Source organism: Pelistega suis (assembly GCF_013133795.1).
Lineage (GTDB): Bacteria > Pseudomonadota > Gammaproteobacteria > Burkholderiales > Burkholderiaceae_B > Taylorella > Taylorella suis.
On record NZ_JABGBN010000005.1, the window covers coordinates 57,672 to 115,342 of the forward strand.

At 42.4% G+C, this 57,671-nt stretch carries 54 protein-coding genes, 7 tRNA genes and 1 pseudogene (2 of these 62 cut by a window edge); 27 read left to right on the forward strand and 35 right to left on the reverse strand.

Annotation, left to right across the window (positions count from 1 at the left end):
• Positions 1-444 carry the 3' end of a phosphomannomutase/phosphoglucomutase gene (locus HKX39_RS07185; protein ID WP_171680653.1) on the forward strand. The gene continues 930 nt to the left of window position 1, outside the view, so only the last 444 of its 1,374 coding nucleotides appear in the window; its start codon lies beyond the left edge, outside the window; its stop codon occupies positions 442-444.
• A gap of 520 nt (positions 445-964) precedes the next feature.
• On the opposite strand, the gene HKX39_RS07190 is transcribed toward HKX39_RS07185, so the two are convergent.
• The 16 genes from HKX39_RS07190 to upp form a co-directional block, all read right to left on the reverse strand.
• Entirely contained in the window at positions 965-2,071 is a 1,107-nt protein-coding gene (locus HKX39_RS07190; protein WP_171680654.1) for a glycosyltransferase family 4 protein, read from the reverse strand.
• A gap of 3 nt (positions 2,072-2,074) precedes the next feature.
• Positions 2,075-3,229: a glycosyltransferase family 4 protein gene (locus HKX39_RS10675; RefSeq protein WP_246226100.1), complete on the reverse strand. Its 1,155-nt coding sequence runs from the start codon at positions 3,227-3,229 to the stop codon at positions 2,075-2,077.
• Complete coding sequence (locus tag HKX39_RS10680) at positions 3,226-4,320, reverse strand: glycosyltransferase family 4 protein (protein ID WP_246226101.1); 1,095 nt, start codon at positions 4,318-4,320, stop codon at positions 3,226-3,228. Before HKX39_RS10680 ends, HKX39_RS10675 begins: the two co-directional genes overlap by 4 nt.
• A 5-nt stretch (positions 4,321-4,325) precedes the next feature.
• The gene (asnB, locus tag HKX39_RS07200; RefSeq protein WP_171680655.1) at positions 4,326-6,227 is read right to left on the reverse strand and encodes an asparagine synthase (glutamine-hydrolyzing); all 1,902 of its coding nucleotides are present in this window, start codon (positions 6,225-6,227) and stop codon (positions 4,326-4,328) included.
• A 4-nt stretch (positions 6,228-6,231) separates the two neighbouring features.
• The gene (locus HKX39_RS07205; RefSeq protein ID WP_171680656.1) at positions 6,232-7,350 is read right to left on the reverse strand and encodes a glycosyltransferase family 4 protein; all 1,119 of its coding nucleotides are present in this window, start codon (positions 7,348-7,350) and stop codon (positions 6,232-6,234) included.
• Entirely contained in the window at positions 7,343-8,644 is a 1,302-nt protein-coding gene (gene murJ / locus HKX39_RS07210; protein ID WP_171680657.1) for a murein biosynthesis integral membrane protein MurJ, read from the reverse strand. The genes HKX39_RS07205 and murJ overlap by 8 nt, the downstream gene beginning before the upstream one ends.
• A 36-nt stretch (positions 8,645-8,680) precedes the next feature.
• On the reverse strand, positions 8,681-9,706 hold the full coding sequence (locus HKX39_RS07215) for an SDR family oxidoreductase (protein WP_171680658.1): 1,026 nt from the start codon (positions 9,704-9,706) through the stop codon (positions 8,681-8,683).
• A 9-nt stretch (positions 9,707-9,715) separates the two neighbouring features.
• The gene (gene tviB, locus HKX39_RS07220; protein WP_171680659.1) at positions 9,716-10,990 is read right to left on the reverse strand and encodes a Vi polysaccharide biosynthesis UDP-N-acetylglucosamine C-6 dehydrogenase TviB; all 1,275 of its coding nucleotides are present in this window, start codon (positions 10,988-10,990) and stop codon (positions 9,716-9,718) included.
• Between the two features lie 75 nt (positions 10,991-11,065).
• Positions 11,066-12,184, reverse strand: a complete 1,119-nt coding sequence (locus HKX39_RS07225) for a glycosyltransferase (protein WP_171680660.1) — start codon at positions 12,182-12,184, stop codon at positions 11,066-11,068.
• A 270-nt stretch (positions 12,185-12,454) separates the two neighbouring features.
• Positions 12,455-12,943, reverse strand: coding sequence for a dihydrofolate reductase (locus HKX39_RS07230; RefSeq protein ID WP_171680661.1), 489 nt, complete (start codon positions 12,941-12,943; stop codon positions 12,455-12,457).
• Positions 12,944-12,955: 12 nt separating this feature from the next.
• Entirely contained in the window at positions 12,956-13,750 is a 795-nt protein-coding gene (locus tag HKX39_RS07235) for a thymidylate synthase (protein ID WP_171680662.1), read from the reverse strand.
• Positions 13,751-13,753: 3 nt separating this feature from the next.
• Complete coding sequence (locus HKX39_RS07240; protein WP_171680663.1) at positions 13,754-14,176, reverse strand: OsmC family protein; 423 nt, start codon at positions 14,174-14,176, stop codon at positions 13,754-13,756.
• 11 nt (positions 14,177-14,187) lie between these two features.
• Complete coding sequence (locus tag HKX39_RS07245) at positions 14,188-14,538, reverse strand: hypothetical protein (RefSeq protein ID WP_171680664.1); 351 nt, start codon at positions 14,536-14,538, stop codon at positions 14,188-14,190.
• Positions 14,528-14,920, reverse strand: coding sequence for a phage holin family protein (locus tag HKX39_RS07250; protein ID WP_257051696.1), 393 nt, complete (start codon positions 14,918-14,920; stop codon positions 14,528-14,530). Before HKX39_RS07250 ends, HKX39_RS07245 begins: the two co-directional genes overlap by 11 nt.
• A 2-nt stretch (positions 14,921-14,922) precedes the next feature.
• Entirely contained in the window at positions 14,923-15,234 is a 312-nt protein-coding gene (locus HKX39_RS07255) for an ElaB/YgaM/YqjD family protein (RefSeq protein ID WP_171680666.1), read from the reverse strand.
• Positions 15,235-15,393: 159 nt separating this feature from the next.
• A complete protein-coding gene (gene upp / locus HKX39_RS07260) occupies positions 15,394-16,032 on the reverse strand; it encodes a uracil phosphoribosyltransferase (protein ID WP_171680667.1) in 639 nt (212 codons plus the stop codon).
• Positions 16,033-16,204: 172 nt separating this feature from the next.
• On the opposite strand from upp, the gene queA reads away from it, so the two are divergent.
• The 12 genes and pseudogenes from queA to HKX39_RS07320 form a co-directional block, all read left to right on the forward strand.
• The gene (gene queA, locus HKX39_RS07265; protein WP_171680668.1) at positions 16,205-17,257 is read left to right on the forward strand and encodes a tRNA preQ1(34) S-adenosylmethionine ribosyltransferase-isomerase QueA; all 1,053 of its coding nucleotides are present in this window, start codon (positions 16,205-16,207) and stop codon (positions 17,255-17,257) included.
• A 5-nt stretch (positions 17,258-17,262) separates the two neighbouring features.
• Positions 17,263-18,402, forward strand: coding sequence for a tRNA guanosine(34) transglycosylase Tgt (gene tgt, locus HKX39_RS07270; RefSeq protein ID WP_171680669.1), 1,140 nt, complete (start codon positions 17,263-17,265; stop codon positions 18,400-18,402).
• Between the two features lie 52 nt (positions 18,403-18,454).
• A complete protein-coding gene (gene yajC / locus HKX39_RS07275; RefSeq protein ID WP_171680670.1) occupies positions 18,455-18,799 on the forward strand; it encodes a preprotein translocase subunit YajC in 345 nt (114 codons plus the stop codon).
• Positions 18,800-18,888: 89 nt separating this feature from the next.
• Positions 18,889-20,766, forward strand: coding sequence for a protein translocase subunit SecD (gene secD / locus HKX39_RS07280; protein ID WP_171680671.1), 1,878 nt, complete (start codon positions 18,889-18,891; stop codon positions 20,764-20,766).
• Positions 20,767-20,781: 15 nt separating this feature from the next.
• Complete coding sequence (gene secF, locus HKX39_RS07285) at positions 20,782-21,723, forward strand: protein translocase subunit SecF (protein ID WP_171680672.1); 942 nt, start codon at positions 20,782-20,784, stop codon at positions 21,721-21,723.
• A 244-nt stretch (positions 21,724-21,967) separates the two neighbouring features.
• On the forward strand, positions 21,968-23,398 hold the full coding sequence (gene miaB / locus HKX39_RS07290) for a tRNA (N6-isopentenyl adenosine(37)-C2)-methylthiotransferase MiaB (protein ID WP_171680673.1): 1,431 nt from the start codon (positions 21,968-21,970) through the stop codon (positions 23,396-23,398).
• On the forward strand, positions 23,398-24,396 hold the full coding sequence (locus HKX39_RS07295; protein ID WP_171680674.1) for a PhoH family protein: 999 nt from the start codon (positions 23,398-23,400) through the stop codon (positions 24,394-24,396). The genes miaB and HKX39_RS07295 overlap by 1 nt, the downstream gene beginning before the upstream one ends.
• Before the next feature lie 6 nt (positions 24,397-24,402).
• Positions 24,403-24,864 carry an rRNA maturation RNase YbeY gene (ybeY, locus tag HKX39_RS07300; protein ID WP_171680675.1) on the forward strand — a complete coding sequence of 154 codons (462 nt, stop codon included), beginning with the start codon at positions 24,403-24,405 and terminating at the stop codon, positions 24,862-24,864.
• Between the two features lie 108 nt (positions 24,865-24,972).
• Complete coding sequence (locus HKX39_RS07305) at positions 24,973-25,869, forward strand: CorC family transporter (protein ID WP_171680676.1); 897 nt, start codon at positions 24,973-24,975, stop codon at positions 25,867-25,869.
• Between the two features lie 3 nt (positions 25,870-25,872).
• The gene (lnt, locus tag HKX39_RS07310) at positions 25,873-27,459 is read left to right on the forward strand and encodes an apolipoprotein N-acyltransferase (protein WP_171680677.1); all 1,587 of its coding nucleotides are present in this window, start codon (positions 25,873-25,875) and stop codon (positions 27,457-27,459) included.
• An 89-nt stretch (positions 27,460-27,548) separates the two neighbouring features.
• Positions 27,549-27,624: transfer RNA gene (locus tag HKX39_RS07315), tRNA-Ala, on the forward strand.
• 134 nt (positions 27,625-27,758) lie between these two features.
• Positions 27,759-27,860: pseudogene (locus HKX39_RS07320) on the forward strand (IS3 family transposase); the annotation flags it as partial.
• A gap of 15 nt (positions 27,861-27,875) precedes the next feature.
• On the opposite strand, the gene HKX39_RS07325 reads toward HKX39_RS07320, so the two are convergent.
• The 5 genes from HKX39_RS07325 to HKX39_RS07345 form a co-directional block, all read right to left on the reverse strand.
• Positions 27,876-29,720: a dynamin family protein gene (locus HKX39_RS07325; protein ID WP_171680678.1), complete on the reverse strand. Its 1,845-nt coding sequence runs from the start codon at positions 29,718-29,720 to the stop codon at positions 27,876-27,878.
• A 61-nt stretch (positions 29,721-29,781) separates the two neighbouring features.
• A complete protein-coding gene (locus HKX39_RS07330) occupies positions 29,782-32,064 on the reverse strand; it encodes a dynamin family protein (protein ID WP_171680679.1) in 2,283 nt (760 codons plus the stop codon).
• 18 nt (positions 32,065-32,082) lie between these two features.
• Positions 32,083-32,940, reverse strand: coding sequence for an EcsC family protein (locus HKX39_RS07335; protein ID WP_171680680.1), 858 nt, complete (start codon positions 32,938-32,940; stop codon positions 32,083-32,085).
• 66 nt (positions 32,941-33,006) lie between these two features.
• Positions 33,007-34,686 (reverse strand): dynamin family protein, encoded by a 1,680-nt coding sequence (locus HKX39_RS07340; protein WP_171680681.1) that lies wholly within the window; start codon positions 34,684-34,686, stop codon positions 33,007-33,009.
• A gap of 228 nt (positions 34,687-34,914) precedes the next feature.
• A complete protein-coding gene (locus tag HKX39_RS07345; RefSeq protein WP_484555881.1) occupies positions 34,915-35,133 on the reverse strand; it encodes a WCX domain-containing protein in 219 nt (72 codons plus the stop codon).
• Between the two features lie 355 nt (positions 35,134-35,488).
• Between HKX39_RS07345 and HKX39_RS07350 the strand changes: the two genes are divergently transcribed.
• The 7 genes from HKX39_RS07350 to HKX39_RS07380 all read left to right on the forward strand — a co-directional run bounded on the left by HKX39_RS07350 (position 35,489) and on the right by HKX39_RS07380 (position 36,463).
• Complete coding sequence (locus HKX39_RS07350) at positions 35,489-35,890, forward strand: helix-turn-helix domain-containing protein (protein ID WP_171680682.1); 402 nt, start codon at positions 35,489-35,491, stop codon at positions 35,888-35,890.
• Positions 35,868-35,943, forward strand: a tRNA-Glu gene (locus tag HKX39_RS07355). The genes HKX39_RS07350 and HKX39_RS07355 overlap by 23 nt, the downstream gene beginning before the upstream one ends.
• 34 nt (positions 35,944-35,977) lie before the next feature.
• A tRNA-Asp gene (locus tag HKX39_RS07360) sits at positions 35,978-36,054 on the forward strand.
• 15 nt (positions 36,055-36,069) lie between these two features.
• Positions 36,070-36,145, forward strand: a tRNA-Glu gene (locus HKX39_RS07365).
• A gap of 38 nt (positions 36,146-36,183) precedes the next feature.
• Positions 36,184-36,260: transfer RNA gene (locus tag HKX39_RS07370), tRNA-Asp, on the forward strand.
• A 16-nt stretch (positions 36,261-36,276) separates the two neighbouring features.
• Positions 36,277-36,352, forward strand: a tRNA-Glu gene (locus tag HKX39_RS07375).
• 34 nt (positions 36,353-36,386) lie between these two features.
• Positions 36,387-36,463: transfer RNA gene (locus HKX39_RS07380), tRNA-Asp, on the forward strand.
• A gap of 58 nt (positions 36,464-36,521) precedes the next feature.
• Here HKX39_RS07380 and HKX39_RS07385 read toward each other — a convergent pair.
• Complete coding sequence (locus HKX39_RS07385; RefSeq protein ID WP_216605070.1) at positions 36,522-37,295, reverse strand: IclR family transcriptional regulator; 774 nt, start codon at positions 37,293-37,295, stop codon at positions 36,522-36,524.
• A gap of 121 nt (positions 37,296-37,416) precedes the next feature.
• On the opposite strand from HKX39_RS07385, the gene HKX39_RS07390 reads away from it, so the two are divergent.
• A complete protein-coding gene (locus HKX39_RS07390) occupies positions 37,417-38,580 on the forward strand; it encodes an iron-containing alcohol dehydrogenase (RefSeq protein ID WP_171680683.1) in 1,164 nt (387 codons plus the stop codon).
• Between the two features lie 44 nt (positions 38,581-38,624).
• Positions 38,625-40,118: a CoA-acylating methylmalonate-semialdehyde dehydrogenase gene (locus HKX39_RS07395; protein WP_171680684.1), complete on the forward strand. Its 1,494-nt coding sequence runs from the start codon at positions 38,625-38,627 to the stop codon at positions 40,116-40,118.
• 72 nt (positions 40,119-40,190) lie between these two features.
• On the opposite strand, the gene HKX39_RS07400 is transcribed toward HKX39_RS07395, so the two are convergent.
• From HKX39_RS07400 to HKX39_RS07415, 4 genes are read right to left on the reverse strand one after another with little or no spacing between them, the layout of a single operon-like run.
• A complete protein-coding gene (locus tag HKX39_RS07400) occupies positions 40,191-40,739 on the reverse strand; it encodes an NUDIX hydrolase (protein ID WP_171680685.1) in 549 nt (182 codons plus the stop codon).
• Between the two features lie 25 nt (positions 40,740-40,764).
• Positions 40,765-41,892 carry a succinylglutamate desuccinylase/aspartoacylase family protein gene (locus tag HKX39_RS07405; protein ID WP_171680686.1) on the reverse strand — a complete coding sequence of 376 codons (1,128 nt, stop codon included), beginning with the start codon at positions 41,890-41,892 and terminating at the stop codon, positions 40,765-40,767.
• Positions 41,893-41,902: 10 nt separating this feature from the next.
• The gene (locus HKX39_RS07410) at positions 41,903-42,616 is read right to left on the reverse strand and encodes an ABC transporter permease (RefSeq protein WP_171680687.1); all 714 of its coding nucleotides are present in this window, start codon (positions 42,614-42,616) and stop codon (positions 41,903-41,905) included.
• Positions 42,609-43,316 (reverse strand): ABC transporter permease, encoded by a 708-nt coding sequence (locus HKX39_RS07415; protein ID WP_171680688.1) that lies wholly within the window; start codon positions 43,314-43,316, stop codon positions 42,609-42,611. The genes HKX39_RS07410 and HKX39_RS07415 overlap by 8 nt, the downstream gene beginning before the upstream one ends.
• A 129-nt stretch (positions 43,317-43,445) precedes the next feature.
• On the opposite strand from HKX39_RS07415, the gene HKX39_RS07420 reads away from it, so the two are divergent.
• Positions 43,446-44,228 carry a transporter substrate-binding domain-containing protein gene (locus HKX39_RS07420; RefSeq protein ID WP_246226103.1) on the forward strand — a complete coding sequence of 261 codons (783 nt, stop codon included), beginning with the start codon at positions 43,446-43,448 and terminating at the stop codon, positions 44,226-44,228.
• Between the two features lie 258 nt (positions 44,229-44,486).
• On the opposite strand, the gene HKX39_RS07425 is transcribed toward HKX39_RS07420, so the two are convergent.
• On the reverse strand, positions 44,487-45,404 hold the full coding sequence (locus HKX39_RS07425; RefSeq protein WP_171680689.1) for a YoaK family protein: 918 nt from the start codon (positions 45,402-45,404) through the stop codon (positions 44,487-44,489).
• A 153-nt stretch (positions 45,405-45,557) separates the two neighbouring features.
• Between HKX39_RS07425 and bioB the strand changes: the two genes are divergently transcribed.
• Together bioB and HKX39_RS07435 are read left to right on the forward strand one after the other, a co-directional pair.
• Complete coding sequence (gene bioB, locus HKX39_RS07430) at positions 45,558-46,523, forward strand: biotin synthase BioB (RefSeq protein ID WP_171680690.1); 966 nt, start codon at positions 45,558-45,560, stop codon at positions 46,521-46,523.
• A 61-nt stretch (positions 46,524-46,584) separates the two neighbouring features.
• On the forward strand, positions 46,585-47,433 hold the full coding sequence (locus tag HKX39_RS07435) for an EamA family transporter (RefSeq protein ID WP_171680691.1): 849 nt from the start codon (positions 46,585-46,587) through the stop codon (positions 47,431-47,433).
• Positions 47,434-47,505: 72 nt separating this feature from the next.
• Here HKX39_RS07435 and HKX39_RS07440 read toward each other — a convergent pair whose 3' ends face one another.
• The 3 genes from HKX39_RS07440 to HKX39_RS07450 form a co-directional block, all read right to left on the reverse strand.
• Positions 47,506-49,137, reverse strand: a complete 1,632-nt coding sequence (locus HKX39_RS07440; protein ID WP_171680692.1) for a phosphoethanolamine transferase — start codon at positions 49,135-49,137, stop codon at positions 47,506-47,508.
• Positions 49,138-49,307: 170 nt separating this feature from the next.
• Complete coding sequence (locus HKX39_RS07445) at positions 49,308-50,678, reverse strand: MFS transporter (RefSeq protein ID WP_171680693.1); 1,371 nt, start codon at positions 50,676-50,678, stop codon at positions 49,308-49,310.
• A 192-nt stretch (positions 50,679-50,870) separates the two neighbouring features.
• The gene (locus HKX39_RS07450) at positions 50,871-51,332 is read right to left on the reverse strand and encodes a universal stress protein (RefSeq protein ID WP_171680694.1); all 462 of its coding nucleotides are present in this window, start codon (positions 51,330-51,332) and stop codon (positions 50,871-50,873) included.
• Between the two features lie 154 nt (positions 51,333-51,486).
• Here HKX39_RS07450 and HKX39_RS07455 point away from each other — a divergent pair, with 154 nt between their 5' ends.
• The gene (locus tag HKX39_RS07455) at positions 51,487-52,023 is read left to right on the forward strand and encodes a GNAT family N-acetyltransferase (RefSeq protein WP_246226105.1); all 537 of its coding nucleotides are present in this window, start codon (positions 51,487-51,489) and stop codon (positions 52,021-52,023) included.
• 428 nt (positions 52,024-52,451) lie between these two features.
• Here HKX39_RS07455 and dnaQ read toward each other — a convergent pair whose 3' ends face one another.
• From dnaQ to HKX39_RS07470, 3 genes are all read right to left on the reverse strand, one after another.
• Positions 52,452-53,177 (reverse strand): DNA polymerase III subunit epsilon, encoded by a 726-nt coding sequence (gene dnaQ, locus HKX39_RS07460; protein ID WP_171680696.1) that lies wholly within the window; start codon positions 53,175-53,177, stop codon positions 52,452-52,454.
• A gap of 2 nt (positions 53,178-53,179) precedes the next feature.
• Complete coding sequence (gene fabI / locus HKX39_RS07465; RefSeq protein WP_171680697.1) at positions 53,180-53,962, reverse strand: enoyl-ACP reductase FabI; 783 nt, start codon at positions 53,960-53,962, stop codon at positions 53,180-53,182.
• Positions 53,963-54,056: 94 nt separating this feature from the next.
• On the reverse strand, positions 54,057-55,919 hold the full coding sequence (locus HKX39_RS07470) for an LTA synthase family protein (RefSeq protein ID WP_343043433.1): 1,863 nt from the start codon (positions 55,917-55,919) through the stop codon (positions 54,057-54,059).
• A gap of 470 nt (positions 55,920-56,389) precedes the next feature.
• On the opposite strand from HKX39_RS07470, the gene HKX39_RS07475 reads away from it, so the two are divergent.
• Positions 56,390-56,548, forward strand: coding sequence for a hypothetical protein (locus HKX39_RS07475; protein WP_171680698.1), 159 nt, complete (start codon positions 56,390-56,392; stop codon positions 56,546-56,548).
• A 101-nt stretch (positions 56,549-56,649) separates the two neighbouring features.
• On the opposite strand, the gene tenA is transcribed toward HKX39_RS07475, so the two are convergent.
• Both tenA and HKX39_RS07485 read right to left on the reverse strand, forming a co-directional pair.
• Positions 56,650-57,312 (reverse strand): thiaminase II, encoded by a 663-nt coding sequence (gene tenA, locus HKX39_RS07480; protein ID WP_171680699.1) that lies wholly within the window; start codon positions 57,310-57,312, stop codon positions 56,650-56,652.
• 32 nt (positions 57,313-57,344) lie between these two features.
• Positions 57,345-57,671, reverse strand: the final stretch of a protein-coding gene (locus HKX39_RS07485) for an ABC transporter substrate-binding protein (protein ID WP_171680700.1). Its footprint extends 615 nt past the window's final position; only the last 327 of its 942 coding nucleotides appear in the window; its start codon lies off the right edge, out of view — the gene reads right to left on this strand; it ends in the stop codon at positions 57,345-57,347.

A 57,671-nucleotide genomic window follows, 5' to 3' on the forward strand; every position in this document is an offset into this window, starting at 1 on the left:
AAAGAAGTGGATGCTGCTCTAGGCGGAGAAATGAGTGGACACACATTCTTTAAAGAGCGTTGGTATGGTTTTGATGATGGTCTGTATACAGGAGCACGTCTACTAGAAATCGTATCAGCTAGCGACAATCCTTCTGCGATTCTTGAAGCATTACCACAAGACCAAAATACGCCAGAGCTGAAAGTTGAAATGCAAGAGGGACAACCTCACGCCTTAATTAAAGTACTTCAGGAAAAAGCTGTATTACCAACAGCAAAGCGTTTAATCACCATTGACGGTATTCGTGCAGAATATGAAGATGGTTTTGGTCTTGCTCGCGCTTCAAATACGACTCCTGTTTTAGTTCTTCGTTTTGAAGGGCGCAATGAAGAAAGCTTACGCCGCATTAAGGCAGAGTTTAAGGCAATGCTAAAAGAGCATGCAGGTATTGAAGTAACCATTTAAAGACGATAGTGCCAGTGAGCAGCAAGCCCACACGGAGAGACATTCACTCGTAGCGACATTGGAAACGGCGAAGCACTTTCCGGAGCAAGAGTGAACTGTCTGCAGTGTGGTTGTATAGTCAATGCTCACTAGCCATCAGGTTTGCTGCACATTCCGCGCAGTCGCTGATTATTACTAGCATTACTGTGCATACGCCAATCTGCCTACAGGTTTTTGTCAGTCGCTCAAACAGTGCCTCACTTCGTTCGCCAAAACGAAGTTTCGATGTAATCAAACTCGCTTTGTGATCAAAAACCTCTCCGGCAGACTGGCTTGGATGACAGTGCTAGCTAATGGCAGTCCTCACGGAGAGAACTTGATGTACCGAGCGAGTTTGCAAACGGCGAGCGTTAGCGACGCACTTTGCTGTTCGAGCGAATACACAATGTTCTGTAGTGAGGACGATACATAGCAAGAGTGAACTGTCTGCAGTGTAGGCGGGATAACCAATGCTAATAGCAACAAGACTTGCTGCACATTCCTATTGACACAAATCCCGATAAACCTCAAGGTGCTTGTCAATAATAATCGGCATGGCAAATTCGCGTTCAGCCAAAGCACGCCCTTCTTTGCCCATTGCACTCCGTAAGGCAACATCATTCGCCAAACGTTGCACCGCCTTAAAAATCGCCTCACCGTCTTTTACAGGCACTAATAAACCACTTTTATCAGGAATAATCGTATCACGACATCCCGGCACATCCGTTGTCACTATGGGGCGTCCCGCTGCCGCTGCTTCTAATAATGACTTAGGAATACCTTCTCGATAAGAAGGCAAGACAATGATATGCGATTGTGCATATAACTGAGCAATATCTTTACGCTCACCTAAACACGCTACATATTGACCAATCGCTTGATACTCTTGCTCCGTCAGCGAAGCAGGATTACCTAAATCAATCGTACCAGCTAACTGCCAACGATATTTATTATCCTTATCACACCGTGCCGCCTCAACAAACTCCATCACACCTTTATCTTTTAAGAGTCGTGCTGCCATCGTAATCGTTATCGGCATTGCTGGCTCTGGCGACGCTTGGAACTCTTGCAGATCCACACCCGCCCCTCTAATCATGACTACCTGCTCTTGGCGTACTGCATGAATATTACGTAAAATAGCGCAATCATCAGCATTTTGAAAAATCACCCTACTATTCCCATGTCCCAAAGCAAAGCGATACAAAGCAGTAACCACGGTTTTTAAAATATCTCTTTTTTTCTGACGTGTAAAAATAAACCCTAAGCCAGAAATGGCATAAACAGCCGCTGGCACGCCTGCTAACCGAGCGGCAATCCCACCATACAAAACAGGCTTAATCGTCACCAAATGGACTAAATCAGGTTTCAGCTGTTTAAATAAACGATAAATAGACCATAAGGTTTTTGCTTCTCCCCATGGATTTGTCCCACTTCGCGACATGGTAATTTCATGATGAGTAAAACCGTAGGCAACAATTTGATTCACTGACTTGCCCGGCATAGTTGCCACATGGACATCATAACCAGCATCTTTTGCTGCTAATGCAATTCTTACTCGATGAGATAAGAAAAAGTCAGGGTTATTCACCACAAATAATATTTTAGACATAAACTATTTTCTCAACATCATTGCCCATGTACTTTCATACTGCTTAACCATTATTTCTATGCTAAATCGTTCAAGTACACTTTGTCGCACTTTACTCTGTAACTGTTGGAATGCCTGTTTTTGTACCAAGTTAGCTCCCGGCTCACCTAAAAAAGCTAATGCTTCATTTATTTTTGAAGCTAAATCTTCTGGATTGGCCGCTTCTGCTACCCAGCCATTTTCTCCGACAATTAGCGCAGCATCACCAACATCAGTCACTACATTAGGAACTCCGCACGCCATAGACTCAGACACCACATTAGGGAACCCTTCTGCAATGCTGGATAATACATGAATATCTAAAGCAGGCATTAACTTAGGAACGTCTGTACGCAAACCTAAGAGCAACACATCTTTATCTGCAATTAATTGATATTGATTTAATAAAGCCATCAGGGTTTCATTATTTTTCTCTAATCCTTTCCCTACCAATATCAGTACAGCATCAGGATATTTTTTCTTCGCCATAGCAAATGCTTTTAACAAACTAGGATGGTCTTTTAAAGGATTCCAACGCGCAATAAAACCCAATACAGGCGTATCTTCAGATAAGCCTAAGTGCTGACGGCTTTGTTGGCGATTTTCTTGACTTGGTTTCCATTGCTCAAGGTTATAGCCATTTTGAATCACCACCATTTTTTCTGCAGCATATCCCCAACTCGCATGAATTTTAGCGGCTTGTTCACCACAAACGATAATTCGTTGAGGGATAAAGCGTGATAGCCATGCACTGATTCGTGCGAGATAATAATTCGTTTTTGAGGTTTCTTTTAAACTTGCACCAGAATTACGAACCCCCCAAGCAAGATGACTAAAACCTGCCATACGAGCCACTATACCGCCAAACAAATCTGCATGATACATCCATGTTTGCACAATCTCTGGCCGCAACTCCTTTAATAAGCGTTTTAAAGCCATTAAATCTTTAAGCCCTATCTTGCCGGGTCGCATATTCAATGTATATACCGCAATACCTGCTTCCCTTAGTTGGTCACCAAAAACACCTTCATCACTAAAACTCACCACCACATGCTCATACGTTGAGTGTGTCACAAGACGAGTGAGTACAGTTTCCGCACCACCTTGCCCTAAACCACTAATTAGATGAACCACTTTCATTGCGATTTAACTACCGTAAAAATATGATCCCATTGACGTAACACTTGCTCCTGAGAATAACGTGCGAATACCGCTTCCTGACCTTGTATGGCTAACTGTTTTCGTTCCTCACTATCCTGCATCAAACGAGATAATTCCTCAGCAAACAATCCTTCATTATTTAAAGGAATCAGTCTTGCCACTTTACCCTCTTGGCTAAGCTCTCGGGGACCACTTGGGCAATCATAGGCAATCACAGGAAGCCCACTTGCCATACCCTCTAACATCACGTTAGGAAAACCCTCTAAGCGAGAAGTGATGGCTAGTAGACTGGCTTGACGCATCACTTCCCAAGGTGTTGTCGTATTCCCCATAAGGTGAATATATTTCGATAAACCTTTTTCAATAACAAGATGTTCTAAATGCGCCTCTTCTTGTCCTTCACCATAAATATGCAAATGCCAGTCAGGATGAGATCGATGCACCTTACTAAAAATAGTAATCAACCGATCAAATTGCTTACTCTCAACGAGTCTCCCCATCGCTAACAAAATCGGGCCTGCCGCAAAGTTAGGCTCTTTCTGTGGCAAAGTATGAGGCAATGGATTAGGAATAACATGTAAATTGTGGCAAGCAGGCAAATCCTTTTGAAATTGATTCGCCGCATTCTCTGTTTGCAAAACAACTGCTGAGGCACTAGGATATAATCGCCGACGAAGAAACTTTAAGCTTGAACTAATTTTCTGGAACCTAGGATCTGAGCGCTCACTCACAATCAACGGCAACCTTAATCCACACTTCGCTAATAAGGCCATCACATTCACATTAGTCAAAAATGATAGTGCCACATCCGCTTTAGTTTCTTTCATCAGGCGACGCAATACCAAGGGTTTAAGCAAACGAGCCAACCATTTTTGTTTGGGCAATGATTGACTCAACCAATGTACCTTAATGCGTTCATCTAATGTATAAAACGACTTTCCTGTCCCCTGAGTAAAACAAGGAACTAGCGTCACCTCATATCCTTTTGCAACCCAAGCATTTGCTAAAGTACAAGCAACACGCTCTGCTCCGCCCGCATTCAAGGAGCTCACTAAAAATAAAATCTTCATTTTGCCTATACTGAAATCTGATACTCATCAAGCCATGCCTGCAACATCAAAGCACCCCATAAATGAGCACTCCAATCCCCTTTTCCACTTAAATGCGCTTGCCATGCTTGTTGGATTAATCGCTCATTTAATAAACCTTGCTGTTTAAGTCGCTCATTGTTTAATAAATCATTTGCCCAATCTTTTAAGGGACCTTTTAACCACGCCCCTAATGGTACGGAAAAACCTTTTTTAGGACGCTCCAGCAAAGCCTTCGGTACATGACGATATAACACTTCTTTCATCAACCACTTACTTACTCCATCACGACGCTTATAGTTTGGATGTAGATCCCATACAAACTCAAATACGCGATGATCTAATAAAGGCACCCTTGTCTCTAGAGAGTGATGCATAGCTGCGCGATCCACCTTCACGAGAATATCATCAGGCAAATACGATAGCGTATCGGTAATCATCATTGTTTTTAATAAACTACGTAAAGGTTTATTCGCAAATGCCGTTTCTGGCTCACTTCCACCAATCACTAAACGTTCTGGTGATTTCCAATACGACACAAAAGGCTGATAAAATGCCACACTATCTTTAGCTCGCATAAGCTGTGATAATTGCTGCCACTTCATCTGTGCAGTTAACTTTGCAGGTTTATGGGTATCAGGACTACTCATAACTTCACTAAACGCCCCGACAAAGGAACGTAAAAAAGCGGGCATTTTCTGACAACGATTCCACCATTGCTGGGCTCGAGCATAGCGGTTATAACCGCCAAATAATTCATCACCCGCATCACCCGATAAAGCAACCTTCACATGCTGTGCAGTAAGCCCCATCATCACCAAAACCGGTAACTGTGATGAGTCTGCAAAAGGCTCACTATAGACTTTAGGTATTTGCTCAAATAAAGCCAATCCATCCTTACCATCCATATAGAGTTCAGTATGGTCAGTACCTAAATGTTCTGCAATCGCCTTGGCAAAAGGTGCTTCATTGTATTGTTTTTCTTTAAAACCAATAGCAAACGTTTTAATCGCTTGAGAGCTCTGCTTTTGCATTAACGCAGCAATAAGTGAAGAGTCCGTACCTCCCGATAAAAAAGCACCGAGTTTTACATCAGCCAACATTTGATCCTTTACGCTCGTAGATAATATGTCCTCAAATGCATCCAATGCTAACTTATCGTTGGCAAAGACTCGATCACTACTGCGTTTAGCAATATCATAAGCAGACCAATAGGTAATCGGTTCAGACCAAGCAGCTTGCTCAAATAGCTGTTGAGCATCCAACACGAGATAACTCGCAGGCGGTAGCTTAAAAACATTCTCAAAAATACTATACGGTGCAGGAATATAGTTATGGCGCATTAACAGCGTCACGGCTTGACGATTAATTCGTTTATTAAACCCATCAATAGGCATTAAGGCTTTTAAATCAGACGAAAATAATAAACCCCGTGGGCTACGTGCATAATATAACGGCTTCTCACCAAATCTATCCCGTCCTAAGACTAGTGTATTCTCAGCGTTATCCCATAAGGCAAAAGCAAACATCCCCACCAGTTTAGCGAGCGTATCTGCTACCCCCCATTGTGCAAAGCAAGCTAATAATGTTTCTGTATCCGAATGACCTCGCCACACCTGCTTATCTAACTGCTCACGCAATGCTAAATGATTATAGATTTCTCCGTTAAATACCAAAACATAACGACCGTCATCACTCAACATAGGTTGATGTCCATGTTCAGATAAGTCTTGGATTGCCAACCGTACATGAGCCAATCCTACTTGCTGAGTCGCATTCATCCAGACCCCTTGACTATCCGGACCTCGCTCACGAATACGTGTACACGCCTCACTTAAGGTATGCTGCTTATGCTCAAAAGAGCCAATCAATCCAATAATGCCGCACATAGTCTTATTTTTTTATTCCTAATTCGCTAAATAATTTTTCCCAATCTTGACTAATCTTTTGCATAGAGAAGCGCTCTCTCACATTCGTAGCTTGACTCGCATACGATAGTCGCAACGACTCATTTCCCATCAAACTATCAAGCTGTTTAGCCATCGCTTCAGCATCAGCAACAGGACGAACCAATACCCCATCAATACCGTCACGAATAATCTCTCGAGGACCAGTGTCACAATCAAAAGAAACTGCACATAAACCACTTGCCATTGCCTCTTGTAAGCTATTTGATAAGCCTTCGTTATGTGAGCTCAATACAAATAAATCGGCACTTTCATACCAATCCTTAAGATTACCCACTCGCCCCGGTAATAACACCTTATCATGCAAAGATAGATGCTCAACTTGCTTGGTCAGACTTGTCCGTTCCGCCCCTTCCCCAAGAATAACCAATTGCCAATGCGGATATTTTTCGGCAATTTTTGCATAGGCATTTAAAAGAATATCAAAGCCCTTTTCTTGATGTAAACGACCTACTGCTAATAATCGCTTGCCTTGCAAAGGTTTCTGTGTAGGCAACATAGGTTCCGTATTTGTTAAAGGCCAATTTACTGCATTTTGAATAACGCTAACCTTAATATGAGGAATATGGTCACGCAACCACTCTGCACTCATTTCTGTCAGCGCTAGAACTCGTGCCGCCTTAGGGTAAGTCCATTGTCTGAGCTTATACCAAAACGAAGACATCTTTTGCGAAGGAGGATGGGCATGCTCTGTGGCAATCACTTTGGTTGGCAATCCCATTCCTGCAAGAATGGATAAAACAGATGAACTCATCATAATACCCACAACAATATCTGGTCGATATTGACGTATTGCTTTACGAATAGCCAATGCCTTTTTCAGATGAGAAAATACCCCTGTTTGGGAAAACAAGCCCGTAGATACTCTCGTCACTAGCTTATTGAGTTCGTAGACATCACTACTTTTATCCGTATGCGTCACTAAAATAACATCATAGCCTTGATAGCTCCAATGCTCAGCTAAGCTAACGGCCACCCGCTCAGCTCCTCCTCCATGTAGAGAAGGAATAACCAGCATAATAGAAAACTTTTTTTGATTAGACATTTTGTTTTACCGGTAACCGCCAAGCCACAATAAAATAGGACACAAAAGAAAATAAGTACATCACTGCTGTAGCAGTCATAATACCTGCAATACCGTAACTCGGAGCAAGTAGATAATTCATTAAAAACTTTACAGCAAAATTCATCAATGCAATCAATGCCATCAACTGATAGCGATTCTGACTAGCCAGCAACTGCACTAAAATCAGTACCCCAAAATAAAAAGGAATTTGCATTAAACCGTAACGCAATGCTTCTGCAACGGCGACTGTATTTTCGCTAGTAAATGCACCTCGCTCAAACACAAGCTTGACTAACCACGGTGCTAATAACCACGCAAAAGCCAATGCAACGAGACCCAAACCTACCATTGCCAATGACCATTTTAAAGCAATTGCTTTCGCCTGTTTTGCATCTCCCCTATGCTGAACATCGGCTAATACTGGTAAAGCCGCTCGTCCGACAGACGCCGCACCAATACCAATCACTACCGCCACCAATCGTGTGGCATATCCCATCGTCGCATTCGCATTATTACCCAATTGAGCGGCAAACATTTGATCCATCGGTGCGACAAAACTTAAGGCAATTTGCCCAATCAACATAAAGCCCGCTGCTTGCAACAACATCGACCAATGCTCAGACTTAAACTGCCATTTAGGGAATATCCAAGACTCTCCCTCTGCACGATTGGCCATATAAGACAATAAGAACGTTTGCAAAAGGTATCCACATAAGGTTCCTAAAACAATTGGCCAAACAGAAGTATCCCCAGGAGACAAAATAATCCATGCAAAAATGAATAGCGCTGGGAAGCTGTCTAAAAGATTATTAATATGGCGCTCCAAGGCTCGTAAGCGAGCCATATGAATGCCAATAACGAGAATAAGCAATCCTACTGGTGCAAACACCCAAATCATTTGCTGACTAAACTGGCGAGCCTCCGCACTCAATTTCCCTGCTGTATAGTGAATAATTTCAGGCCAAAAATACCATGTCAGTACGACAATGCCTACGCCAATGCTTAAAATCCAAGCCTGCAACTCAGACAAAAACTTATTTTTCTCCGCACTACCCAAATGGCGTAGCTTCACCAAAACAGGAATCAATACCACAGAAAAAGCGCCGACGATTGTTGTCGGCAACCAATTCGCCATGCTCTGCGTAAACTGATAGGCATCCACCACATCGCTAACACCATAACGACTGGCGATAGCGACCTCTTTTATGGCACCAGCAAGTTTACCAATAATAAGGAAAAAAGCGACTCGCATGGCACCAGAAATAATGCGCATATGGTCGCTTTTGTGTGTTTTAATCGGACTATCCACTTACTTCAAAAACTGAATATACCAAGGCATCGCTTTGGCTAAACCTTGAGTAATAGAGAAAGCAGGTTCATAGCCTAAGTGTGATTTAGCCTTATTAATATCCGCAAAAGAATGTCGTACATCCCCTTTACGAAAATCTGCATAAATAGGCGACTTCGTATACACCACACCATTTGCCGCTAATCCATCTCGGATATAACCAAACAAGGTATTCAATGTCGTCTGTGCATGATAGGCCACATTATAAACCTCAAAACCACTCTCTGGCATATGCGTTGCCGCAAGAATATTGGCCTGCACCACATTCTCCACAAAGCAGAAATCGCGACTCGTCTCTCCATCACCATTGACCGTGATATCCTGTTGATGAATCATCGCTGCCGTCCACTTTGGAATCACCGCTGCATATGCCCCATTAGGATCTTGACGCTTACCAAAGACATTAAAGTAACGCAAACCAATCGATTTAAACCCATAACTTTGCGCAAAAATCTTAGCGTATAACTCATCCACCAATTTCGTAATGGCGTACGGTGATAAAGGATTACCTATCTTATGCTCAACTTTTGGCAAGTCTGGATGATCTCCATAGGTTGAACTTGATGCCGCAAACACAAAGGCTTTTACCCCCTCATCGCGTGCGGCAACCAACATATTTAAGAAACCACTCACATTTACGGCATTACTCGTAATCGGATCATTTAAAGAGCGTGGCACTGAACCTAACGCAGCTTGATGTAACACATAATCCACACCTTTTACAGCAGTGCGGCATGTCTCCAAATCACGGATATCGCCTTCGATAAAATGAAAGTTTGCCCATTGTGCCGGGCTCACTTGCCCTTTGACTTCATCTAAATTGCGACGATGTCCGGTGGCAAAATTATCTAAACCCACTACTTTTTGGTTTAAACCTAATAGCGTTTCTAAAAGATTAGAACCAATAAAGCCTGCACACCCCGTCACTAACCATGTACGAGGTTGTGCTAATAATTCTGCCTTTGTGACTTCAAATGCCTGACTCATTCTTTTCCTTTATAGACGAATATCTGCTTGTTCTGCACTTAATACGTATTTCAAGTCATACAGTACATGTTCAGGCTTACCTAAGGCACGAATTGCCTCTGCGCCCATTTTCACAAACTGCTCATGAGCCACAGCCAAAATAATACCGTCATAAGCCCCTGCTGCTGGAGAAGCCACCGGCGTAATCCCATACTCGTGCTGCGTTTCTTCGACATCCACCCATGGGTCATACACATCCACCTGAATATTGTACTCACCCAACTCTTTCACAATATCCACAATACGTGTGTTACGCACATCAGGGCAGTTCTCTTTGAACGTTAAACCCATCACCAATACGCGTGAACCTTGCACTTGAATCTTACGCTTAGTCATCGCCTTCACTAACTGCGACACCACATAGGTACCCATGCTGTCATTTAAACGACGACCTGCCAAAATAATCTCTGGATGATAACCAATCGCTTGCGCTTTATGCGTGAGGTAGTAGGGGTCTACGCCAATGCAGTGACCACCCACTAAACCCGGACGGAACGGTAAGAAATTCCACTTCGTACCCGCTGCCTCTAATACCGCTTGCGTATCAATCCCTAAACGGTTAAAAATCAATGCCAACTCATTGATTAACGCAATATTCACATCGCGCTGCGTATTCTCAATCACTTTAGCTGCCTCTGCTACACGGATACTAGAGGCTTTATGCGTACCTGCTGTAATAATGGAACGATATAACTCATCCACCACATCGGCAATCGCTGGGGTCGAACCTGATGTCACTTTTTTAATCGTCGATACGCGATGTAATTTATCACCCGGGTTAATACGCTCTGGGCTATAACCTGCATAAAAATCCACGTTGTACTTTAAACCAGATACTTTCTCTAATACTGGTACGCACACCTCTTCTGTCGCTCCCGGGTATACCGTTGATTCATAAATCACGATATCGCCTTTTTTCAGTACCTTACCAATCGTCTCACTGGCTTTCACTAAGGGCGTTAAATCAGGCTGCTTGTACTCATCAATCGGCGTCGGCACTGTCACGATAAACGTGTTCGCTTTAGCAAGCTCTGCACCTTCTGCACTAAAACGTAACTGGGTCGCTTCTTTTAATTCTTCGCTCGACACCTCTAAGGTATGATCCACACCCGATTGTAATTCCGCAATACGTTTCTGGTTAATATCAAAACCTAAAACTTCTCGCTTTTTACCAAATTCTACCGCTAACGGTAAGCCCACATATCCTAAGCCTACAACGGCTAATTTGATGTCTTGTAATTGCACGTTAAACTCCTAAAGAGCATAAAAAAAGTTATTGTAACAAAGCCATTTTTTTCAAATAGCTAAGAATAGTAAATATTATCGCTTGTTAAAAATCGAGGGTAACAGTAGCCATCTTGGACAACGCCATTTCACTAGGCGTGAATACAACCAAATATAGACTAATGAAAAACTCAACATACCTAAGCAAAGCAGTAAGGGATTATCCCAAAACAGCGTAGCAGGCACTAAATTCAACAAAGTAAGCACCCATAGATAAGGAGATGTTAAGGCATTACATAGATAGGGCAATGCCTCTTTACCCTCTCGACTAAAGGTGACTCTCACTAAACGACGGAAAATTAATTGGTGTAGATGCAAAGCATCAGGCTGATCGACAGGAACTCCTCTTTTAAACTTACGTCGCCAAATTGAAAACAAGGTCTCAAAGACGGGATAAAACAAGACCGCTAAAGCATAGAAAGGGGATACTGAAGGATTACGCATAACGAGCAACACGGCCAATTCAGCCAAAATAAAGCCGATAAAATAAGCACCACCGTCACCCAAGAAGACACGACCAAATGGGAAATTCCATACAAAGAATCCCACAATAGCGGATGCCATAGCTAGAGCAATCGTAAAAACAGCCATATCGCCCACTTGATATGCCACCAAGGCAATTGAAATGGACATTAACACCGATACCATTGACGCCAGTCCATTCATCCCATCCACAAGATTAAGTGCATGGGTACAGCCACCTACAGCAATGACAGTAAATATTAATGAAACCGGCCAGAAGCTAAAAAGGTAGTCAAGCACCTCAACATCTACTCGGCTAACACCACCAAAGAACCACCATGCAATCGCTGCCGATAAGAACGCAGCGAGTAAGCGCTTACCCGCACCCACATCCTTTGTAATATCTTCTAAAATGCCCGCACCAAATACTGGTAAAGCCGCCACAAACAAGGCTGGCCACAACCAATGTAACGTCGTATTATCAGGCTTACCCCACACCAACAACCCCGCTAGTGTACCAGCAAAAACCGCCAAACCACCAACCCGTGGCGTAGACACTTTATGCGATGCTTGTGGTTTATTTAAGTCATAATCGCCTGTAAAACGACCATGCCAACGCTCTGAAAAAACGATTAACCCACCAACAGTAAAAGCTGTTAATACCACGTATAGGTATTGAAAAGAAATTGACACATCTAACCCCACATGGGCATATTAAGAATAACCTCGCTATCTTAGCGTTATTTCATCATTTCGTGTGTAATGATTGTTTGCTGTTTTTTACAGACAACAAAATTTAAAATTGTTTACAATTTTCTAAGGGTTTTTACTTACTTTTATCTTGCAATGCACAAAGAAAACTGCAATAATTTCATTGTTGATGGTTGATGCCATCTACAGTTGTCTCCTCCACCCTCCTCCTTTGGTGGATTTTGCCCAGAGTCGCAAGACTCTGGGTTTTTTTTATTTACGTTCATACACAACAAAATCAAACGCTAAACCATGTTGAGGCTCTTGAACATCACGAGACACCTCCTTCCATTGGGCAGAATCTAACTCAGGAAAGAAAGTATCACCGTCCATACTGGCATGAATTTCGGTCGCATACACACGATCAACGAGACCTTGTGCTAACGCCTGTTTATAAATTTCACCGCCACCGATAATAAAAATCGTATCATGCACCGCTCTAGCCTGTTTTACAGCTTGCTCTAAAGAATAAGCAATCTCTGTTCCCTCTGCTTGGTAATGCGCATCTCGGGTTACGGCGATATTTAATCGCCCCGGTAAGGGACGACCTAAGGATTCTCTTGTTTTGCGCCCCATGACAATAGGACAGCCCATCGTGGTTTTTTTGAAATAAGCCAAATCAGCGGGCAACCGCCATGGTATATCATTATCTTTACCGATAACATGCTTCTGGTTATACGCCACAATAATATTAACGCTCATTTTCAACCTCTGTTATACCGCCACAGGCGCTTTGATATGAGGATGATGCTCATAACCAATAATTTCAAAATCTTCATAGTTATAATCAAAAATTGAATCAGGCTTACGCTTAATAGTCAATTTAGGGTAAGCAAATGGTTGACGAGATAATTGCTCTTCCACTTGCTCGAAGTGATTACTATAAAGATGGCAATCTCCACCGGTCCACACAAAATCACCCACCTCTAGATTACATTGCTGAGCGACCATATGCGTTAATAAAGCATAGCTAGCGATATTAAAAGGCACTCCTAGAAAAATATCCGCACTACGCTGATAAAGCTGACAAGAAAGCTTACCATCTGCCACATAGAACTGGAAAAAAGCATGACAAGGAGGTAACTTCATATGCGGAATCTCTGCCACATTCCAAGCCGAGACAATCAAACGACGTGAGTCTGGGTTATTTTTAATCTGCTCTACTACTTGACTGATTTGGTCAATATGCTCACCACTCGGTGTTGGCCAACTACGCCACTGCACACCATAGACAGGCCCTAAATCACCGTTTTCGTCTGCCCATTCGTCCCAAATACTCACCCCACGCTCTTGCAACCAACGCACATTAGAATCGCCACGTAAGAACCATAACAACTCAATAAAAATACTCTTGGTATGCAATTTTTTAGTGGTAACTAAAGGGAAACCTTCCTGCAAATTAAAACGCATTTGATAACCAAATACAGAACGCGTCCCCGTACCTGTACGGTCCGTTTTCGTCACGCCATGCGTATACACATGGCGCATAAAATCTTCATATTGTTGCATTTCCTATGCCTCGATAATCATCACTTCATGAGTGAACTCTGCTGTTTTTTCTAACATCGCAACCGCCGAACAATACTTATCATGAGATAATTTGACTGCTCGCTCAACGGCATCACGACTTAAGGATTTACCCGTTACCTTAAAGTGAAAATGAATTTTTGTAAAAACCTTAGGGTCTTCTGTCGCTCGCTCTGCATTGATGTCGACCGTACATTGCGTCACCGCATGACGACCTCGCTTTAAAATCAATACCACATCATAAGCAGAACACCCCCCCGCACCTGACAACAACAACTCCATAGGGCGAGGCGCAAGATTATTGCCACCACCTTCGGGGGCACCATCCATCGCAATAATGTGACCACTTCCTGTTTTCGTCACAAAAAGCATGCCCTCAGGACCATTCCACTGTACAGAACATTGCATAACATCAACCCTTAAATAGTAGTGTCGTCTTTTTTCTGAAATCGATTATAGATAAACCAAGAGGCAGCACCCAAGGCTAATGTTTTCACCAAACCACTTCTTGCTTGCGCTACTCGCATTAAGCCCTTAGCAATACTAAAACTCAGTCCCGGATATTTTTGTAATAAATCAAAGGCTGCCGGCACACTCGGCAGTAAGCCTGCCACCTTCTGTGATCCAGCACTCACGATAGCATCTTTAATAACCTCTGGTTGCAGGTTCTCTTGAAATCGCTGTGTAGCTTGTTTTAACTGTACTCGATCCAATTGTGCTTTTAATAAGAGCGTCTGAATTTCTAATGGATGCTGTTCTTTATTCATCATTGCCCTCTTTGATTGTTAGCTGCCCTGACTCCTGAAAATAGGCCAAATCTTGCTTAAGCGTCGCTTTCGTATATGGGAACGCCTCCGTTTTTAAATGGTGACGTAATTTCATCACCCCCACTAGAGCGACCAACAAATAAAATGCTAACAAGCCCAATACCGACCACCCTCGATACGGAGTATCCCAGAAATAGACAAGGACACCTATATTGAGCATTAGAAAAGCAAACCCCATAAAAAACAAGACCAGCACAGCCCAAATAGCTACACTGGCAAATCGCTTTTTCTCTTGCGAAAACTCAATCCCAAATAGACTTGCTCGCGTCCCGAAAAACGCGAGCATATTCTGCAAAAGACTAGAAAAATCGTCTTTTATGCGCATATTTATTTACGTCCAATAATAATACCTAATAGCAACGCTGCGACACTCACTGCACCCACGGTTCGCCAAGGATTCTCTGACACATACGTATCAGTAGCTTTTGCCGCTTCACGCGCTTTTTCAACAACTTGCTCTTTGCCAGAGTCAAAGCTTTGTTGTACTGATGCTAATAGGTCTTTTGCTTTTGAGCGTAATTCATCTGCTTTTTCATTACCCGCCTTAGAGGCTTGTGCTAATAATTCTTCAGCATCTTGAACAGTCTTACGTAAATGTTCTAATAATTCTTCTTCTGTAGTCATTTTACGGTTAGCCATAATATTTCTCCTAAAAATTAAACACCATCAAATAAAGATAAACGAAAATTGGTGTGTTTTCCGTTCCTATACATTGATAATAACGACTAAAGCGAGAATAACAAGCCTTATTTACACTTAGTAACACTAAATCCCATTATCGAAACAGCATGAAAAATCTCAGGCCTCTTTTTGGCGTGTACCAAATAAACGATCGCCAGCATCTCCTAAACCCGGAATAATATAACCATCTTCATTTAAGCATTGATCAATCGCCGCCGTATAAATATCCACGTCGGGATGCGCTGTTGTCACCTTCGCAATACCCTCTGGCGCAGATACTAACGTCAATGCTCGAATATCTTTACATCCCGCCGCCTTAAGCATATCAATCGTTGCAATAAGCGAACCACCTGTAGCCAACATAGGATCAATAATAATCGCCATACGCTGATCAATCTCACCCGCTAGTTTTTTTAGATAGGTGTCCGCTTGTAAGGTTTCTTCATTGCGTGCAATCCCTACCGCACTTACTTTAGCTCCCGGAATAAGTGCCAACACCCCATCTAACATACCAATACCTGCTCGCAAGATTGGCACTACCGTTACTTTCTTACCGGCAATTTTCTGGACAACCACCTTGCCACACCACCCTTCAACAGAGGTATGTTCCAATTCAAAATCCTTGGTTGCTTCATACGTTAACAGAGTAGCCACTTCCTGCGCCAACTCACGAAAACTCTTAGTGCTTAATTCTGCCTTACGCATCAGCCCCATTTTATGCTTAACCAATGGGTGTTGAATCTCATAGATAGCCATGAAAACTCCAAATAATCCTATGTACAAATAAACAAATAGATTGCCGTCATTCTATCACGAATGGACTTATTACGGTTGATAAATATTCAGTCTGTACAAGGGTTTTAAAAGCACTTTTCATATATAATAAGGGGTTTACCAATTGCTTTTAGTCTTTTGACTGTCTTTAACAATGATTAACCCCAACCTTAGTCTTGCAGACTTTGACTATACGCTCCCTCCAGAGCTTATTGCCCAAAAACCTGCTGCACAACGTACACAAAGTCGCCTACTTCGTGTCAGTCGCAATAACACTTTGCACGACCACACATTTACAGACTTAGTGCAATTTTTAAAACCCAATGATTTATTGGTCTTTAATAACACAAAAGTCATTAAAGCACGCCTATTTGGACAAAAAGACAGCGGTGGCAAAATTGAAGGGTTAGTAGAGCGTATTCTAGCACCACAAAAAGCCTTAATGCATATTAAAGCCAGTAAAGCACCTAAGCCCGGCACCTTATTACTTTTTGCAGATACTGCTCGTGCTGAAGTGATAGGACGACAAGATGATCTTTTTGAAGTGAATTTTGATGATGAGGTTCTCTCTGTACTAGACAAAGTAGGGCATTTACCACTTCCGCCCTATATTGAACATAGTGCAGATTTAGAAGACTCCGAACGCTACCAAACTGTCTATGCTTCTCCCATGGGAGCTGTTGCAGCACCTACCGCAGGACTGCACTTTGACCAAGTCATGCTAGATCGTCTCACTCAATTAGGCATTAAAACAAGCTTTGTCACCTTACATGTTGGCGCTGGCACATTTCAACCAGTCCGAGTCGAAAAAATTAGCGACCACATCATGCATGCAGAATGGTATCAAGTATCGCAAGAAACTGTCGATGCCATCGCACAATGCCGCCAACAAGGCGGACGAGTTTTTGCTGTAGGCACAACGAGTGTGCGCGCCTTAGAATCAGCCGCTAATCAAGGTGGCGTTCATAATCGAATCCCTGTTGCACATAGTGGCGATACTCGCTTATTTATGACCCCCGGCTATGAAATAAAAGTCGTGGACGGTTTACTCACTAACTTTCACTTACCGCAATCTACCTTATTAATGCTAGTATCTGCTTTTATTGGTATTGATACAATGAAAAAAGCTTACGAGCATGCTATTGCACAACGCTATCGTTTTTTTAGCTACGGTGATGCCATGCTTATTGAACCAAAAACACTATAAAACCTATGTCTGGATTATCTTTTAACCTATTAAAAACAGAAGGTAAAGCTCGTCGAGCCAGCATTACCTTAAATCATGGCACAGTACAAACGCCCATGTTTATGCCTGTTGGTACCTATGGTAGCGTCAAAGCCATGCTTCCTCACGAACTAGAGGAAATCGGCTCTCAAGTTGTGTTGGGCAATACTTTCCATCTCTGGCTACGACCCGGCACGGAAGTCATTGAAAAACACCAAGGCCTACATGGTTTTATGCAATGGAACAAACCCATCCTTACGGATTCTGGTGGTTTTCAAGTATTTAGCCTGAGTGATTTGCGCAGTAAGATTACCGAAGAAGGTGTTAAATTCTCTTCTCCTATTGATGGAGCCAAACTATTTTTAACCCCTGAAGAATCAATGCGTATTCAACGCTCGCTAAACTCCGATATTGTCATGGTGTTTGATGAATGTACGCCTTACAAAATTGGCGACCGCCCTGCGACTCACGAGGAAGCGGCTAAATCTATGCGCATGTCACTTCGCTGGGCTCGTCGATCCAAAGAGGCATTTAATGCACTTGGCAATCCAAATGCTTTATTTGGTATTGTCCAAGGCGGTATGTACGAAGACCTCCGTGAAGAATCCTTGGCTGGTCTAAAAGACATCGGTTTTCATGGCTATGCTATCGGTGGTTTATCTGTAGGTGAACCCAAAGAAGATATGGAACGCATCCTTACTCATATCGCCCACCAACTACCAGAAAACGCTCCTCGCTATCTTATGGGTGTAGGCACCCCTGAAGATTTAGTTTTTGGCGTATCACAGGGTGTTGATATGTTTGACTGTGTCATGCCATCTCGTAATGCACGTAATGGCTGGTTATTTACGCGTTTCGGTGATATTAAAATCCGCAATGCTCGCTATAAAGATGATACAAGACCATTAGACCCAAGCTGTACCTGCCACACTTGCCGTCATTTCTCACGTGCTTATCTACATCATATGCAAAAAGCCAATGAAATTACAGGCGCACGTTTAAATACACTACACAATCTCGCTTTTTATCTACAAATTATGAAGGAAATGCGAGAGGCTTTGGAGCAAGGTCGCTTTGAAGAGTGGAAAGAACAATTTCATAAAGACCGTGCAAAAGGCATTGATTAACTTAAAAATCGCTACAATATACGATTAACTTATATTTATTCTGGAGTTTTACATGTCACTAACTGATTTACTTCGAGTTTCTTTAAACCAAGCTGAAGCGGGTGCTGCTGGCGGTTTAGCCCAATTCCTTCCTATCATCCTTATGTTTGTGGTGCTTTACTTCTTAATGATTCGCCCACAAATGAAACGCCAAAAAGAACACCGCAAAATGGTTTCTGAATTAGCCAAAGGTGACGAAGTGATTACAGCAGGTGGTTTGCTAGGCAAAGTTTCTCGCGTTACTGACAACTACATTGCTTTAGAAGTGGCTCAACAAGATGGCAAATCTATCGAGATCCTTTGCCAACGTGTTGCGGTAACTTCTGTTTTACCAAAAGGTACTATCAAAGACCTATAATCCTCTTTGATGCTCTCTGTGGGTACGGTTTTTTTCAAGCCGTACTCTTTTAATCCTCAAGGATTTTATTTTTTCTATCACGGCTAGGTATGAATCGTTATCCTCTCTGGAAATACTTAATCGTTCTTGTTTCCCTAATTTTTGGTCTACTCTATACTGTCCCGAATATTTTTGGACAAACACCTGCAGTACAAATTTCTAGTGCTAATGTTGCGCGCAAAGTTGATGAAACAATGCTTGCACGTGTAGAGCAAATTCTTAAACAAAACGATATTCCTTTTACAAATTCTCAATTTCAAACCAATGGCTCTGTTGGCACCATTCGTGTACGTGTGGACTCACCAAATACACAATTACAAGCCAAAACAGCCTTGGAAAAAGCACTCAACACCAATCCATCAGAGCCTGATTATGTTGTCGCACTAAACTTACTATCTGCTACACCCGAGTGGCTCAGTAATCTAGGTGCTCATCCGATGTTCTTGGGTCTTGATTTGCGTGGTGGTGTGCACTTCCTATTACAAGTGGATATGCAAGGTGCTCTTGAAACCCGCTATGAGTCATTAACAAATGAATTACGCACCTTATTCCGTGACCAAAAAATTGCTTTAGAAAGTATTCAACGTACAGGCTCGGCCATTACCTCAACATTTGCGACAGAAGCAGAACTAACTAAAGCACGAGATCAACTACGCACTCGACTACCTGAACTTACATCAACCGTTGCCAATATTGATGGTAAATTTATTCTCAATAGCACGATTAATCCGACAGAAATCGCTCGTGTACAAGAGACTGCACTCCATCAAAATATCATCACTTTACACAACCGCATTAATGAGCTCGGTGTTGCAGAACCAGTTATCCAACAACAAGGGACTGACCGTATCGTGGTGCAATTACCTGGGGTACAAGATGTTGCAAAAGCAAAAGACATTCTTGGTCGTACTGCCACCTTACAACTTCGTCTCGTCGATGACTCTCCAGCGGCTGTCACTGCTTTAGCCTCAGGTACAATACCTTTTGGCTTAGAACTATTTAAAGACACTAATGGAACAAATCTCCTACTACGTCGCCAGGTGCTCTTAACCGGTGAAAACCTTGAAAACGCCCAATCCGGTCGAAATCAACAAACACAACAACCCACGGTGAATCTCACACTTGATACAAAAGGTGCTCGTATTTTCCGTGATGTGACTCGCGATAATGTTGATAAACGCATGGCTATCGTATTGTTTGAGAATGGCAAAGGTCAAGTAATTACAGCTCCTGTTATTCGAGCAGAAATTCCTAACGGTCAGGTTGAAATATCGGGTGCAATGACACCAGCTCAAGCCGCTGATGTTGCCTTATTACTCCGAGCAGGCTCTCTAGCCGCGCCAATGTCTATTATTGAAGAACGCACTATTGGTCCTAGCCTTGGTGAAGAAAACATCAAAAAAGGTTTCCAATCAACACTATATGGCTTTATTATGATTGCCGTATTTATGGTGATTTACTACCATTTATTTGGCGTATTCTCAACGCTAGGTCTAGCATTTAACGTACTGTTACTCCTTGCGTTGCTTTCTCTTTTACAAGCGACTCTCACCTTACCTGGTATTGCTGCGATTGCTTTGACCCTCGGTATGGCGATTGACGCTAACGTACTCATTAACGAACGTATACGTGAGGAATTACGAGAAGGCGCTACCCCACAACAGGCTATTAATATCGGTTTTGATAAAGCATGGGGAACTATTCTAGACTCTAATATCACTTCGTTAATCGTCGGTTTAGCACTATTAGCATTTAGTGGTCCAGGTCCTATCCGTGGTTTCGCTGTTGTTCATTGTCTAGGTATTCTTACCTCTATGTTCTCTGCGGTCGTTGGCGTACGTGCAATTGTTAACCTATGGTATGGCGGCAAGAAAAAACTTAAATCCATTTCCATTGGTACCATTTGGAAACCCGGTACTGATAAATAAGTGTAGGATAAGAAAATGGAATTATTTAAAATTCGCAAAACCATTCCCTTTATGAAGCATGCGATTGTACTGAATGCTATCAGTGCAATCACCTTCGTATTAGCGGTATTTTTTATTGTGACTCGCGGCTTTAATCTATCGGTAGAGTTCACTGGCGGTACGCTTATTGAAGCAAAATATCAGCAAGCGGCTGACTTAGAAAAAGTCCGTGGTGCTATCAGCAGCTTAAACTACAGCGATTTCCAAGTACAAAACTTTGGTACCGCTGAAGATGTTCTGATTCGCTTACCTATTCAGGAAGGCAAAAGCTCTGCAGAACAAAGCCAAGATATTCTCACCGCTTTAAAGGCACAAGACGCTAGTGTTTCATTAACTCGCGTAGAGTTTGTGGGGCCCCAAGTCGGCAATGAGCTCTACACCAACGGTTTAAATGCCTTTATCTTTGTCGTTCTCGGCATTTGTATTTATCTCGCCTTCCGTTTTGAATGGAAGTTTGCGATTGCTGGTGTGCTCGCTAACTTGCATGACGTGGTAATTATTCTTGGCTTCTTTGCATTCTTCCAGTGGGAGTTTTCGCTATCCGTACTCGCAGGGGTACTCGCGGTACTCGGTTACTCTGTGAACGAATCCGTTGTCGTCATGGATCGTATTCGTGAAAACTTCCGTAAACAACGCAAGGCTAGCGTTGTAGAGGTCATCAATAGCTCAATCACACAAACTATTTCTCGTACAGTAATTACTCACGGTTCGACACAAATGATGGTGATGGCAATGCTATTTTTTGGTGGTCCTACCTTACATTACTTTGCCCTAGCATTGACCATTGGCATTTGGTTCGGTATTTACTCCTCTATCTTCGTAGGAGCAGCCATTGCCATGTGGCTAGGTATCAAACGCGAAGATATGGTAAAAACACCCAAGAAAGAAGACCCCGCTGCGGAGTTGATGGAAGGCTAAAAAGATATACGTTTCTTTTATCACTCTTCTAGCTAAAAAGGCTGTGCAGAATATATTTCCACACAGCCTTTTTCATCATTAACGCATTTTATTTCAACCTCATTCATTCGTCATACCATAAAACACTTAATACATGTTATTTTCTTACAGATAAAGATAAGCTCTCAATATTTATAGGAAAAAAGGTAAAATACTCCCTTTCTAACTTTCACCCCCGGGACAAAAACCCGTTACGGTACTCTATATGCAAGAACTCTCTATCAAGCGCGATGGCGCAGCGACAACAAATCTTCCTCCGCAACCAGATACAGGCGAAGCCGTCACTCTGCCAGCAGGTGCCAAAAAACTTTATATTAAAACTTTTGGCTGCCAGATGAATGAGTATGACTCTGACAAAATGGCCGACATTCTCAATGCAGAACAAGGTTTAGAACTCACCGAAAATCCAGAAGAAGCTGATGTTATTCTGCTCAATACCTGTTCTATCCGTGAAAAAGCCCAAGAGAAAGTATTCTCTGACCTTGGTCGCATGAACTTATTAAAGAAAAAAAATCCTAATTTAGTCATTGGTGTTGGTGGCTGCGTAGCTAGCCAAGAAGGTGCAACAATCATTCAACGTGCACCCTATGTGGATGTCGTATTTGGTCCTCAGACCTTGCATCGCTTACCTCAATTGCTTGATCAAAAGAAAGCCACGGGTCGCCCACAAGTGGATGTGAGCTTCCCTGAAATCGAGAAATTCGATGCCCTCCCTCCTGCGCGTATTGATGGTCCGACCGCATTTGTGTCTATCATGGAAGGTTGTAGCAAATACTGTTCTTACTGTGTTGTGCCTTATACTCGAGGCGAAGAGATTTCTCGTCCATTTGAGGACGTGCTCATTGAGGTCGCCGACCTTGCTGACCAAGGTGTTAAAGAAGTCAATCTGCTAGGTCAAAACGTGAATGCGTATCGTGGGGTGATGAAAGAAACAGGTGAAATCGCTGACTTTGCCATGCTATTAGAATATATCCACGAGATTCCTGGCATTGAGCGTATTCGCTATACCACATCACATCCTAAAGAGATGACTAAGCGCTTAATTGATGCGCACGCCACCTTACCTAAATTAGTACCATTCTTGCACTTACCTGTTCAAGCCGGTAGTGATCGCGTATTAGCTGGAATGAAGCGTGGTTATACGGCTTTAGAGTTTAAGTCTGTCGTGCGTAAACTTTACGCCGCACGCCCTGGACTGACACTATCTTCTGACTTTATTGTCGGATTCCCCGGCGAGACAGATGAAGATTTTGAAGCAACCATGAAGCTTATCGAAGATTTAAATATCGATACCTCATTCTCCTTTATTTATTCTCGTCGCCCGGGTACACCTGCAGCAGACTTGCACGACGATACACCTTATGAGGTGAAGCTAAAACGTTTACAACGCTTACAAGCACAAATTAATAAACAAGCGCGTGCACATAGCGAAAAAATGCTTGGCACAATCCAAAAAGTCTTAGTAGAAGGCAAGTCTCGTCGTGATAGTAATGAATTAATGGGTCGTACTGAAAACAACCGTATCGTTAATTTTGAAGGTGGTGATCGCTTAATCGGTCAAATCATTGATATTAAAATTACAGATGTGTACACCAATTCTCTCCGAGGTGAGGTAGTACGCAAAGATGACGAATAATGTCTAAAACAAAATACATCTCGCTAGATGGGGACAATACTCATCTAGCCAATTTTCTGGGGCCTCTTGATGAAAACCTGCGACAAATTGCTGTCGCTTGGGATGTCCAAATAGGTCGTAGTGGTGCACGTATTAGCGTAGAAGGAAAAAATGCCCTACACGCCATCAATACCATTGAGTTATTTTTTCGTCGTGCTACACATCAAGCTCTATCTATTGATGATATCCAATTGGGACTTGTGGAATTAACCTCTCATTTACCCAAAGAAGACAATACGCAAACACCTGAACCAGAAGTTGAGCTCCCCTCTCTCACCGACGAGAATACCGTTTTTCACTTGCGCACACGCAAAAGCGATTTACGCCCTCGCACCCCTCGCCAACGTGCTTATTTACACAATATTTTGCACAACGATATTTCATTTGGTGTTGGCCCCGCAGGGACAGGAAAAACTTGGTTAGCCGTTGCTTGCGCCATTGACGCACTAGAGCGTGATAATGTGCAGCGCATTATTCTCACTCGCCCTGCCGTAGAAGCAGGTGAACGCTTAGGCTTTCTCCCAGGAGACTTAGCACAAAAAGTAGACCCCTATTTACGACCCCTTTATGATGCACTCTACGACTTAATGGGGTTTGAAAAAGTACAAAAACTTTTTGAAAAACAAACCATTGAAATTGCTCCTCTTGCCTATATGCGAGGACGTACACTCAACCATGCTTTTGTGATTCTTGATGAGGCGCAAAATACCACGCCAGAACAAATGAAAATGTTCCTAACTCGCATTGGTTTTGGTAGCAAAGCGGTCATTACAGGCGACCCTAGTCAGGTAGATTTACCCAAAGGGCAAAAAAGTGGGCTTAGTCACGCTTTAAACATTTTAAAAGATGTGCAAGGCATTCAGATTAGTCAATTTTCTAGCAAAGATGTCGTACGTCATCCATTAGTCGCACGCATTATTGATGCGTATGACAAAGCAGAAAAACACACCAAAGAGTAAAGCATTATGTTGCAATTCTCCGTTCAATATGCCATTGAGGTTCCTGAGCTCTCCCGTCAACAATTACGAGCATGGGCACTCCGTGCGGTTAAAGCCGCTCATCAAGACATTGATTTTGAGTTTGCTGAGCTTACCCTAAGACTCGTCGATAGACCTGAAGCCATTGAGTTAAATAAAGCCTACCGACAAAAAGACTATGCACCCAATGTATTGACTTTTGAGTACGGTATAGATGAGTTAAATACAGTACGTGGTGATATTATTATCTGTGTCCCTGTACTGCAACAAGAAGCGTTAGAACAACATAAAACCTTGCCACAACATGCCGCACATTTATTGGTACATGGGGTGCTACACTCTTTAGGCTACGACCACATTGAGGAAGATCAAGCCGAAGAAATGGAAGCCTTAGAAACGCAAATTCTCGCTGAAATTGGTTTTCCTGACCCTTATAAAATTAAAGAATAGTCAAATCTTCTAGGTGTTTTCACTAAAATTCTCTGCTATTGAACTTTTTTCAGCATTTTTTCATATTTTTGGGTTATGCTTAATTTCCCATTAACTTGACTCAAAGCGATGTCATCAGAACCTTATCCGTCCTCGGCCACTCCGGACAATAAACAGGCCAAACACTCTATCTGGCGCCGTATGTCGCAAAAAATCAAAGGCTTATTTAGTCTGCAACACGAGCCAGAAGATAGAGAAGATATTAATGAGCTGCTTAATACAGCCCATGCACGTGGTATTATTGACCAAGACACGCACAAAATGGTGCTTGGCTCAATTTCTTTTACTGAAAAAATTGCCAGTGATATTATGGTTTCCCGTTCCAAAATGGATTGCGTAGATATTCAGCAAGACATTAAAGAACTCGTTCCATTTATTATCGAAACAGCCCATTCACGCTTCCCTGTCTACGAGGAAGAACGTGACAATATTATTGGCATTTTACTTGCCAAAGACTTGTTACGTTACGTCAGCAATCCCGAGCAAAATATCCGATCTCTCGTCCGTCCCGCCTATTTTGTTCCGGAAACAAAGCCTCTTAAAAACCTATTACAAGAATTTAAAACAACTCGCAACCACCTCGCCATTGTGGTGGATGAGTACGGTAGTATTACAGGGCTTGTTACCATGGAAGATATTCTTGAGCAAATTGTCGGTGAAATTGAAGACGAATACGACGAAGAAGCCGAACAAACGATTTTCCCAGAATCTATTCATAGCTGGCGTGTGATGGGCATCAGCACCATTAAGCAACTAAATGAAACCCTACAAAGCCATATCCCCGAGGATGAATATGACACCATAGGCGGTTGGTTAGCATCAGAGCTTGACCATATTCCTAAACGTGGTGATAGCTACACTTTTGAGGACTTAACATTTAAAGTCTTACGCGCTGATGAAAAAAGAGCGCAATGGATTCATATCCGTCGTACCCCTATGGTCACACCAACCTCCGAAGAGTCATAACAAATGCCTTGGATTATCCTATTAGCGGCTGGTATTGTACATGCTCAGACATTCTCTGGAAGCGTACTACCAGCTGACCTATTAGCTCCCTTACAACTCGTCAGCCTCGCCGTTTTATTTACTTATCTTTTTAAAACAAAAACCGTAAAACAAGCTGTAGGGTATAGCTTTATATTTTCATTGGCTCATTTTTGCAGTGGTATTTATTGGCTCTTTATTAGCATGAATACTTACGGCAATTTAGCCGCTCCTCTAGCGGCGAGTGCTGTTGTGCTGCTTTCTGCCTACTTAAGTTTATATCCCACATTAGCGAGCGCTGTCTTTCGCTTATGTCGCCCCACTCCATCAATCTGGGGAGCTATTTTATTAGCCACACTATGGGGATTCGCTGAATGGCTAAGAGCAACGGTTATGACAGGTTTCCCTTGGCTCAATATTGCCTATGCGCATGTTGATGGACCACTCAGCGGATGGGCTCCACTATGGGGCAGTTATGGTGTAGCACTACTGGCCGCATTATGCGCTGCACTCCTGAGTATTTTTATACTGCATCTTTCGACAAAACAACGTCACTGGGGAAGTTTAGTTGCGCTTTTTACTGTTCTTGCATTAGGACAAGGCTTAAAAAGTATCGACTGGTCTCATCCTATCCACTCCCCTATCTCTGTCAGATTGGTGCAAGGTAATATCGATCAGCGCGATAAATTCAATCCTGCCACGATGCTGTCGAGTATGCAAGAGAACTTTGACCTTGCTAGCCTACCTGCGGCAGATCCTGAAAAAAAGCCTCAAGTGGTTATTTTTCCTGAAACCATCATCCCCGGCTTTCAACATCAACTTGCCCCTGAATTTTGGCAACATATCATCCACTCTGCAGCAAATGATCAAGCCGACTATTTTATTGGCACCCCGTATGCAGAACAGCTCGCTAATAATACCCAATTTATCGGCAATAGCATCATCGCCATTAATGGATTAACACCTGTAGATGCCCTCTACCAAGCTAATGGTGTCCCACGCTATGACAAAAAACACCTCGTTCCTTTTGGTGAATACATTCCCTATGGCTTCCGTTGGTTTGTCAATGCTATCGGTATTCCTATGGGGGATTTTAGTCGCGGCGCAGAGCGTCAAGCCAATTTCCAAGTCGGCGAACATATCTTTGCCCCTAATATCTGCTACGAAGATATTTTTGGCGATGAGTTATTGTCCGCCTTATTCCCTGCAGAGATACAGACAGCCTCTGGCACGATACATAATCCCGGTGCAACGATTCTCTTTAATGTCAGCAATCTTGCCTGGTTTGGCAATAGTTCTGCATTAGGGCAACACCTACAAATGGCAAAAATGCGTGCCATTGAAACCGCTCGCCCTATGCTAAGAGCCACTAATACCGGGGCAACTGCCTACATTAACGCCAAAGGAGAGTTGATTTCCCAACTGCCTTATCTGAGCGCTGGGGTCTTAGATATTGATGTTCAAGGTATGACGGGCTTTACCCCTTATGCCCATATCAAAAATAATGCTTTCTTTATTTTTGTTGCTTTTATGCTACTTTTATTTGTCGTAAAAAAACGTCGCACCACCTAAAAGCATCCCCAAAAAAAGAAAGCCGAACTCGATTTTTGATTGACATAACCTCCTGTAAAGCTTAGTATTTAAGCTTATCTTGCAGATATGGGGGTATAGCTCAGTTGGTAGAGCGCTTGCATGGCATGCAAGAGGTCAGCGGTTCGATCCCGCTTACCTCCACCAGATAATACAAGGACTTATCATTTAATGAATGATAAGTCCTTTTTCTTTTGTTTCTATGGGGTAAATAATGGGGTAAACAAAATTTTAGCTGTGTTTATTTTGCATTGGATAGAATTAGAAACTTTCTAGTTAATCATGGTTACATTCACTACTATAATCATGAACGTATTCATACCAAATTAAAAGGACTGCCTCCTGTACAATACAGATTGCAGTCCTCTAATACCACTTCTTAACTAAACTGTCCAAGTTTAGGGGGTCAGTTCACCTTCTAATTGAGTGGTGTTTGTTTTGGGTAAAACAAATTCATAAGTTTGATCAGGCATATTTTGAGCGAACCGCCCCCATGGGGATAAGAAACCGTTCAAATAATTTGTTTTTGATCGATGACCTAGTGAATCATCGGCTGTATTTTCAACAAGCCTTACCATTCCGATTTTCCTTAAAATATACAACGCAACAGCGGGTTCACCTGAAATTTTTTCCCATTCACTAGCGGTAAATCGTTCTTTTTGTTCGTCTAACATTTTATTTAGTGCTTTTTCGGTGCGATTATCTTTAGGTTTATTTAGCCAATGTTGCCAAAATCTTAGTTCATCTAAATTTTTATTTAGCCAATGTTGCCAAAATCTTGTTTTCAAATCAGGTGTTGCGTTTTTAGGCTGCTCGGTGCTAGATTTTTTCTCTTTCAGGCTGCCTGAATGCACATTTTCCAACTCATCAGGCAATTCATCTTTCTGCGTTAAACGTGCAAACTTGTCGCTTAATTCAATTTCTTCTATTGTCCAAACTTTGCGTTTCAGGCTGCCTTCTTGTCCGAATAATTGGTTAATTGTGGCTTCCATTTGTGCCACAACGTACGTTAATTTGTGCAGCATTTCTTCTTTGTGTTTGGAAACAAACAGCGCATTCATTTTGCTGATTTTTTCATACAAGTTTGAACCTAAATCATCAAAACCTTCTTGTAGTAAATCCAACTTCAAACCGCTTAAGGCGGCATTGATTTGTTTGTTTTCTTTCATGGCTTGCAAAATCGCGCGTTGATATTTTTCATCGACTTGATACAAACGTTGCAAAATCAAATGGTGTTTATCTGATGATGTATCCAGTTCGTTTAGAAAATCAAACAGTGATTGTTTTTGGTAAGCATATTCGGTTTTGTGGATGGAACTATATGCAGAAATACCTACAATTTCAATATCATAATCATCAAGCGTTTCCACAATTCCGTCCATAATATCTTCAATCTCGTGTTGCGGTTTCAAATCGGCTTTGTTCAACACGATATAAAGTGGTTTGCCGACATTTTGATGCACGTTACCCAAGAAATCCAAATCGCTTTTGGCAATTGTGCCGTTAGAATCCAAGCCAATCAGCCACAATAGGGCTTCGGCGTTTTGGACAAATTCTTCGGCGGTTTTTACGTCTTCTGATGTATGGCCATCGGCAACATCAGACGGATTGTAGCCTGGGGTATCAATAAAACATAAGTGTTGATAATCCATCGGTGTGGTTAAAAACACAAACGGCATAATGCTTTTCAGATTAAAACCAAATGCACGGATAAAGTTGTGCGACAATTTGTGTTGGAAATTTGGATCAATATCCAATAGGTTAATCACGCCGCCGTTTTGGCTGCATCCGACTAAACCATTGTGCTCGCCATTGAGCGCGTAGGTGGGAATGGCGGTTGTCGGTTCAAGGCCAATCGGCAAACGCACCGATGTGTCTTTAAACAAGCTGCTGATAAATTCGGATTTGCCTGCGCTGAATCCGCCTGCAATCGCCACCGAACGTTTTTTGTAAAACTCGGGATACGAGCCAATCACTTTTAATTCATCACCAATCGCTTGCAGCTCCAACAGTGCGACCGCTTCGTCCTGCAAGGAATCTTCTTCATTGGCAAAATCAAGAAAATCGTTATTTAATAAATAAAAATATTGCGCAACATGCGGATTTTGATTGGTTGCGGATAAGAGTTTTGCTACCAATGTTTGGCGCAATTCAATTTCGGCGATGTGCTGATTGAGTTGGGCGATTTGGCTGTTGGCTTGATTTAATTCATATTCTAAATCTTGGTTTTGTTGGTGCGACATGATATTTCCCTTATTTGCAGACGGCATAGTGAAATGCCGTCTGAAAAAGCGTTTTAAACGATTAAACATTGATTTCTTGCTGCAATAGGCTCAATTCTTGTTGAATGCTTTGATAGCGATACAAACTGGCTTCTTTGTTTTCAATATCATGCAGCAGTTGTTTCAGGTTGCTTTCCAAATCGCCTGTCAATTCTTTGGGCAAATCCACTTTTTTCAGGTTGCCGAGCAGTTCGGTCATGTAGGCAGTAATTTCATTGCGAACTGTATTGCGTAAATTAGAAACATAATTATCGGCATCACTGATGTATTCTTCTGCTTCACTGCCTTTGAGTTGTCCTGATTTTTTCAGACTGCTTGGCATATCGTCGGCAAGCTGGAAAGTGGCTTCGGGAATACGTGCCAACACGTTTTTTACCGCACGCGCAATCATGGTAATGTCCAACTCTTCATCGCCCATTGCTTCGCGCAATGCACCAACCACTTGATTGTAAATTTTCTTTTTCCATGCTTGCGAATAGCTTTCGACGATGTAGCGCAATTCGTCTTCCAAATTGTTGCGAACTTCTTCAATCGCACGGCGAATTGGTGTGGCTTGAACAGAAGTTACTTCGTAATAACGTGTTTCATATTTTTTTGTCAGCCATAAGAAACCGCCGCGTCCAACGTAAACTTCTCTGCTTTCCGTTGCCGTACCCTGTGCCCCTTCCGAAGCCGCATCATATTGGCGCATGGTGCTGCTCAATTTGTCTTTTAATTGCTTATCTAAATTCAGCTTAATATCGCTGACCAAATCGTCATATACACCGCCAACGTGCATTTGGATACTGGTTTGCTGTTTGTTTAACATCGCTTTTTGTTTAAGCAATTCGCCTACGTCTGCGGTTTCAATTTGGTGAACTTGTTCGGCAATGCGCGTTTCCCATGCTTTTAAATAGGCTTGCAAGGCATTTCGCTTGCTTTTTTCAAAATCCATGCGGCGTTGTGCCAAGATTTGTTCTTTATTGGCGGTTACTTCTTCTACAATTTGGTGTAACTTTCCAATATTCGCCATTTGGCTTAACGCATTTTTCGCTAATTCTGTATGGTTGAATGTATCGGGATATTTTTGCTTTAAATTACGCCAAACATGTTGTAAATTAGCGTCCCAAGTGTGTTGTGCATCAAAACGTTGCAACAGTGAAAACGCCACGCTAGACGAACAAATCACAGGATTGGCACTCAATTTATCCGTTGCCACTTTCATTTCAGGATATTGTTGCACTTGTTTTTGCAAAGTATTGCGTGCATGAGTGGTTAGGCTGCCTGAAATTTTTTGCAACACATCACTTGGATTGGTTAAGCCCGTACTCTCGCTACCAAATAATTGATTGTCCACTTGGCTGGCGATGATATAAGCTTGTTGTGTGCCTTCTTTGGTGGTTACGCGGTGCATTAAGTCAGTATCTTCACTACTCAAAAATTGCCCCGAAGGCGACACAATCAACACCACATCACATTGTGCCAATAATTGCTCGGTGCGTTCGCCACGTGAAGTAACTGGGTCGTTGATCCCCGGTGTATCAATAATTTGCAAACCTTGCAAGCCTTTTTCAGGAATATACAGCGTAACCGATTTAGTAAATGGCATAAACGCACCACTAGAACCCACAAATTGATTTAATGCGCCATTCATCAATTCTTCTACGCTGGCAGCCTGAATGGTTTGGTATTGCGCCAAATCACTCAACGATTTGCCCGATGCCTTAATGCGCTCGTATTGATCGTAAGATGCGAAAGTTGGCTCATTTTTCATCTCACGTTCGGCTTGAGAACGGGCTTTTTCAGTACAATCGCGTTGTTCTTCAGGCGTTAAAATATTGAGTGCATTGGCAATAGGCGTTAAAGAATTGAGTGTATTGGCAATCACGCCACCTTTTTTCTTTTGCACGCGCTCAATTTGTTCTTGCTCTTTTTCGGCAATTTTTTTCGTTAATTCAGATACATGAATGGCGTGTTTTGCCTTAATTTCATCAATATCCTGTTGCGTAAAAAAATCCACTTCTGCACGAACAGTTTCGCTATATTCCATAATGGTTAAAGCGGCAGTCATGGGAGTAGCAGCTTTAGGCAAAATATCATTGCCATTAAACAACAACGCATTCAGCATAGAACTTTTGCCCGCTTTCACGCGCCCGATAATGCCGACACGCAATACGCGACCATCTTCAGCAAATTCATTCAAAATGCGTTGCCATTCTTCACTTTTGGCAATGGCATGCTCCTGTTTCAGAGCAAGCGCGTCAATGCTTAAATCGTGTTTGTTTACAAAGTCTTCAATGCGGTTGTTTAAAGCGATAATGTCCATAATATTTTTCCTTTTTAATTATTCAGGTTGATGTCCAATCAATACCGCTGGTTTAGATGTTGCCAAACGAATTTTGTCAAATTGAGCTTTAATTTCATCTGCCCCATATTTTTCTTCCAAACGTTTAATGATGAAATGTCCACGCGCAATATCTTGATAAAAATCGGTAAACATGACATTTAATGTTGCTCCTGCAAGCGCACCAATTCCGGGAACAAGTTGTGCTGCCGCTTTTTCTGTTAATGGCACGCCCAAACGTGTTGCTACCGCATGGATTAACTGGGCAAAAACTTTACCGACTGCTGTTGTATCAATCGCTTTATTGGCTGCCTGCTGGGTGAGTACAGATAATTCTTTTGCTGTTGCATTCATAATTTGATTGAGTGCAATACGGCTGGCGTAATAACCGCTTTCCGCGCTGTCATCGCTTTTATCTTCATTTACGGTAACACCAAATACGGCAATACACTCCATTTTGGTTTGGTAATCGGTAATATCAAAACCTTCGCTACGCGCCACATCCAAAATAGAACGCATCATAATCGTGGTAGATACGGGCAACTCCACCAATAATGCTGAAAATCCAAAAAAACCACCCAATGCGCCTGTTACACCTGCACCAAATTTATGCCATTTATTAGATGCTTCTTGGGTTTGGTTTTCCATTGTGCTGGCACTTACATCGACTACTTTATGCAATGCCGTTTCAATAATGCCATGGATTTTTTCATTCGCTCCTTTTGGCAATTTATCCATCAAATATTCAACAGGCGAACCGACCATACTCGTCATTTTTGCTGTCAGTGATGGTGCGGTTAACAAAGAAACAGCCGTATGCAAGTCGCGTAAATCTTGTGTTTCAAGCGTTTGGCTCATGATTTTTCCATTCAGTAAATTGAAGTTTTCAGGCTGCCCGCATTTTTCAGACAGCCTGAAAACAAATTAGGCAAATAAAGTTTGATTGGCCAAAGCAGTCAGCTGCTGCTTACCATTTTCCAATTCTGCAATCATGCTTTCCAATTCAGCGGCTTTTTCGGCTTTTTCGGCCTCGGCAGCCTGAATTTCATCGCGTTTTTGTTGCAATTGCTCTTCAAATTGTTCGCTGATCTGGTTAATCAGTGCGGTAATGTTTTGATTCAGCATTTCAGGCAGTACGCTGTTTAATTGCTGCTGAATTTGCGGAATAATCGTGCCGACAATTGCTTGTTCCATTTGTTCGCGCTGCCGGCGTCCTTTTGCGCCTTTGTTGAACAGAGAAATGATTTCAGGCAAAAATGCCAGTACCGCACCAACAATGCCAAACACACCGCCCAGCAATGATTTCAATGTTGTCGAACCTACTTTTTCCATGATGATTTTCGTAGCCGATTTCAATGCCGTATTGGCAACTTTACCGATTGCCCCCGCTCCGCTGCTGCTCATGACATCCATTACAATATTGCCCAAACCATTGTCAGGCAGCATAGATAATTGCGTGTTAATGCCATTGCCCATTTCTTCAATCAAATCTTGGTTGATGGTTTGAAAACGCGTTTGCACGGCGGTTAATAGCGCATTTTTGGCAATGTCGTTAATTTCGCGTTCAAACGCACTTTGATTGCTAATCGCCAAATCCACCAAGCGCGTTTTCTGCGTCAGAATCGCCGATGTAACCGCTTGATTAATGATCGAAACGCTGTTGCGCGAATAACGGCTTTCTACATCGCTAATCGCCGCTTGTTTTTTCGCTTCAATACCATTCAGGCTGCTTTGCAGGGCAGCAATCACTTCTTCCGCCTCTTTTTTGCTGCCTTTAAATGTAGAAATTTTCACGTTAATGCTTTGTGTCAAAGCCGTGTAATTTTCACGCAGCTCATCAATAAACAGTGAGCGGAACAATTCTTCGGGATTAATGGCATGCAGAATATTTTTCAGATTGTTGCCGCCGTCCATATCCAATAAAGCAACTTCGCCTGTGTGGTCAAAATCGTCTTCCAATTGCTCGGCAATTTTGTGTTGCACAGCGCGAACATCATCAGATGCGCGCAGATTGGTTTTGCTGATGCAGAACGCAAATCCTTTTCCAAATTGTTGAATATTCTCAATTTCACGCTTCATGCTCAAGGTGATGTTGCCGTCTTCTACACTGGTTAAAAACACAAAATACACGCCACGATTGAGATAATTCAAAATAGCTTGGTTGTGGTTTTCAATCGGTGCGTCAAAGCCCGGCATATCTACCAAAACCAACGGTTGAATCTCTTTCAATTGTTCGTTATTCAAATACAGACGCAGATTTTTAAAATTGCGCGCGTTGTCTTTCAGACTAGAAAATTCGGATAACTCGTGGCGTTCCACACTGCCTGAACTGCTGACTGATTCAATGTAATTTGTCGGGCTATAGCGTAATTCCGTTGCCAATGCGGTTTCGGGTGTAACCGCAGTCGGCAAAATGTCATTACCCAAAAACGAGTTAATCAATGTGCTTTTGCCCGCGCTAAATCCACCCACCACAGGCACAATCAATTCAGCCTGCTCAATGTTGTGCGCAATATGCGACAATTTATTGTCGGAAATTTCTAATGGTGCAATGATGTTTTGCACTGATTTGATGTAATCTAAAAATTGTTTTTGCGTATTCATAAGTAAAACTCCTTGTGATTAATAAAGTTACTTCCGTTGCTTTCACGCCTAACCACACTAACCACAGCAATACAAGCGGTAAAACTATGCCACCAAAAACGCAGGCAGCACAGGCAATAAAACGGTACAAAACAAAAATCCGCCCAAAATCATGGCACTGTTTTTGTTTGAAGGCCGTTTGGGATTGCGAAATCTTCCACCCAACATTATCTTTTCCTTTCCTTTGTATCAATTGGCTAAATAATCCCGCAGCTTCTGCTGCAATTCAATCGGTGAAACAATTTTTGCCATTGTAATCCAATACTGCACAATCGGTACAATTTCATTTTCGTGAATATTCTTACACGCCAGCAGTAAACCGCCATCGTCTAAACGACGCACGGTTTCTTGATTGGGCAACAAATTACGGCGTAAAAAATACGGTGCGGCTTGAGCGGAAACTTGCACAATCACTTCGCTTAATTGATTGCCGTGTGAAATGCTGTCGTTTTCCTTGATAGCTGCCTAAGTGATCAATTCCAAAGCAAAAGCTTGATTATCGCGCGTGTCTAACAAGGGAAACAATTGAGACTCATAATGAACTCCGTTGGAGTGGGTTTGAAAAGATGAAGCGATTATAGTTAGGCTGTCTGCACGGTTGTGTCGCAAGCATCATTGGCTGTGTTATTTTTTTTGGCTGTGTTATTTTTTGTGAAGATTGTACTACTTTTTTGCTCAAAATTTCAGAATTTTATTCTTTTAATAGAAAATTAGACCGTTCTTTTGTGGTGATGAATGTCGCATATTTGCCCTTTTGATTTTTATGGCAAATAGTGTGAAATCTCCTATCAACCAAAGCATAGGCAATGCGATTGCGCAACAGCGCAAAGCAGTAGGTTTAACGCAAACCCAATTAGCGGAACGTTTGAATTTAAGCCTTGATGCTGTGTCGCGTTTGGAGCGCGGCAATATTGGTTTATCGGTAGAGCGGTTATTTGAATTGGCAGAAATTTTTGATTGTGAAACAACGGATTTGTTGCAAACAGGCCGTACGCTAATCCGCGACCAAGCGCGAGAAATGGAGGTGTTATTACGAGAATTAAGCGAGCAAGAGGTCAGCGGTTCAATCCCGCTTACCTCCACCAAAAAATTATTTGCTTTTTATAAAAACTATGTTATAGTTACGTTCTTGACACAGTCCTGTCCCCTTCGTCTAGAGGCCTAGGACACCACCCTTTCACGGTGGGTACAGGGGTTCGAATCCCCTAGGGGACGCCACTACCACTGAGTGGCAGATTAAAAGTTACCGCGCGGAGCGGTAGTTCAGTTGGTTAGAATACCGGCCTGTCACGCCGGGGGTCGCGGGTTCGAGCCCCGTCCGCTCCGCCACCATTTGTTAGTCCTGTCCCCTTCGTCTAGAGGCCTAGGACACCACCCTTTCACGGTGGGTACAGGGGTTCGAATCCCCTAGGGGACGCCACTTATTAACCAGAGTGGTTCTGTAAAAGTTTATCGCGCGGAGCGGTAGTTCAGTTGGTTAGAATACCGGCCTGTCACGCCGGGGGTCGCGGGTTCGAGCCCCGTCCGCTCCGCCACCATTTGTTAGTCCAAGTCCCCTTCGTCTAGAGGCCTAGGACACCACCCTTTCACGGTGGGTACAGGGGTTCGAATCCCCTAGGGGACGCCACTACCACTGAGTGGCAGATTAAAAGTTACCGCGCGGAGCGGTAGTTCAGTTGGTTAGAATACCGGCCTGTCACGCCGGGGGTCGCGGGTTCGAGCCCCGTCCGCTCCGCCACATATTAGAAAGCCTTATAGTTTTTGCTATAAGGCTTTTTGCTTTATCCACACCTCTCTTATTCACTCAGTCTTTGAAAAACTTCCGATAATTCTTGAGCAGCCTCCTGCATCGCAGGGATATAGTGCTGTAATTCTGCCAATGATTTTCGCACAGAAGGGGCATGTGTAAATAAAGCGGCAAACACTTCACCACCCTCAGGGTTTAAGATAGGCACAGCACAAGCCACCATTCCCGGAATAAACTCCTCATCATCAACAGCAAAACCTTGTTTTTTCACCTGTCTTACCGTATCAATTAATAAAGCCTTATCAGTGACGGTATTTTTAGTCAAGGCATAAAGATTCAAATTATCCACTACCCGCTGCAATACACCTCCACTCATTTGGCCTAATAACAACTTACCACTCGCACTTGCCCAGATAGGAATATTCATCCCCTCCGGTAAATTAATCTGCAATGGCCAATTAGATAAAACGCGATCAATATAAACAACCGATAAATTATCCAAAATAGAAATACCTACCGTCTCTCCTATCTGCTGAGAGAGCTTTTGCAGTATCGCTTGTCGCTCAGATTTATAAACACCATTTTTCCAAACATGAAAAACTAATTTATGCGTGCGCTCACCACAGACAACCCTTCCTTGCAAATCAAGTCGCAAAAAACCGGTATCCTGCAACTGCTGCACTAAGCGGTGTATGCTAGGCTTAGGAATATCCAAAATTTCGGATAAATCACCCGCACTAAGCGGTCTTTCCGCCTTTGCCACCTCTTCAACAATTTGCAATACTCGCTCAATACTAGAGCCTTTCTTTCTGTCCATCATCATCTCACTTTCTTATTGACGCTTAGTGTCTACCATCATTTGCTTTTTTTATTATTTTCATTATAATTAAAAAATCATATAACGATACGATTTGTATCATTATAAACAATTTATGGAGAAATTTATGTCGTTTACCATTACCTTACCGAGACTGATTGAAATTGGTAAGAATGCCTGCCAAAAACTTCCTCAGATGTTAAACGCACTGGGCGTGGCAAAGCCACTCATTATCACCGATAAAATGATGGTCCAACTTGGCTATATCAAACAAATCCAAGATATTCTCCTAGCGGAAGGTATCAGTGCTGATGTGCATGATGACACCATTCCTGAACCTACGGAATCCTCTATTTTATCTGGTGTCGAAAAAGTACGTCGCGGTGGTTATGACTCTATCATTGCCTTAGGTGGTGGCAGTCCCATTGATAGCGCAAAAGCTATTTCCATTCTAGGTAAATTTGGTGGCACTATTCGCGACTATAAATTCCCTCGCCAAACCAATGAATCTGGTCTTCCTATTATTGCCATCCCAACCACAGCAGGCACAGGCTCAGAAGCAACAAAATTCACTATTATCACAGATGAAACGCAAAATGAGAAATTACTCTGTGTCGGTTTAGGCTTTTTACCAGTGGCCGCGATTATCGACTATACCTTAACCCTCAGCGTACCTGCCCGTACAACAGCTGATACAGGTATTGATGCAATGACACATGCCATAGAAGCTTATGTCAGTCAAAAACAAAATCCTTATAGTGAGCAACAGGCACTTGCTGCCTTACGTCTCATTGGCCCTAACTTACAAAAAGCATACCACGACGGCAAAAACGAACAAGCCCGAGAAGCCATGATGCTGGGCTCTACACTCGCAGGCATTGCTTTTAACAACGCCTCAGTTGCTCTCGTACACGGCATGAGCCGCCCTATCGGTGCATTCTTCCACGTTCCTCATGGTCTGTCTAATGCGATGTTATTACCTGCTGTTACGGAATTTTCTATTCCTGCAGCACCCGCACGTTATGCCGATTGTGCCCGTGCGCTAGGTATCGCCGATTCCAACGATAACGATGCACAAGCCAATGAAAAATTGCTCACTTTCTTAAAAGCACTGAATACCGAGCTTAAAGTACCAACTCTTGCAGAATTTGGCGTAGATAAAACCTATTTTGATAGCATCGTAGAAACGATGTGTGATCAAGCCTTTGCCTCTGGCTCCCCTAATAACAACCCTCGCATTCCGACGAAAGAAGAAATGCTCACTATCTATCGTTCTCTATGGAATGCATAGAGCAGCAAAACCTTTATAACAAATAGCAACAAGGAAAATAGTAGATGAACAAAATTGGACACTTTATTAACGGTCAAGTGATTACCGCTGGCGACCGTTCTCAACCTGTTTATAACCCTTCTACAGGACAAGTCAGCAAAGAGGTCTTGCTAGGCAATGCAAAGACCATTGATGAAGCGGTAGCTGCAGCAAAAGCCGCCTTCCCTGAATGGCGAAAAACCCCACCACTCAAACGCGCTCGCATTATGTTTAAATTTAAAGAGCTATTAGAAAAAAATGCGGATGAAATTTGTCGTTTAATTGGTGAAGAGCATGGCAAAATCGTGCATGATGCCGCCGGTGAATTACAGCGTGGCATTGAAAATGTCGAGTACGCTTGTGGTGCTCCAGAATTACTCAAAGGCGAGCATAGCCGCAATGTCGGTCCAGATATTGACTCGTGGAGTGAATTCCACCCATTAGGTGTGGTAGCGGGTATCACACCATTTAACTTCCCTGTCATGGTGCCATTATGGATGTTCCCGATGGCTATCGTATGCGGCAACACCTTTGTATTAAAACCCTCAGAACGCGACCCAAGCTCAACCCTCTTTATTGCCCAATTACTCAAAGAAGCGGGTCTACCCGACGGCGTATTAAACGTTGTGAATGGCGGTAAAGAAACTGTAGACGCTATTCTTGAACATAAGGATATTGAGGCGGTAAGTTTTGTAGGCTCAACACCTATTGCCGAATATATCTATAAAACAGCGGCTGCCAATGGCAAACGTTGTCAGGCGCTAGGAGGTGCTAAAAACCACGCAATTGTGATGCCTGATGCCGATTTAGACAATGTCGTTAACTCATTATTAGGTGCCGCATTTGGCTCTTCTGGTGAACGTTGTATGGCACTATCCGTTGCCGTGGCTGTCGGTGATGAAATTGCCGATAAAATGATTGCGGCTCTCCAACAAGCGATGGGGAAACTCAAAGTCGGCGTACATTCAGACAAAAACAATGACTTTGGCCCTGTTATCACGGCTGAACATAAAGCAAAAGTCGTAGGACATATTCGTAGTGCGGCAGAACAAGGTGCTAAAGTCCTTGTCGACGGCTCAACGGCAGCACCCGCGGGCTATGAAAACGGATTTTTCGTTGGCGCAACCTTAATTGATGGCGTCACAAAAGACATGACGAGCTATAAAGCGGAAATTTTTGGACCAGTACTACAAGTCATCCGTGTCAAAACTATGGACGAAGCGATGCAGCTCATCAATGAGCACGAATATGGCAACGGTACGTGTATCTATACCCGTGACGGTGAAGCGGCTCGCTACTTTACTGACAATATTAAGGTGGGTATGGTCGGGGTGAATATTCCTCTCCCTGTGCCTGTGGCCTATCAAAGCTTCGGCGGCTGGAAACGCTCATTATTTGGTGATTTATTTATGTATGGTCCAGACGGTGTTCGCTTCTTCACTCGCCGTAAAACCATCACCCAGCGCTGGCCGAGCTCTACCGTTCGTGAGGGTGCTCAATTCTCGATGCCTACGCTATAAGTAGGATACGAAAAAAGTCCTCTGCAAAAACTGCAGAGGACTTTTATCTTTCATACTTCAATAAAAAAGCTCTTAGCTACTTAATAACCAATACTGAAGAGCAATAATTGTCTTAGAGTCTCGAATACGCCCTTCTCTCAAAGCGATATACGCTTCCTCTTTGGATAAATACACGTGCCGTACAAATTCATCTTCATCCAGTTGTGCTTGGCTATTTTTCTGAAGTCCGTCTGCACGATATAGATACAACAGCTCATCACAGAATCCTGCTGCGGTATAAAAGGTATATAGCAGCGTCATTTTCTGCGCCGTATAAGGTGTTTCTTCGGCTAACTCCCGAAAGGCACATTGTTCTGGCGGCTCACCACTAATATCCAATTTGCCAGCAGGTACTTCTAATAAAATCTCACCGCCCGCATGACGAAATTGCTCAACCAATATAACCTTATTCTCAGCATTAATCGCCAAAACAGCCACCGCACCGGGATGGCGAACCACCTCACGTCGCCCTGTTTTGCCATTGGGTAATTGAACAGTATCCACCGACACCTGAATTAACTGCCCATCAAAAACTCGCGTAGACGACAAAAGTTGTTCGCGTAGTGCTAATTCATCTTTCATGCTTTATCCACTCAGCCTTCAATGATTAAGGCGATAAGCCACCATTGCCGACATCAAATGGGCAAGAAATACTGGCTAATTTACGCTCACCCACAGCGACCCTTGCGCCACTTAGCGCAAATACAAAACCATAATGCTCACTTTTTACCGTGATGGACTCCAGCGTAATAGGATTGACGACATCCGCAAGATCTTGTCCTGCCGATACCCATTCTCCTTGCTTCACCTTATAAACCACGATACCCGTCATCGGAGCAGGTACATAGTACAAGCCCTCTAAAGGATGGGCTTCATTGACTAAAGCAGGAACGGGCTCTTGCTTTGGTAAATCAATATAACCTCGACTCCCCAAGAACTGCAAAATACCTTCAGCGTCTTTTTGACCATTTTCATGCGTCAAATCATATTCGCCACGGAATTCTACGGTTGCACTCACAAAAGCATGTTTATCTATCGCCGCCTCTGGGTAACGTGCCTGCACAGCAGACCAAAGCGTTGAATACACCTCATCAAAAGAGCTCGCATTGGAATCTGCCGATAGAATCTGGCACTCAGAACCTAGATAAGCCGCCAAAGGTGATAACACCTCCCACCCTGTCGGTGTCGTATACATATGCAACACAGAAAAGTTATCACAATGCAGGTCCAACACGATATCCGCATCACTACATAAGCGCAATAAATTAAGATGCATTGAATGCACATTTGTACTTGGTTGTATATTTGCCAGCAAATTGCCCAAACGCTCACGAATAAGACGGACATTTTCCTTTGCGTCCGAGGTAAATGCCAATGGATTTTTTTCTAAATCCGCAAGTAAAATATCTTTAATTGGCACCGTATAGAGTCGATTAAAATTCTGCCCCGTCGGCAAATGAAAGCGACCGATATGCATATAGTCAATAGACTGTGCCAAGCCTAAAGGATTACACAAAGGCACTAAGACGATATGTGCTTTTAGTCTACCCTCTTGCTCTAGCTTTAATAACGCTTTATGCAAATGATATGCTGCGAGAGAACCCGGCATTTCATCTGCGTGCAGGCTGGCTTGAATATATACCTTAGGCAAATTCTCATCACCAAAATGCAAGGCCGTATTATGAGCCTGCATACCCGGTGTCATCCATTCAATAGGAATTAATTCTGTACGCATATATCCACCTCTATGTTGAGCTTAACCGACTTTTTAAATGGGCTAAATAACGTTTTTCAACCTGTCTAAATGCAAAAACTAAAACAGTATTTAGCACCAAATACAGAACCGCTGCCGCTGCATACGCAATAAACGGCTCATAATAAGTGCTATTAAAAAAACTCGCTGCCCCCGTAATTTCTACAATAGTTACCGTTGATGCCAACGCTGTTGCATGCATAGTCATAATGACTTCATTACTATAGGCTGGTAAAGCACGACGTAAGCTAGACGGTAAAATCACGCGTCGCATGGCCTGCGCCTTACTCATACCATAAGCATAAGCAGCCTCAATCTCTCCTCGATCGGTATTACGAATCGCCCCAGAGAAAATGACTGTTGAATAAGCGGCCGTATTGAGCGTGAGGGCCGCTAAGACATAAATATAACTACCCTTCAAAAACTCAAAGCCTGGCTGTTGCATTAATTCACTCACAAAACTCAGACTAGGAATACCAAAATAAAAAATATACAACTGGATTAATAACGGTGTACCCGTAAAGAAATACACAAATCCGTTAACCACTTTAGCTGCAAGGGTTTTCTTCTTTTGAGCAATCACAGCAAAAGGCACCGCAAGCAACAAGCCACAGAGCACCGACACCACCGTTAAGAAAATGGTAATGGGAAGCGCCGCAATACAGTCAAGTAACGCTTGATAGAAAAGCGCTAAACTCTCACTCATAACTTTCCTCCTGCTTTACCCCTCGTTGATAGTGTTTCTCTAACCAAGCAAATACACGCAAAGAAATAAAAGTAATGGCTAAGAACAATAACGCTGACACCATATTAAATAAGAACGGCATATGCGTAGAACTTCCTGCTTGATGTGCGATACGTGTCATATCATCGAGACCAATGATAGAAACCAAGGCAGTTGCTTTGGTCAATACCAACCAGTTATTACGCACCCCCGGAAGTGCGTAACGCATCATCAATGGGAACGTAATACGGCGCAATACGGCAAATGCACTAAACCCATAGGCATAACCGGCCTCAATCTGACCATAAGGTACAGCTAAAATAGCACCACGGAAAGTTTCCGTAAAATATGCCCCAAAAATAAAGCTTAATGTAAATACACCCGCAAAGAATGGACTAATTTCAAATGAACCAATGCCCATCGCCTCAGTTAATGCATTCAAACCAATCTGCGCACTGTAATAGACCATCAACATCCAAATAAGGTCAGGCACTCCTCGTACAACCGTAGAGTATGCAGTCGCCAACCCTGACAACACCGCACTCTTAGATAAGCGCATGACAGCACCTACTAAGCCAACGAGTACAGAGAGAACCAAGGAAAGTACGGCGATTTCTATCGTCAGTACAGCACCGCTCAATATCCTTGGCAAATATTGAGACAAAACAGAAAAATCAAACATTGGGCGTCTTTGCAAAATAAACCGTATGAATTTTAACTCAAGAATAATTTTCTGATAGTATTTTTTAAGGAAAACCGTTATAGTAAATTCATTCATTTTTTATTTTCAATCTTACAAAGGAACTTTCTTATGTTATTGAAGAAATCTATCTTAAGCGCTGCGATGTTTGCTATGCTAGCGGTTGGCGCATCAGCTAGTGCGCAAGAACGTGTAATTCGTTTTGGTAGCGATGCCACATATCCTCCATTTGAATACACTGCGCCTAATGGCGATATCGTTGGCTTTGATATCGACCTAGCTAAAGCAATGTGCGAAAAGCTACAAGCAAAATGTACTTTCCAAAACCAAGCATGGGACGGCATTATCCCTGCCCTACGCGCTAAGAAATTTGACGTGATTGCTTCTTCTATGAGCATCACAGAAGAGCGTAAAAAAGCGGTAGCCTTCACTCAAAAACTATGGACAACACCAAATCCATTAATTGGTAAAGAAGGTCTTAAAGCAGACACGACTCCTGAGGGTACAAAGGGTCTAGATTTAGGTATCCAACAAGGTACTATTCAAGACAAATATGCGACAAAATACTTCAAAGATGCAAACATCAAACGCTACAAAACTTTTGAAGATGCCATTAAAGACTTAGTAACAGGTCGCGTACAAGCCGTATTTGCAGATAACGGTGTAGCAGACGAATTCTTAGCTAGCCCAAGTGGTAAAGGCTTTGCGATTATCGGCACACCATTACCATCGTCTGCAGACCGTGAGATTTTCGGTCTAGGTACAGGTTTTGCTGTTCGTAAAGAAGACACAAAACTTCTTGAAGACTTAAACCGTGCCTTTGATGAAATCCGTGCTGACGGTACATACGACAAGATTGCTAAACAATATTTCAAGTACGACGTATATAACTAATTAACTCATATATCTTAGGTTATTGCTGCTCAAGCTATCTACGAGCAGCCATTCTCTAAAAGGCCGTATCGCTCTACTAGTGATACGGCTTTTCTCTTAAGATTTCCTTAAACTTTACTTAAGATAGCCTTAAGCTTGTTTTGTTTTAATAACATCCATGGCAAAGTCCATAAAGACTACTTGCTAACCACGATTTTAATTTACGCTCCTATCCATAATATGACCCTCACCTAGCCTAGCCATGCTAGGCTAGTCACATCATATCCCTGGTCTAGCAACCTCGTCATCACTCAATCCGCGTTCATTAACCTCTTCTTGCTGCTCCTGAACCTCGGCTAATTCCTCTGCCTCAGCCATCTCTGCTGTAGTTGGCACTTGATTACTATCCTCAGATTGCTTCAAAATAACGGGTGGTTCATTAAACACTGCCCATAGCGATTTTATATCATCAATAATGGGACCTGCCGCTAGATACACTAGGATACTCGCCACGGCACACGTAAAAACAAAACCAAAAGTTTTAAATCCATACGCACCTATTACCCCACCGATAAAAAACAATACCAACACTTCCAGTAATAACTTAAATTTCTTCTTATTTGATTGAACCGGTTGAATACTAGGATCCTGACGACTGGCCCTATTCCAATAAAAGGCCTTGCCTAGTTCAATACCAATATCTGTAACGGTTCCCGTAATATGTGTTGAGCGTAAAGCATATTGTGAAATATCTGTGATAATGGCGTTTTGTAGACCCATGATATAGCATAAAGTGGCCACCGTCAGCGATGTCCAGAGCCAATCAAAATCCCATTTAATACCGTCCAACAAACCAAAAAACATCAATGCGCCAGCCTCAATCAAAATAGGCAAAGCATACTCACTCTGCAAATAACGATGGCGTGCAAAGTTAATAATCACCGATGTACTCGCTGAGCCTGCAATAAAGGCCAGTAACGCACCAAATCCCCATAATAAAGTACTCACGTCACCCAATGCCACCATATCTGACATATGCGAAACAATACCGGACATATGCGAGGTGTATTGTTGGACAGCCAAGAAACCGCCGGCATTAATCGCCCCCGCCACAAAAGATAAAAAACACGCCAACTCTGCATTGGCAGATCGCGTTCTTACCTTACCCGTCAAACGTCGAGAATAGTTTAGCAACATAACGATTTTCTCAAATATCAAAAACTTCGGTTAATTTCTGTTATTTCTCAATAAATATACACCTTGACAAAACAAAATTAAAATTGCTTAGCCACTTGCCTTTATTTACTATGAGCATTATTTATGATGTCATGATAAGAGGCTTAGGAGACTATGGATACCATTGCTGTGTCAAGAACAAAACAAGAAAAATGGACAACCAAACAAGTGCAGGCACTTTTTGAATTACCTTTTATGGATTTATTATATCAAGCTCAACAAGTTCATCGTGAGCATCATCATCCTCATAAGGTACAACTTTCTAGCTTGCTCTCCATTAAAACAGGGGGCTGTCCTGAGGACTGTAAATATTGCCCTCAATCGGCACGCTACAACACGGATGTAGAGCGTGAGCGTCTACTTGCCATTCAAGAGGTTGTCAAATCGGCTCAAGCCGCCAAAGACAATGGTGCCTCGCGTTTTTGCATGGGCGCTGCTTGGCGAGGCCCCAAAGAACACCAGCTAGAAGACGTCATGGAAATGATTCGCCAAGTGAAAGCGATGGGCTTAGAAACTTGTGTTACCCTCGGCATGCTTAAAGAAGGGCAAGCAGAAAAACTAAAAGAAGCGGGTTTAGACTATTACAACCATAACCTTGATACTTCACCCGAGTTTTACGGTGAAATTATTACGACGCGGACCTACCAAGATCGTCTTGATACCTTAGAACGAGTCCGCAATGCTGGCATTAAAGTCTGCTGTGGAGGCATTGTTGGCTTAGGCGAATCTCGTGCACAACGCGCAGGCTTACTGAGTCAGCTTGCCAATTTAAATCCTCCTCCTGAATCCGTACCGATTAATCAACTCGTTAAAGTTGCTGGCACACCACTTGCAGAAACCGAAGATTTAGACGAATTCGAATTTATCCGTACTATTGCGGTAGCTCGCATTATTATGCCTAAGTCCAATGTTCGTCTATCGGCAGGACGTGAGCAAATGTCTGATGGCACGCAAGCACTTTGTTTCTTGGCTGGTGCGAATTCTATCTTCTATGGAGAAGAACTATTAACCACCGCCAATCCTCGTGTAGAAGCAGACAAAAACCTTATGTCTCGTTTAGACTTAATACCTAATCTCTAATTGACTAAATGTCTAACGTCAGGTTTATCTAAAACCTGACTTTTTTATTTATCACATCACCATGAACTATCTTATTTTCAGCGTACTATGTAGTGTTATCGTGTCAGTTTTACTTAAAATTGCACGTCGAAATCAGGTGGATATTAAACAAGCCATCGCTTTTAACTATGTGACCGCCGTCACGCTCACTTGGTTTATCCTAAATCCTGCCTTACCGTCACAAGCCGACAATCAACCTTGGCTCTTATTTCTAGCACTAGGGGTTTTATTACCTACCATCTTTGTGGCGATGTCTCGTGCCGTAGAAACAGCGGGTATTGTCCGCTCTGACGCGGCTCAGCGCTTATCTCTCTTTATTCCTATCCTCGCCTCATTTACCATTTTTGCTGAGGCAATCTCGACCCCTAGACTTATCAGCTTAGCCGTGGCATTTGTTGCGCTATTTTGCTTATTACATAAGCCCATCCATGACAAAGAAAAAAATCAATATGCCGCCATTTTCTTATTCCTTGTCTGGATAGGCTATGGGGTGATTGATATTCTCTTTAAGCAAATGGCAAAAACAGGTACAGCTTTCCCTACTGGGCTGACCATTACATTTACCTTAGCCGGTATTTTAATGTTTGCCTATCTGTTACTCACTCGTACTCGTTTTAATCTTCAGTCGATTGTGGCTGGCCTTATTCTTGGTCTTTTTAATTTCGGCAATATCCTCTTTTATATCCGTGCCCATCAGGTCTTTAAAGATAATCCTACACTAGTCTTTACCACCATGAATATTGGTGTTATCAGTTTGGGCACACTAGTAGGTGCATTAATCTTCAAAGAAAAAATTTCCCGTATCAATGCACTCGGTATCATCTTAGCCATTGCGGCAGTTTACTTACTCTATTTCTGGGCAATGCGTTAATTCATCAGCACTTATACATTAAAAAGGCGGCTACCTGTCATAGATAGCCGCCTTTACTGATAACCGCCTTACTTACTTCTTACATTCACTTAAAATATCCAAATCTTTGTTATACACAGATAAACCTAAATCCAAATCACTTACCGCCACCATAGAATGGAAGAAGTTATCATGCGAATAAGTCTTGCTGGCTGCATTATTGCGCAAGCATGTCATATCGTAGGGTTTGTTTTCTTTCCAAGTTGGTGAGAACCAAAATACCATAGGCACTTTTGTCTGATACTCAGGTGCAATGGCATAAGGGGTACCGTGAAGATAAATACCATCTTCGCCCAAAGACTCACCATGATCAGCAAGATAGGCCACCGCCGACTTCCACTCTGGATGTTTTTCCATGCGTGTAATCACTTGATCTATCAACTGGTCAGCATACACAATAGTATTGTCATACGTATTGCTTAGCTGCTCATTAGAGCAACGATTAATTTCGTTCGTATCACACGTTGGCGTAAAGACCTTTTCCTTATCCGTATAGCGCTCAAAATAGGTGGGGCCATGGCTGCCCATTGTATGCAAAACAACCAATAAGTCTTTATCGCTAGGTTTCTCTAATGCCTTATCTAATTCACCTAATAGGGCATTATCTAAACATACATCATTACGGCAAAACTCGGGCAAGTCTAGTAACATGACATTAATGTTTGGTGTATTTTGGCAAACGCCTTTACAACTACTATTATTGTTTAGCCATAAAATCTCTACCCCCGCACGTTGTAGCATATCCAATAAATTATCTTGTTTGGCGGCTTTTGTTCCTTTAAACTCACTTCTAGTCAATGTGGAGAAAATACAGGGTACCGACGTAGCTGTCGCTGTACCACAGCTATTTACATCTTTAAAATTAATAATCTCATCACCACGTGCGGCAAGTTTCGGTGTTGTTTGGCGTGCATAACCATTTAAGCCCCAGTTTTGTGCACGTGTCGTCTCACCCAATACAATCACGGTCACATTACGCTTACTATCAGATTTTGATAGTTTCGCATCCAAGCCTTGCTCCATATAAGGCGTATTATCACGATAATAGTGGCGCACTTTCTTAATGGCAGACTCAACAAAATTAGAGGGCGTAATCAAATAGTGCAAACTCTTATTGTTCCGGAAGAACGAAGCATAGTCTTGATAAAAGAAACGTGCCACACCCAGAATAGCTAAGGCAAACACTAAAATGGCACCTACTCTGTACAATAGCTCTTTCCACCATGTTTTATACTCAATTTTCACCAAGCAATACAAAACGGCTGGCACAATCCCTAAAAAGAAAACCCAACAAAGATAAGGAACCGTCAGTAAACGAAAACTCTCTGCCGCATCCGTCTCTAATACATTGGTCAACATATCTACATCAAAGTAGACATTAAAGAACAATGAGTTATAACTAATCGCCGCACTAATCACAATCAACAAAGGCACAATGACCTTATGCACAAAAGGCAGAGACAGTACGGTTAAAATAATATTAATCGCACAGAAATACACCAATGGAAGGGTATATAAAAAATAGTCCATTGAAGTACCGCCAAACGGCTGCAATTCCAATACTTTACGGAAGAATGCGATATTTAACGCAACCGTAAAATATAAAGAGACTAACAGAATAAGTTTTGTGGAAGACATTTTCCACTGAGGAAGAGAAAGACGCATTACCGATGCCTGATATAAAAGAGTGTTATTTTTAATTTAAAGAAATCAAAAAATAGTTTTTTAATATCAATAAATTACTTTTATTATTGATAACTCTTTTAATTAGACCATAGTAAGCTTAAGGCAATCTTAAGCTTAGTCTAGACATGGTTGCACTATCACAGAAAACGTTATGTTTTAGGTTTACCTTTCCATTCGAAATCATCCTCATCCACCAAAAGATTAGGGACGATAGGACTGACAGGGTCATCGGTATTAAGTACCAAGTCTTTTACCTGCTCCATCGCCTCTTCGTTAGCTGAGATATCTTGACTGATATCCACACGAGGGTCTAACTCATGGACGACAGGGGCTGGCGAGACATCGACCCCCATCGGCACAAACTGTGCGTTTTCAATATTGGGTCTATAATTGGCATGCGATTTCATCACCACCGCTGCCATTATCAATGCACAGGCAATCACATAAATAATATACATATCGACACCGCCGTTATCCATTAAAGTCCCTGCGATAATCGGACCTAAGGTCGCCCCTACACTAAATGCCAGTAGCAATACACCACTTAGCCCGACTCGCAAGGCTGGTGAGACATGCTCATTTGCCAATGCGACTGACAAGGGGTAGAACGTAAACTGTAAACACCCCATACAGCCAATAATAAACAACAGAAAGAAATAACTCGGCTCGCTAAAAAACACCAATGGTAACGCCGCCGCGGCCAAACCTAAAGAGCATACTCGCAGCATACGTAAGCGGTTATAACGATCACTTAAATAGCCCATAGGCCATTGTGCTAATAAGCCCATTAAAACGCATACAGAGAGAAACACCGACACTTGTTTAGCATCTAACCCATTTTTAGTACCATAAACAGCGGCCAGACTATAAAAGGCACTTGTAATCGCTCCACCTAATAGCAACACAATCATTGGTGTAGGCACCATTTTCAAATAAACTCGTACATTTAATGGCGCTTGATCCTGTAGAACAGGACTCACTCGGCGTGTTAATGCGATAGGAATCAAGCATAAGCCTGTCGAGATAGCGACCGCATTAAGCACCGAAACATCTAAGTCTGGAAATGCACGAATTGCCATTTGTCCTAGCACAACACCCAAACTACTCATCACCATATAAAACGAGAAAACCACGCCACGATTATTAGTTTCTGATTGGTCATTTAGCCAGCTTTCCAGCACCATATATTGCGTGACCATCGCGACCCCAACCACCACACGAAAAACGAGCCACACTTCCTTAACAGGTACTAAACTTTGCGCTAACACCATCACCGTCACAATCGCCGCACTTGCCACATACGCACGAATATGACCAAAGCGTCCAATGAGTTTATGCCCTATGCGCACCCCAATTACTAAGCCAAAATAATAAGCAGAAATTAATAAACCCACCCATGCTTGAGAAATGCCATCTTGTGTCAACCGTAAAGACATATAGGTATTATAAAGACCTGTCCCTAAAGACAATAATAAAATGGCAAAATATAAAGACCCAAAAGCAGAGAGTATCTTAATCATGGCAAGTGCGTAGCAATAAAAAAAGCATATCCCCAATGATAAATAAAGGAGGACTTGTTTGTCTACTGATGACGGATGAATATCAAATAAAAAAGCGATGAAGAACAACCTCACCGCTCTATACAAAATCCCTCGTAAATGCAGTCACCGCTGCACCACTTAAGACGCTATTACATAAGAATACTCTTCTTATTAAGCTGTCGCTGGCATACGATAAACCAAGACTGAAACTGGAGCTAAAGAAATAACTTTTGTCGTGACACTACCTAATAATAAGCGTGATAAACCACTGCGACCATGTGTTGCAATGTAAATTAAATCACAACCATGCTCCTTAGCTGCATCTACAATACCGTCAGCAACATTATAGTTAGAAGCAATCACCGAGGTCACTTTAACACCAGCGGCATTCGCACGCTCCAAAACAGGTTTTAAATATTCTTGAGCCTCTTTCTGAGCCGCCTCTTCATAGTCACCATCTGAAATAGCATAAGAAGCTGCCATACCATCAAAACCAATCAATGTTGAGAAAGGCTGCGTAATATTAATAGCCACAATCTCTGCACCTACTTGTCGAGCAAATGTAATACCTGCATTCGCTGCCAAAGCAGAAGTTTCTGAACCGTCAACAGGTAAAAGAATTTTTTTATACATTTATAGGCTCCTTGAAAGAAACGAATCAATATGATGCTCGCTATAATAAGCAAGTTCCTACACCTATTGTAAGCGAAATTTATCCCTTTTTTAAGTCCTTATGACTAGGTAAAACATTCTTTTTAACTATCTTCTGATTTAACGCAAAATGCTTATGACGACTTCACCAACGATTCGTTTACGTTTGACTACCCTAGCAGATATTCCTACTATTCAAGCCATCTATGCGCATCATGTATTACATGGTACCGCAACCTTTGAAGAGGATGCTCCTAGTGTAGAAGAAATGGAAAGACGTTTTCACCAAATTACGAATAATGGCTATCCTTACATCGTCGCAGAATATGAGGGTAAGGTTTGTGGTTATGCCTATCTAGGCGTATACCGCACTCGTCGTGCTTATCGTTTTACGACAGAAAACTCTATCTATGTCGATAAAGACTACGCAGGAAAAGGCATTGGTGATGCCCTCTTAAAAGAGCTTATTCGCTTGGCAGAAAATGGGCCATGGCGTTTAATTATTGCAGTGACTACAGGGGATAACTCCGCGTCAATTCACTTGCACAAAAAACATGGTTTTACCTTAGTAGGAACAGAACCCGGTACTGGCTTTAAATTCGGTCGCTGGATTGATACGGTACTGATGTATAAGCAAATTAATGGTGGTAATAGCACCTTACCTGAGGGTTAAGTCACTATGTTTACAAACTCACTCGGTGCATCAAGCTCTATCCGAGAGGACTACACTAGCTAGCACTGTTAACCAAGCCCCAGTCTGCCGGAGAGGTTTTTGATCACAAAGCGAGTTTGACGAACGAAGTGAGGCACTGTTTGAGCGACTGACAAAAACCTGTAGGCAGATTGGCTCATGTGCAGTAGTGCTGGTAATAAATAATCAGCGACTGCGCGAAACGTGCAGCGAACCTTTTGTAGTAATAGGTACGGACATAATATGTCCACATTGCAGACAGTTCACTTTGTATCGTCCTCACTACAGAACATTGTGTATTCGCTCGGACAGCAAAGTGCGTCGCTATCGCTCGCCGTTTGCAAACTCGCTCGGTACATCAAGTTCTCTCCGTGAGGACTACCAGCAGCTAGCAACTGTCTCAAATAAACCTAATTACCCTCTGTGGTAGGAAGCGCACGCCAAAACGTCTCACCCCCAGAGGCTTTCTCTAAGACCGCAACGTACTTATCATGTGCCTCTAATTCTTCTGCAGTCGCTCGGATAATGGGCAGCGCCGCTAAAACGGTAGCATCTAATTTCTTAACTTCAATTTGTGCAGAGACCTCCTCTTCCTCCACATCCAAACCCAGACCAAACTGACCTCGCGTCATCGCGATATAGACATCCGCTAATAATTCAGAGTCCAGTAATGCTCCATGTAGTACACGATGTTTATTGGAGATTTCAAATCTTGCACAGAGCGCATCCAGATTGTTCTTCTTGCCGGGGAACATCTGTTTTGCCAACTCTAAGGTATCAATCACGCCACCGATAAAGGTTTCTAATGGAGGACGTTTTGCGAGTGCCAATTCGTGATTTAAAAAGCCAATATCGAACTTGGCATTGTGGATGATAAGTTCAGCGCCCGTTAAATAATCAATTATGCGCTGAACCTCATCATCAAATCGATTAAATTGCGATAAGAACTCTGTCGTCAAGCCATGGACACGTAAAGCCCCCTCTTCACTCTCTCTTCCCGGATTGAAGTAAATATGAAGATTGTTGCCTGTCAACTCACGATTAATCATCTCCACGCAACCGATTTCAATCAATCGGTTACCTTCAGAGATTTCAATACCGGTAGTCTCCGTATCTAAAACAACTTGACGTATCATGCTTATGCCATACCGGGAACAACGGTTGAGAAGCCACTATCAACGTGAATGATTTCACCGGTAATACCTGATGCTAAGTCGGATAATAAGAAAGCAGCGGCATTACCCACATCCTCAATCGTTACATTGCGACGTAATGGCGCATTTTGCTCTACCGCATCGAGAATCGTTGAAAAGCCTTTGATACCTGATGCTGCTAATGTTTTGATAGGGCCCGCTGAAATACCATTAGCACGGATACCTTTTGCGCCCACACTACTTGCCACATAACGCACGCTTGCTTCTAAAGAGGCTTTAGCCAAGCCCATGGTATTGTAGTTAGCAATCGCTTTTTCTGCGCCTAGATACGACAAAGTTAAAAGTGAGCCTTGTGCTTTTTCTAATAAAGGTAATGCTGCCTTAGCTAAAGCTGGGAAACTATACGCTGAAATATCGTGTGCGATACGGAAAGCCTCACGAGAAATCCCTTCAAGGAAATCACCCGCAATCGCCTCACGCGGCGCAAAACCAATTGAGTGAACTAAACCATCTAAACGATCCCAGTGCTGAGATAAGCTCGCCACCGCATTTTCGATTTCTTCATCAGAGCCTACATCACAAGGAATCACGATATTGCTACCAAACTCTTTAGCAAACTCGCTAACACGCTCTTGGAAACGCTCACCCACGTAAGTAAACGCCAACTCTGCTCCTTGTGCACGACACGCTTTAGCAATACCGTAAGCGATAGAACGATCAGAAATCAAACCCGTAATTAAAATCTTTTTATTCGCTAGAAAACCCATTTTTCCTATCCTGTAAAAATGATGAATACCCCTATCATCTGGCATAATCATCAAACAATGTTTAATCTGCCTATCTTAGCATATTTGCCTACGATTATCCTTTCTTTATATGTAGCTCAGGCAATGTATACAGCCCCTTTTCATACATCAAGGTCGGCCAAATGGCATGAGCACGTGCTAATCGCTGTAAATGCTCATCTGCTGGAATCGGCTCATAACTTTCTGGTGCCGTATAGCGCATTTGCGTCGCAGGTAGTTTAGGCTGTAATACAGTCAACACATCACCTTGCAAATAACCATAATTATCGTTGTATTGCATCATGGCGCGACCACCAGTACCTGCCTTGGTTAAATCATGACCAATCATAGGATGATTTGCACTCACTCCCGCCAGTGAAAGAAGTGTCACAGGCAAATCTAATTGGCTAATAATACGCTCATCCATGTTAGGTTCGACACCTCCACCTAAAATCAAAGCAGGGATATGGAAATGCTTAAGCGGAACTAAGGTCTGCCCCCATACACGAGAGTCGTGGTCCGCCACAATTAAGAATAAGGTATTATCCCAATAAGGGGACTTTTTGGCTTTCTCAAAAAATTGACCTATACACCAATCCACATAACGTACAGAATTTTCGACACTCGCTGGCTCACCTACTGGCGTAATCCGACCGCTAGGGTACTCCCATGGGGTGTGGTTAGTCACGGTAAACGCTAAGCTTAATTTCGGCGTTTCCAAATCATCCATTAATACCTCATGTAATTTGGCAAACATATCCTCATCAGATACTCCCCACGTTCCCTCAAACACTGGATTCGTAAAGCTCTCCCGATCATACAGCTCATTAAAACCATTACCTAAGAAATAAGACCGCATATTATCAAAATGCGACTCTCCTCCATAAATAAAGCTGGAGCGATAACCTCGCTGATTTAATAATTGTGCCAAGGTAAAAAATCGTGATTGCGACTTTGTTAATCGTACAACGGCATCCGAAAGCGTCGGAGCAAAACCGCTACTGACTGCCTCCAGACCACGCACAGAGCGTGTACCTGTCGCATAACATTTTTTAAACGCCCAGCCTTCTTGCATTAAACGATCAAAATTGGGGCTTAAATTCTGTCCACCTAAACCACCAATATATTGTGCTCCTAAACTTTCTTGTACGATTAAAACAATATTCTTTGACTTAGTGGATGATTTACTGGCTACTTGTTGATGAAATGAAGGGATGTTTAGCGCATTATCAACTACCTGAACAATACCTGCTGCCTCATTGACTAGCGCATACACCTGCTCCTCAGGCATATTTTCATAGGCATCTTTAGCGGAACGCTCATTTTTAATACTATACACCGCATAGTAAACGCTATAAAGCGAGTTCAAGGGCAAAGTATTTAGCATACTATCCCCACAATATGCCACCGTAGAGGGATTAATCGGGCGATGCTGTAATGTCCCTCGAATCATCAAAACGGTAAGCGCGACACCCACAAAAAACTGTACAATCTGCCACCAAATGACATCACTTCCCAAGGCAACCACAGGACCTTTAAACAGATAAAATGCCCCCCACATCAAAAGCACTACAGCAAGTGACCCTATGATTAAGATGGCTTTAAATCCCTTCCAAAGCATTCCCATTACCTCTTGAGGATGCTTTAAGTAATCCACAAAAAGGCGGTTAGGTCGCGTATCATACTCCATAATGAATTGCGCGCTTGAAACTTCAGGAATCAGAATGAATAGGCTTGCGATACAAAGCCATATTGCATTAATCATTTGGGCTGTTTCATTCGCATCAAACCAAGGAGCAAATAGTAACGACGGTGCAATCAGCTTACCAATGGTCGCCAAGTCAATACGCAAACCACCTATCCATAAAGGTAAGATTCTGTGCTGTCTAACACGTTGCCACTGCCACAGCACCAATCCTAAACGAGACAAGTTAAACACGCATAATGCAGCAATAAAAAAAGTAAATATCTGAACGTACATAAAATCAAAGGCAGGCAAAGACTTTCATTTTGCCTGCAAAAATAAAAGATGAACGTATTTTACTCGAAAAGACAATGGCTTATCTTCTTCATTTACCTTTATTAACTTTGCCTATTTATTCTTCTTGTGTTATAGTGGTAACATTTTCTCGAAAAATTTTTATTATTGAGACAAACTCTCCTGTGTAGTCATGCACAACCTTAAAAAAGAGAAAGTCACTTTCAGGATGTGTAAGCGCAGCACAATAATCTCACGACAAAACGCTTAAGTCCTCTTACAAGATAATATTTCCTTAAGCAACGCTTGCTTTTGTTCATATTCCTGAAACATAACTACGTTAATCTACTATTATCGTTATGGATAAATGCTGTGTTTTAACAGCAGGGGATTAGCTTTTTCCAATAATTATTTCTAAAAAGGAAACTTATATGAAACTATTAAATCGTTTACGTGATGAATTTGAATTCAACACACAATCGACTCTTGAAACTACAAAACAAGAGAAAACTCGCAAACCATCAAAGGCCGCTTTAGCTCTTTTACCTAAAGTGTTACCTATGTCAATGCTCAAAGAAAGTCTTCGCTAATACAGCAACTTTTCTTCACTTAAGCATATAGCAAAAATGGCTGAGCAGTTAACCCACTCAGCCATTTTGATATTCAGCATACTACACGACGCATTACGGCATCACATTAAGCGATGCAATCCCATTTCCCAAAAAGCCACTTCCATGCGTGTCGCTGTCCTAAAGATATCCATTAAGCGCGCTTGCTGAGCGGGAGTGGTATCTTTAGCTAGATACTCTAATTGACACTTTGCTAACTCAACCACCTCTTTATACTCAGGACTGGAGTACATCTCAATCCAAGGGCGATAAGGATTATTCTCTAACGTCGTACTAGGCTGGGTCAGCAACCAATCTACAGACTCAGCATAACCTACCAAGCAAGGCATCAAAGCCACATGCAAATCTAGCAATGAACCACTAAAACCGCAATCCAAAACATAGCGTGTATAAGCCACACAAGCACTTGCCTCTGGTTCTTTGAGTAATTGCTCCTCAGAAATCCCCCATTCCTTGCAATAATCGATATGCAATTGGATTTCCGTATCCAACATCGCATTTACACCCGCTTGAGCATAACGCATTTCTTGGAAAGAACCACTTTTATAAACGGCCAAGCCCCATGCACGCGTAAACTGCAATAAAAACAAATAGTCTTGTTTTAAATAATGCTGAAAGCTCTCTTTGGCCAAAGAACCATCGCCTAAACCTCGTACGAAATCATGCTGCGTATACGCTGCCCATTCCTCTCGAGCTGCGTCTTTTAACTGTTGAAAAAATGTCATGCGCTTATCCTTTTTCGTGATACAACACCGTTTTATTTTGGCTCAATGGCGTAGGTTTCAAGCGCAGGAGCTTTTTTAATCAGCCCTTTTTCCAACATAAATTTAGCAAAATTTTCATAACGGGATACATCTAATTTTGCAGCATCCTTGGCTAAATAAGGCAAAGTATCTTTCCATGCTCGGCGATTAAGCTCTGTATCTAATTCCTTAGGTTTGTAGCTCACAAATGCTTGCCATGAAGCCTCTGGTTCGGCTTGAATATAAGCAACTGCTTTATTAAGGGCTTGGTTAAAGCGTTTCCATTTGTCCTGCTGGTCTCTATCCTTATTATTAATCACGAGAATTAATTCTTCATAGAC

What these genes read in the sequence shown, in the direction of transcription:
- HKX39_RS07190 (WP_171680654.1), bottom strand. Translation starts at nt 2,071, where the DNA reads ATGTCTAAAATATTATTTGTGGTGAATAACCCTGACTTTTTCTTATCT.
- HKX39_RS10675 (WP_246226100.1), bottom strand. Translation starts at nt 3,229, where the DNA reads ATGAAAGTGGTTCATCTAATTAGTGGTTTAGGGCAAGGTGGTGCGGAA.
- HKX39_RS10680 (WP_246226101.1), bottom strand. Translation starts at nt 4,320, where the DNA reads ATGAAGATTTTATTTTTAGTGAGCTCCTTGAATGCGGGCGGAGCAGAG.
- asnB (WP_171680655.1), bottom strand. Translation starts at nt 6,227, where the DNA reads ATGTGCGGCATTATTGGATTGATTGGCTCTTTTGAGCATAAGCAGCAT.
- HKX39_RS07205 (WP_171680656.1), bottom strand. Translation starts at nt 7,350, where the DNA reads ATGTCTAATCAAAAAAAGTTTTCTATTATGCTGGTTATTCCTTCTCTA.
- murJ (WP_171680657.1), bottom strand. Translation starts at nt 8,644, where the DNA reads ATGCGCATTATTTCTGGTGCCATGCGAGTCGCTTTTTTCCTTATTATT.
- HKX39_RS07215 (WP_171680658.1), bottom strand. Translation starts at nt 9,706, where the DNA reads ATGAGTCAGGCATTTGAAGTCACAAAGGCAGAATTATTAGCACAACCT.
- HKX39_RS07230 (WP_171680661.1), bottom strand. Translation starts at nt 12,943, where the DNA reads ATGAGCGTTAATATTATTGTGGCGTATAACCAGAAGCATGTTATCGGT.
- HKX39_RS07235 (WP_171680662.1), bottom strand. Translation starts at nt 13,750, where the DNA reads ATGCAACAATATGAAGATTTTATGCGCCATGTGTATACGCATGGCGTG.
- HKX39_RS07240 (WP_171680663.1), bottom strand. Translation starts at nt 14,176, where the DNA reads ATGCAATGTTCTGTACAGTGGAATGGTCCTGAGGGCATGCTTTTTGTG.
- HKX39_RS07245 (WP_171680664.1), bottom strand. Translation starts at nt 14,538, where the DNA reads ATGATGAATAAAGAACAGCATCCATTAGAAATTCAGACGCTCTTATTA.
- HKX39_RS07250 (WP_257051696.1), bottom strand. Translation starts at nt 14,920, where the DNA reads ATGCGCATAAAAGACGATTTTTCTAGTCTTTTGCAGAATATGCTCGCG.
- HKX39_RS07255 (WP_171680666.1), bottom strand. Translation starts at nt 15,234, where the DNA reads ATGGCTAACCGTAAAATGACTACAGAAGAAGAATTATTAGAACATTTA.
- upp (WP_171680667.1), bottom strand. Translation starts at nt 16,032, where the DNA reads ATGGCTATCTATGAGATTCAACACCCATTGGTTAAGCATAAAATGGGG.
- queA (WP_171680668.1), top strand. Translation starts at nt 16,205, where the DNA reads ATGATTAACCCCAACCTTAGTCTTGCAGACTTTGACTATACGCTCCCT.
- tgt (WP_171680669.1), top strand. Translation starts at nt 17,263, where the DNA reads ATGTCTGGATTATCTTTTAACCTATTAAAAACAGAAGGTAAAGCTCGT.
- yajC (WP_171680670.1), top strand. Translation starts at nt 18,455, where the DNA reads ATGTCACTAACTGATTTACTTCGAGTTTCTTTAAACCAAGCTGAAGCG.
- secD (WP_171680671.1), top strand. Translation starts at nt 18,889, where the DNA reads ATGAATCGTTATCCTCTCTGGAAATACTTAATCGTTCTTGTTTCCCTA.
- secF (WP_171680672.1), top strand. Translation starts at nt 20,782, where the DNA reads ATGGAATTATTTAAAATTCGCAAAACCATTCCCTTTATGAAGCATGCG.
- miaB (WP_171680673.1), top strand. Translation starts at nt 21,968, where the DNA reads ATGCAAGAACTCTCTATCAAGCGCGATGGCGCAGCGACAACAAATCTT.
- HKX39_RS07295 (WP_171680674.1), top strand. Translation starts at nt 23,398, where the DNA reads ATGTCTAAAACAAAATACATCTCGCTAGATGGGGACAATACTCATCTA.
- ybeY (WP_171680675.1), top strand. Translation starts at nt 24,403, where the DNA reads ATGTTGCAATTCTCCGTTCAATATGCCATTGAGGTTCCTGAGCTCTCC.
- HKX39_RS07305 (WP_171680676.1), top strand. Translation starts at nt 24,973, where the DNA reads ATGTCATCAGAACCTTATCCGTCCTCGGCCACTCCGGACAATAAACAG.
- lnt (WP_171680677.1), top strand. Translation starts at nt 25,873, where the DNA reads ATGCCTTGGATTATCCTATTAGCGGCTGGTATTGTACATGCTCAGACA.
- HKX39_RS07325 (WP_171680678.1), bottom strand. Translation starts at nt 29,720, where the DNA reads ATGTCGCACCAACAAAACCAAGATTTAGAATATGAATTAAATCAAGCC.
- HKX39_RS07330 (WP_171680679.1), bottom strand. Translation starts at nt 32,064, where the DNA reads ATGGACATTATCGCTTTAAACAACCGCATTGAAGACTTTGTAAACAAA.
- HKX39_RS07335 (WP_171680680.1), bottom strand. Translation starts at nt 32,940, where the DNA reads ATGAGCCAAACGCTTGAAACACAAGATTTACGCGACTTGCATACGGCT.
- HKX39_RS07340 (WP_171680681.1), bottom strand. Translation starts at nt 34,686, where the DNA reads ATGAATACGCAAAAACAATTTTTAGATTACATCAAATCAGTGCAAAAC.
- HKX39_RS07350 (WP_171680682.1), top strand. Translation starts at nt 35,489, where the DNA reads ATGGCAAATAGTGTGAAATCTCCTATCAACCAAAGCATAGGCAATGCG.
- HKX39_RS07385 (WP_216605070.1), bottom strand. Translation starts at nt 37,295, where the DNA reads ATGATGATGGACAGAAAGAAAGGCTCTAGTATTGAGCGAGTATTGCAA.
- HKX39_RS07390 (WP_171680683.1), top strand. Translation starts at nt 37,417, where the DNA reads ATGTCGTTTACCATTACCTTACCGAGACTGATTGAAATTGGTAAGAAT.
- HKX39_RS07395 (WP_171680684.1), top strand. Translation starts at nt 38,625, where the DNA reads ATGAACAAAATTGGACACTTTATTAACGGTCAAGTGATTACCGCTGGC.
- HKX39_RS07400 (WP_171680685.1), bottom strand. Translation starts at nt 40,739, where the DNA reads ATGAAAGATGAATTAGCACTACGCGAACAACTTTTGTCGTCTACGCGA.
- HKX39_RS07405 (WP_171680686.1), bottom strand. Translation starts at nt 41,892, where the DNA reads ATGCGTACAGAATTAATTCCTATTGAATGGATGACACCGGGTATGCAG.
- HKX39_RS07410 (WP_171680687.1), bottom strand. Translation starts at nt 42,616, where the DNA reads ATGAGTGAGAGTTTAGCGCTTTTCTATCAAGCGTTACTTGACTGTATT.
- HKX39_RS07415 (WP_171680688.1), bottom strand. Translation starts at nt 43,316, where the DNA reads ATGTTTGATTTTTCTGTTTTGTCTCAATATTTGCCAAGGATATTGAGC.
- HKX39_RS07420 (WP_246226103.1), top strand. Translation starts at nt 43,446, where the DNA reads ATGTTATTGAAGAAATCTATCTTAAGCGCTGCGATGTTTGCTATGCTA.
- HKX39_RS07425 (WP_171680689.1), bottom strand. Translation starts at nt 45,404, where the DNA reads ATGTTGCTAAACTATTCTCGACGTTTGACGGGTAAGGTAAGAACGCGA.
- bioB (WP_171680690.1), top strand. Translation starts at nt 45,558, where the DNA reads ATGGATACCATTGCTGTGTCAAGAACAAAACAAGAAAAATGGACAACC.
- HKX39_RS07435 (WP_171680691.1), top strand. Translation starts at nt 46,585, where the DNA reads ATGAACTATCTTATTTTCAGCGTACTATGTAGTGTTATCGTGTCAGTT.
- HKX39_RS07440 (WP_171680692.1), bottom strand. Translation starts at nt 49,137, where the DNA reads ATGCGTCTTTCTCTTCCTCAGTGGAAAATGTCTTCCACAAAACTTATT.
- HKX39_RS07445 (WP_171680693.1), bottom strand. Translation starts at nt 50,678, where the DNA reads ATGATTAAGATACTCTCTGCTTTTGGGTCTTTATATTTTGCCATTTTA.
- HKX39_RS07450 (WP_171680694.1), bottom strand. Translation starts at nt 51,332, where the DNA reads ATGTATAAAAAAATTCTTTTACCTGTTGACGGTTCAGAAACTTCTGCT.
- HKX39_RS07455 (WP_246226105.1), top strand. Translation starts at nt 51,487, where the DNA reads ATGACGACTTCACCAACGATTCGTTTACGTTTGACTACCCTAGCAGAT.
- dnaQ (WP_171680696.1), bottom strand. Translation starts at nt 53,177, where the DNA reads ATGATACGTCAAGTTGTTTTAGATACGGAGACTACCGGTATTGAAATC.
- fabI (WP_171680697.1), bottom strand. Translation starts at nt 53,962, where the DNA reads ATGGGTTTTCTAGCGAATAAAAAGATTTTAATTACGGGTTTGATTTCT.
- HKX39_RS07475 (WP_171680698.1), top strand. Translation starts at nt 56,390, where the DNA reads ATGAAACTATTAAATCGTTTACGTGATGAATTTGAATTCAACACACAA.
- tenA (WP_171680699.1), bottom strand. Translation starts at nt 57,312, where the DNA reads ATGACATTTTTTCAACAGTTAAAAGACGCAGCTCGAGAGGAATGGGCA.